55 protein-coding genes and 4 tRNA genes (1 of these 59 only partly in view) are annotated in these 56496 nt (G+C 59.9%); 14 read left to right on the plus strand and 45 right to left on the minus strand.

Annotation, left to right across the window (positions count from 1 at the left end; genetic code table 11):
- Positions 1 to 229 precede the first annotated feature (229 nt).
- The 9 genes from rplA to I6J19_RS01350 all read right to left on the minus strand — a co-directional run bounded on the left by rplA (position 230) and on the right by I6J19_RS01350 (position 5721).
- Positions 230 to 934: a 50S ribosomal protein L1 gene (gene rplA / locus I6J19_RS01310; protein WP_016422044.1), complete on the minus strand. Its 705-nt coding sequence runs from the start codon at positions 932 to 934 to the stop codon at positions 230 to 232.
- A 101-nt stretch (positions 935 to 1035) separates the two neighbouring features.
- Positions 1036 to 1473: a 50S ribosomal protein L11 gene (gene rplK, locus I6J19_RS01315; RefSeq protein ID WP_016422043.1), complete on the minus strand. Its 438-nt coding sequence runs from the start codon at positions 1471 to 1473 to the stop codon at positions 1036 to 1038.
- A 333-nt stretch (positions 1474 to 1806) separates the two neighbouring features.
- Entirely contained in the window at positions 1807 to 2670 is an 864-nt protein-coding gene (nusG, locus tag I6J19_RS01320; protein WP_038627613.1) for a transcription termination/antitermination protein NusG, read from the minus strand.
- 191 nt (positions 2671 to 2861) lie between these two features.
- The gene (secE, locus tag I6J19_RS01325; protein ID WP_038627611.1) at positions 2862 to 3170 is read right to left on the minus strand and encodes a preprotein translocase subunit SecE; all 309 of its coding nucleotides are present in this window, start codon (positions 3168 to 3170) and stop codon (positions 2862 to 2864) included.
- A 511-nt stretch (positions 3171 to 3681) separates the two neighbouring features.
- Positions 3682 to 3754 (minus strand) — tRNA-Trp (locus I6J19_RS01330).
- 103 nt (positions 3755 to 3857) lie between these two features.
- Positions 3858 to 3931: transfer RNA gene (locus I6J19_RS01335), tRNA-Met, on the minus strand.
- A gap of 39 nt (positions 3932 to 3970) precedes the next feature.
- A tRNA-Thr gene (locus I6J19_RS01340) sits at positions 3971 to 4043 on the minus strand.
- A 361-nt stretch (positions 4044 to 4404) separates the two neighbouring features.
- Positions 4405 to 4486, minus strand: a tRNA-Tyr gene (locus I6J19_RS01345).
- 179 nt (positions 4487 to 4665) lie between these two features.
- Entirely contained in the window at positions 4666 to 5721 is a 1056-nt protein-coding gene (locus I6J19_RS01350; RefSeq protein WP_038627608.1) for a polyprenyl synthetase family protein, read from the minus strand.
- Positions 5722 to 5839: 118 nt separating this feature from the next.
- Here I6J19_RS01350 and I6J19_RS01355 point away from each other — a divergent pair, with 118 nt between their 5' ends.
- A complete protein-coding gene (locus I6J19_RS01355; protein WP_222867124.1) occupies positions 5840 to 7192 on the plus strand; it encodes a geranylgeranyl reductase family protein in 1353 nt (450 codons plus the stop codon).
- 51 nt (positions 7193 to 7243) lie between these two features.
- On the opposite strand, the gene I6J19_RS01360 is transcribed toward I6J19_RS01355, so the two are convergent.
- The 5 genes from I6J19_RS01360 to I6J19_RS01380 all read right to left on the minus strand — a co-directional run bounded on the left by I6J19_RS01360 (position 7244) and on the right by I6J19_RS01380 (position 12872).
- Positions 7244 to 7936 (minus strand): demethylmenaquinone methyltransferase, encoded by a 693-nt coding sequence (locus I6J19_RS01360; RefSeq protein WP_038627606.1) that lies wholly within the window; start codon positions 7934 to 7936, stop codon positions 7244 to 7246.
- Between the two features lie 10 nt (positions 7937 to 7946).
- Entirely contained in the window at positions 7947 to 9155 is a 1209-nt protein-coding gene (locus I6J19_RS01365) for a glycosyltransferase family 4 protein (protein ID WP_038627604.1), read from the minus strand.
- Positions 9156 to 9159: 4 nt separating this feature from the next.
- Positions 9160 to 9651, minus strand: a complete 492-nt coding sequence (locus I6J19_RS01370) for a DUF3592 domain-containing protein (protein WP_038627602.1) — start codon at positions 9649 to 9651, stop codon at positions 9160 to 9162.
- A gap of 112 nt (positions 9652 to 9763) precedes the next feature.
- Complete coding sequence (menD, locus tag I6J19_RS01375; RefSeq protein WP_065422970.1) at positions 9764 to 11470, minus strand: 2-succinyl-5-enolpyruvyl-6-hydroxy-3-cyclohexene-1-carboxylic-acid synthase; 1707 nt, start codon at positions 11468 to 11470, stop codon at positions 9764 to 9766.
- A 376-nt stretch (positions 11471 to 11846) separates the two neighbouring features.
- On the minus strand, positions 11847 to 12872 hold the full coding sequence (locus tag I6J19_RS01380; RefSeq protein ID WP_038627598.1) for an o-succinylbenzoate synthase: 1026 nt from the start codon (positions 12870 to 12872) through the stop codon (positions 11847 to 11849).
- Positions 12873 to 12885: 13 nt separating this feature from the next.
- On the opposite strand from I6J19_RS01380, the gene I6J19_RS01385 reads away from it, so the two are divergent.
- Entirely contained in the window at positions 12886 to 13866 is a 981-nt protein-coding gene (locus I6J19_RS01385; RefSeq protein WP_187402559.1) for a 1,4-dihydroxy-2-naphthoyl-CoA synthase, read from the plus strand.
- A 40-nt stretch (positions 13867 to 13906) separates the two neighbouring features.
- Here the strand turns inward: I6J19_RS01385 and pdxY are convergent, their stop codons facing one another.
- Both pdxY and arfB read right to left on the minus strand, forming a co-directional pair.
- Entirely contained in the window at positions 13907 to 14833 is a 927-nt protein-coding gene (gene pdxY, locus I6J19_RS01390) for a pyridoxal kinase PdxY (protein ID WP_235191228.1), read from the minus strand.
- 41 nt (positions 14834 to 14874) lie between these two features.
- Complete coding sequence (arfB, locus tag I6J19_RS01395) at positions 14875 to 15318, minus strand: alternative ribosome rescue aminoacyl-tRNA hydrolase ArfB (RefSeq protein ID WP_038627596.1); 444 nt, start codon at positions 15316 to 15318, stop codon at positions 14875 to 14877.
- 139 nt (positions 15319 to 15457) lie between these two features.
- Between arfB and I6J19_RS01400 the strand changes: the two genes are divergently transcribed.
- The 6 genes from I6J19_RS01400 (at position 15458) to I6J19_RS01425 (ending at position 21274) form a co-directional block, all read left to right on the plus strand.
- Positions 15458 to 16240: an SDR family oxidoreductase gene (locus I6J19_RS01400; RefSeq protein WP_038627594.1), complete on the plus strand. Its 783-nt coding sequence runs from the start codon at positions 15458 to 15460 to the stop codon at positions 16238 to 16240.
- Between the two features lie 16 nt (positions 16241 to 16256).
- On the plus strand, positions 16257 to 16937 hold the full coding sequence (locus I6J19_RS01405; protein WP_038627592.1) for an alpha-ketoglutarate-dependent dioxygenase AlkB family protein: 681 nt from the start codon (positions 16257 to 16259) through the stop codon (positions 16935 to 16937).
- A gap of 33 nt (positions 16938 to 16970) precedes the next feature.
- Entirely contained in the window at positions 16971 to 18224 is a 1254-nt protein-coding gene (locus tag I6J19_RS01410) for a sensor histidine kinase (RefSeq protein ID WP_222867120.1), read from the plus strand.
- Positions 18225 to 18276: 52 nt separating this feature from the next.
- A complete protein-coding gene (locus tag I6J19_RS01415) occupies positions 18277 to 18984 on the plus strand; it encodes a response regulator (protein WP_038627590.1) in 708 nt (235 codons plus the stop codon).
- Between the two features lie 116 nt (positions 18985 to 19100).
- Complete coding sequence (locus tag I6J19_RS01420; protein ID WP_038627588.1) at positions 19101 to 19844, plus strand: ABC transporter ATP-binding protein; 744 nt, start codon at positions 19101 to 19103, stop codon at positions 19842 to 19844.
- Positions 19841 to 21274, plus strand: a complete 1434-nt coding sequence (locus I6J19_RS01425; RefSeq protein ID WP_038627586.1) for an ABC-2 family transporter permease — start codon at positions 19841 to 19843, stop codon at positions 21272 to 21274. Before I6J19_RS01420 ends, I6J19_RS01425 begins: the two co-directional genes overlap by 4 nt.
- A 34-nt stretch (positions 21275 to 21308) precedes the next feature.
- Here I6J19_RS01425 and I6J19_RS01430 read toward each other — a convergent pair whose 3' ends face one another.
- A complete protein-coding gene (locus I6J19_RS01430; RefSeq protein ID WP_038627584.1) occupies positions 21309 to 22490 on the minus strand; it encodes a YkvI family membrane protein in 1182 nt (393 codons plus the stop codon).
- Between the two features lie 99 nt (positions 22491 to 22589).
- Positions 22590 to 23246: a peptide-methionine (S)-S-oxide reductase MsrA gene (msrA, locus tag I6J19_RS01435; protein ID WP_038627581.1), complete on the minus strand. Its 657-nt coding sequence runs from the start codon at positions 23244 to 23246 to the stop codon at positions 22590 to 22592.
- A gap of 134 nt (positions 23247 to 23380) precedes the next feature.
- Between msrA and menE the strand changes: the two genes are divergently transcribed.
- The 3 genes from menE (at position 23381) to I6J19_RS01450 (ending at position 26702) form a co-directional block, all read left to right on the plus strand.
- A complete protein-coding gene (gene menE, locus I6J19_RS01440; protein ID WP_070431977.1) occupies positions 23381 to 24541 on the plus strand; it encodes an o-succinylbenzoate--CoA ligase in 1161 nt (386 codons plus the stop codon).
- Between the two features lie 85 nt (positions 24542 to 24626).
- Positions 24627 to 25523: a 1,4-dihydroxy-2-naphthoate polyprenyltransferase gene (locus I6J19_RS01445; RefSeq protein ID WP_038627576.1), complete on the plus strand. Its 897-nt coding sequence runs from the start codon at positions 24627 to 24629 to the stop codon at positions 25521 to 25523.
- Positions 25524 to 25532: 9 nt separating this feature from the next.
- Positions 25533 to 26702, plus strand: a complete 1170-nt coding sequence (locus I6J19_RS01450; RefSeq protein WP_052155575.1) for an alpha/beta fold hydrolase — start codon at positions 25533 to 25535, stop codon at positions 26700 to 26702.
- A gap of 9 nt (positions 26703 to 26711) precedes the next feature.
- On the opposite strand, the gene I6J19_RS01455 is transcribed toward I6J19_RS01450, so the two are convergent.
- Positions 26712 to 27071: a DUF4229 domain-containing protein gene (locus tag I6J19_RS01455; RefSeq protein ID WP_038627574.1), complete on the minus strand. Its 360-nt coding sequence runs from the start codon at positions 27069 to 27071 to the stop codon at positions 26712 to 26714.
- Between the two features lie 194 nt (positions 27072 to 27265).
- Here I6J19_RS01455 and I6J19_RS01460 point away from each other — a divergent pair, with 194 nt between their 5' ends.
- The gene (locus tag I6J19_RS01460; protein WP_038627573.1) at positions 27266 to 27568 is read left to right on the plus strand and encodes a hypothetical protein; all 303 of its coding nucleotides are present in this window, start codon (positions 27266 to 27268) and stop codon (positions 27566 to 27568) included.
- On the opposite strand, the gene rfbA is transcribed toward I6J19_RS01460, so the two are convergent.
- The 17 genes from rfbA to I6J19_RS01545 form a co-directional block, all read right to left on the minus strand.
- The gene (rfbA, locus tag I6J19_RS01465; protein WP_038627571.1) at positions 27565 to 28440 is read right to left on the minus strand and encodes a glucose-1-phosphate thymidylyltransferase RfbA; all 876 of its coding nucleotides are present in this window, start codon (positions 28438 to 28440) and stop codon (positions 27565 to 27567) included. The two genes, I6J19_RS01460 and rfbA, sit on opposite strands and share 4 nt — an antisense overlap.
- Positions 28441 to 28460: 20 nt before the next feature.
- Positions 28461 to 29150: a dTDP-4-dehydrorhamnose 3,5-epimerase family protein gene (locus tag I6J19_RS01470; RefSeq protein ID WP_038627569.1), complete on the minus strand. Its 690-nt coding sequence runs from the start codon at positions 29148 to 29150 to the stop codon at positions 28461 to 28463.
- Positions 29151 to 29714: 564 nt separating this feature from the next.
- Entirely contained in the window at positions 29715 to 30707 is a 993-nt protein-coding gene (gene rfbB, locus I6J19_RS01475; RefSeq protein WP_038627567.1) for a dTDP-glucose 4,6-dehydratase, read from the minus strand.
- A gap of 51 nt (positions 30708 to 30758) precedes the next feature.
- Positions 30759 to 31769, minus strand: coding sequence for a c-type cytochrome biogenesis protein CcsB (gene ccsB / locus I6J19_RS01480; protein WP_038627565.1), 1011 nt, complete (start codon positions 31767 to 31769; stop codon positions 30759 to 30761).
- Positions 31770 to 31944: 175 nt separating this feature from the next.
- Positions 31945 to 33633, minus strand: coding sequence for a cytochrome c biogenesis protein ResB (resB, locus tag I6J19_RS01485; protein WP_038627563.1), 1689 nt, complete (start codon positions 33631 to 33633; stop codon positions 31945 to 31947).
- Between the two features lie 15 nt (positions 33634 to 33648).
- Positions 33649 to 34509 carry a cytochrome c biogenesis CcdA family protein gene (locus I6J19_RS01490; protein WP_038629328.1) on the minus strand — a complete coding sequence of 287 codons (861 nt, stop codon included), beginning with the start codon at positions 34507 to 34509 and terminating at the stop codon, positions 33649 to 33651.
- 23 nt (positions 34510 to 34532) lie between these two features.
- The gene (locus tag I6J19_RS01495) at positions 34533 to 35147 is read right to left on the minus strand and encodes a TlpA disulfide reductase family protein (RefSeq protein WP_038627561.1); all 615 of its coding nucleotides are present in this window, start codon (positions 35145 to 35147) and stop codon (positions 34533 to 34535) included.
- 53 nt (positions 35148 to 35200) lie between these two features.
- Positions 35201 to 35794, minus strand: a complete 594-nt coding sequence (locus I6J19_RS01500; protein WP_038629326.1) for a histidine phosphatase family protein — start codon at positions 35792 to 35794, stop codon at positions 35201 to 35203.
- A gap of 148 nt (positions 35795 to 35942) precedes the next feature.
- Positions 35943 to 37289: a glutamate-1-semialdehyde 2,1-aminomutase gene (gene hemL / locus I6J19_RS01505; protein ID WP_038627559.1), complete on the minus strand. Its 1347-nt coding sequence runs from the start codon at positions 37287 to 37289 to the stop codon at positions 35943 to 35945.
- A gap of 35 nt (positions 37290 to 37324) precedes the next feature.
- Positions 37325 to 39916: a heavy metal translocating P-type ATPase gene (locus I6J19_RS01510; RefSeq protein ID WP_038627557.1), complete on the minus strand. Its 2592-nt coding sequence runs from the start codon at positions 39914 to 39916 to the stop codon at positions 37325 to 37327.
- 19 nt (positions 39917 to 39935) lie between these two features.
- Positions 39936 to 40316, minus strand: a complete 381-nt coding sequence (locus tag I6J19_RS01515; protein ID WP_038627555.1) for a hypothetical protein — start codon at positions 40314 to 40316, stop codon at positions 39936 to 39938.
- Entirely contained in the window at positions 40313 to 40957 is a 645-nt protein-coding gene (locus I6J19_RS01520) for a hypothetical protein (RefSeq protein ID WP_038627553.1), read from the minus strand. The genes I6J19_RS01515 and I6J19_RS01520 overlap by 4 nt, the downstream gene beginning before the upstream one ends.
- A gap of 45 nt (positions 40958 to 41002) precedes the next feature.
- Positions 41003 to 41956: a porphobilinogen synthase gene (gene hemB, locus I6J19_RS01525; RefSeq protein WP_235191288.1), complete on the minus strand. Its 954-nt coding sequence runs from the start codon at positions 41954 to 41956 to the stop codon at positions 41003 to 41005.
- Between the two features lie 152 nt (positions 41957 to 42108).
- Positions 42109 to 43776, minus strand: coding sequence for a bifunctional uroporphyrinogen-III C-methyltransferase/uroporphyrinogen-III synthase (locus tag I6J19_RS01530; protein WP_038627549.1), 1668 nt, complete (start codon positions 43774 to 43776; stop codon positions 42109 to 42111).
- Between the two features lie 204 nt (positions 43777 to 43980).
- Entirely contained in the window at positions 43981 to 44913 is a 933-nt protein-coding gene (gene hemC, locus I6J19_RS01535; protein ID WP_038627547.1) for a hydroxymethylbilane synthase, read from the minus strand.
- A gap of 15 nt (positions 44914 to 44928) precedes the next feature.
- A complete protein-coding gene (locus I6J19_RS01540) occupies positions 44929 to 46371 on the minus strand; it encodes a glutamyl-tRNA reductase (RefSeq protein ID WP_038627546.1) in 1443 nt (480 codons plus the stop codon).
- A gap of 223 nt (positions 46372 to 46594) precedes the next feature.
- A complete protein-coding gene (locus I6J19_RS01545; RefSeq protein WP_038627544.1) occupies positions 46595 to 46837 on the minus strand; it encodes a glutaredoxin family protein in 243 nt (80 codons plus the stop codon).
- A gap of 165 nt (positions 46838 to 47002) precedes the next feature.
- Here I6J19_RS01545 and I6J19_RS01550 point away from each other — a divergent pair, with 165 nt between their 5' ends.
- On the plus strand, positions 47003 to 48127 hold the full coding sequence (locus I6J19_RS01550; protein ID WP_038627542.1) for an HAD family hydrolase: 1125 nt from the start codon (positions 47003 to 47005) through the stop codon (positions 48125 to 48127).
- Positions 48128 to 48384: 257 nt separating this feature from the next.
- Here the strand turns inward: I6J19_RS01550 and I6J19_RS01555 are convergent, their stop codons facing one another.
- The 5 genes from I6J19_RS01555 to I6J19_RS01575 form a co-directional block, all read right to left on the minus strand.
- The gene (locus I6J19_RS01555) at positions 48385 to 48486 is read right to left on the minus strand and encodes a 30S ribosomal protein bS22 (RefSeq protein ID WP_003855542.1); all 102 of its coding nucleotides are present in this window, start codon (positions 48484 to 48486) and stop codon (positions 48385 to 48387) included.
- Between the two features lie 243 nt (positions 48487 to 48729).
- Entirely contained in the window at positions 48730 to 48921 is a 192-nt protein-coding gene (locus I6J19_RS01560; RefSeq protein WP_005509751.1) for a helix-turn-helix domain-containing protein, read from the minus strand.
- A gap of 263 nt (positions 48922 to 49184) precedes the next feature.
- Complete coding sequence (proC, locus tag I6J19_RS01565) at positions 49185 to 49994, minus strand: pyrroline-5-carboxylate reductase (protein ID WP_038629324.1); 810 nt, start codon at positions 49992 to 49994, stop codon at positions 49185 to 49187.
- Positions 49995 to 50096: 102 nt separating this feature from the next.
- Positions 50097 to 51545: a membrane protein gene (locus tag I6J19_RS01570; protein WP_038627539.1), complete on the minus strand. Its 1449-nt coding sequence runs from the start codon at positions 51543 to 51545 to the stop codon at positions 50097 to 50099.
- 1 nt (position 51546) lies between these two features.
- Complete coding sequence (locus I6J19_RS01575; protein ID WP_161798944.1) at positions 51547 to 52485, minus strand: Ppx/GppA family phosphatase; 939 nt, start codon at positions 52483 to 52485, stop codon at positions 51547 to 51549.
- A gap of 34 nt (positions 52486 to 52519) precedes the next feature.
- On the opposite strand from I6J19_RS01575, the gene I6J19_RS01580 reads away from it, so the two are divergent.
- Positions 52520 to 53452, plus strand: coding sequence for a DUF3109 family protein (locus I6J19_RS01580; RefSeq protein ID WP_038627535.1), 933 nt, complete (start codon positions 52520 to 52522; stop codon positions 53450 to 53452).
- 53 nt (positions 53453 to 53505) lie between these two features.
- Here I6J19_RS01580 and I6J19_RS01585 read toward each other — a convergent pair whose 3' ends face one another.
- The 4 genes from I6J19_RS01585 to I6J19_RS01600 form a co-directional block, all read right to left on the minus strand.
- The gene (locus I6J19_RS01585) at positions 53506 to 54201 is read right to left on the minus strand and encodes a response regulator transcription factor (RefSeq protein WP_038627533.1); all 696 of its coding nucleotides are present in this window, start codon (positions 54199 to 54201) and stop codon (positions 53506 to 53508) included.
- Between the two features lie 3 nt (positions 54202 to 54204).
- On the minus strand, positions 54205 to 55512 hold the full coding sequence (locus I6J19_RS01590) for a sensor histidine kinase (protein ID WP_187402546.1): 1308 nt from the start codon (positions 55510 to 55512) through the stop codon (positions 54205 to 54207).
- Positions 55513 to 55643: 131 nt separating this feature from the next.
- On the minus strand, positions 55644 to 56390 hold the full coding sequence (locus I6J19_RS01595; protein WP_038627529.1) for a phosphoglyceromutase: 747 nt from the start codon (positions 56388 to 56390) through the stop codon (positions 55644 to 55646).
- A gap of 70 nt (positions 56391 to 56460) precedes the next feature.
- Positions 56461 to 56496: the 3' portion of a type III secretion system chaperone family protein gene (locus tag I6J19_RS01600; RefSeq protein WP_038627527.1), read on the minus strand. The gene runs 450 nt beyond the window's last position; 36 of the gene's 486 nt are visible here — the last part of the coding sequence; the start codon falls outside the window, past its right edge; it ends in the stop codon at positions 56461 to 56463.

Consider the following 56496-nt stretch of genomic DNA (forward strand, 5'->3'; position numbering starts at 1 on the left):
TGGCTGTGAGTCCATTTCGGCTCGATTAGTTCTTTGGATTAGCAATTCGCTTTACGACGTCTACCGCGCCCAAACCCCCACCGCGCTATCGGTATCCCTTATGAGAATGCAAAACCGCCGCCTCACACACCGGGAGAAAGTGCGCGTGGCGGCGGTTTTAAAGAGCTTGGCTCTGAGTCACCCTCGAGCGACTTGTGAAGAGCACACTCGCCTATCGGCTGATGCTGATTTAGGCGGTGTAGTCCTTGATCACGCTGGTGTCAACCGGGATGCCCGGGCCATTGGTGGCGGAGACGGTGATCTTCTTCAGGTACTTACCCTTAGCAGCGGATGGCTTGAGACGCATCAGCTCGTCGATAAGCGCACCGTAGTTCTCGGCCAGCTTCTCGGCGTCGAAGGAAGCCTTACCGATAACAGCCTGCAGGTTTGCAGCCTTATCAACGCGGAAGGAAATCTTACCGCCCTTAATCTCGGTGACAGCCTTAGCGACATCCGGGGTAACGGTGCCGGTCTTCGGGTTCGGCATCAGACCACGCGGGCCGAGGATACGAGCCACGCGACCAACCTTGGCCATCTGGTCCGGGGTCGCGATTGCAGCATCGAAGTCGGTCCAGCCACCCTGAATCTTTTCGATCAGTTCCTCGGAACCGACGAAGTCAGCGCCGGCCTCTTCAGCCTTGGTGGCGTTCTCGCCAGCGGCGAAAACGACGACTCGAACGGTCTTACCGGTGCCGTTCGGCAGGGAGACAGTGCCGCGAACCAGCTGGTCAGCCTTGCGCGGGTCAACGCCCAGGCGGATAGCAACGTCAATCGTGGCGTCGTAGTTCTTGGAGGAGGTCTCCTTGGCCAGGTTAGCGGCCTCGAGTGGAGAGTAGATGCGGCCGGCGTCGATCTTCTCGGCGGCGGCGCGGTATGCCTTAGAGTTCTTGCTCATGAAAAGTCCAATCTCAATTAAGTGAAATGGTTGGATTGTGGTGTTTAGCGGGCCGAAGCTGGCCCTACCACTTGATGAAGGTGCAGCTAAACGCTGACGGTTTACTTAGCGCCCTCGACGGTGATGCCCATGGAGCGAGCGGTACCGGCGATGATGCGTGCACCCATCTCGATGTCGTTAGCGTTCAGGTCCGGCTTCTTCAGCTCGGCGATTTCCTTGCACTGCTCCCAGGTCACGGAACCGACCTTGTTGGTGTGCGGAACGCCAGAGCCCTTCTGAATGCCAGCGGCCTTCAGCAGCAGCTTAGCTGCCGGCGGGGTCTTCAGAACGAAGGTGAAGGAGCGGTCTTCGTAGACGGAGATTTCAACCGGGACAACGTTGCCACGCTGGTTCTCAGTTGCTGCGTTGTAAGCCTTGCAGAACTCCATGATGTTGACACCATGGGCACCCAGTGCCGGACCAACCGGCGGAGCCGGGTTAGCCTGACCAGCCTGGATCTGCAGCTTAATGATCGCAGAAAGCTTCTTCTTCGGAGCCATCGGATTAACCTACTTCCTAGTTACCGGGGCACGCCGCCCCGATGAAAAGGCGACTCACCCCGTCCGGATGCCGACGCTTTACGACGACCCTTGCGCCCACGACCATCATGGCCGCTGGCGCTGGTCATCGAGTTGGTGCCAGCCACCGGGGATACGAATTACTTGGCACATCTGTGCTCAAGGCACAAAAATGCACGCCTGGCTACGTTACCGCAGCGTATGGCGTGCATCAAAATCCGTTACCAGATTGGTTGCTCGAGAGAGCTAGCTGGTGCCTTTGCTCGGCGCTTGGCTTGCCGCCCGGCTTAGTGCGAGGTCCGCTTAGTGCGAGGCCTAGTTCAGCTTCTCGACCTCATCGATGCCCAGCTCGACCGGGGTCTCACGGCCGAAGATGGAAACCAGGGCCTTCATGCGGCCGGTGTCCGGGTCGATCTCGGAGATGGTCGCAGCCACAGATGCGAACGGGCCGGACAGGATGGTGACGGACTCGCCGACCTCGTAGTCGATGGCTACGGCCTTCTTCTCTGCCTGCGGAGCCGCTGCGACAGCCAGCTCACCGTCGGCATTTGCAGCTTCCTCAGCGGCGTCCGCGGTGATGGTCTCCTTCGGCATGAGGAACTTAGCGACCTCACGAATCTTGACCTTGGACGGCTGACCCTCGCTACCGACGAAGGAAGTAACACCCGGGGTGTCGCGGACGACGGACCAGGACGGGTCATCCAGGCTCATGCGGACCAGAACGTAGCCCGGCAGCAGCTTGCGCTTAACGATTTTCTTCTTGCCGTCGTCCTTGCGCTCTTCGACTTCCTCAACCGGAACGATGACCTCGTGAATCTGCTCATCGACCCCCATGGTCTGGGCACGCATTTCCAGGTTGGTCTTCACCTTGTTCTCGTAGCCGGAGTAGCACTGGATGATGTACCAGTCGCCCGGACGACGCTTGAGCTCACGCTGGAACTCGCGCAGGCGCTTACGGTACTCGGCGTCTGCGTCAGCAGCTGCTTGCGCCTCAGCGTCAGCGGCGGTCTCCTCTGCCGGCGCTGCTTCTGCTGCGGCAGTGTTAGCTGCGGCTGCGTCGGCTGCGGCTGCACCCTCGGCCGGAGCTTCTACCTGAGCCGGTGCGCCCTGCGCATCCTGCTCAGTTGCGGCAGCATCCGCGGACTGGGCGTCGGAGAAAATATTCTGACCATCATTCATGTCGTGCTAACCCCTCTTGTATCTACATCAACGGTTCGCGACATTGGCATCTTCGCTCAAAGAGTCTTAAGAGCCAATATGCCATCCGCAATCACTTCGCACAGCAAGACACCAGCTGCGCTAACGAATAATCCCGCCGTCCGGAACTCGGAGGCGGGATGAAAAGCATCACTGCGAAACAGTATAACCGATTACTTGCCCAACACCGATCGGACACCCAGACCGGCCAGCGTGTCCACACCCCACACGAGAGCAATCATGGCAATCAGGAACAGGATCACGATGATGCTGTAGGTGACCATCTGGCGGCCGGTCGGCCAAATCACCTTGCGCAGCTCGTCAACAACCTGCTTGATGAAAACCAAAGGGTTACGAGTCGAAAGCTCGTTGGTCTCCTTCTCACGCGCAGGCTTCTTCGACACGGTGGTCTGCGCGCCCGTCGCCTGGCGCTTACCGGACGGGCGAGCCGCCGCCTGGAAAGTCTGGTTTTCCTCAGACACGATGCTCCTTCGCTACTTCGTGCATATGAGACCTAAAGATACTGCACAGTGAAACTCAAACGTGAATTCTTCAAGAGCAAACTCCAGGGACAATCTCCGGAGCCGAGCCCCCACTGTGCAGAGCAAGTCTGGTTCAGTGCGTAAATTCTAGCCGATTATCCACACTATCGAAGAAATGCGCTTCGTGGGAACCGCAGGCTTCGAGATTCGATTCCGCTGCTGGCCGCAGCGATACTCACTGACGGCCGCTTCACTGCTGCTTCGCCCTAGCTCGTGCTGCAAGCCTGGACTGCTCGCTCGTGCTGCAAGCTTGGGCTGCAAAAAGGACGACCCACCAGACTACGGGCTGCAAATGTGAAACTGTGCGAGTTTATGACACTTTCAAGCCATTTTTCGAGCCATTTTTGACATAACCGCAGTCAGTAACTCGCATTGACCCACCGCCGCCGAATATAAACGAAAAACCCGCCACCCAGACGCATTTTCATACGCCCTGGATGACGGGTACTTGCAGGGGCGACAGGACTCGAACCTGCAACCTGCGGTTTTGGAGACCGCTGCTCTACCAATTGAGCCACGCCCCTTCACCACCAGCAAAAGAGCTTTCCAGCCCTTAGCTGACAATGTCCCACCTTACTGCATTGCTGCATAATCAAGGCGGGGTTCGACGAACATCACTGTCCGTAGTAGCGATGGGGGGGATCGAACCCCCGACCTCACGATTATGAGTCGTGCGCTCTCACCATCTGAGCTACATCGCCCCTATTCTCTACCGGACATAAGTCCGTATAAAAGAACAGAGCCCCCTGACAGAATCGAACTGTCGACCTTTTCCTTACCATGGAAACGCTCTGCCGACTGAGCTAAGGGGGCATCAGCATCCATTGAACTCAGCACGTAACTCCGTGGCCAATTGTTGACCGCTTCGTTTCGCTCTGTGCTCTCCGTGAAGCCTTGCAAAGATTAACCCGAAATCACCACTGAGCACAAATCAGCAGGTAGGCAGCGGTATTTCTTGTCACGTTTGCTGACATTTTGGCGCGCACTTATGGATAATCTATTCACTTATCGATGAGCCCCAGCGGAACCATAAGTGAATAGCTCATCGATGGGTGGCCGCCCCTAGCCCGAACCTCTAGCCCGAACCCCTAGCCCGAACCCTGCCCCGTATCCCCACCAACAGCTCCTACAAACAAAAAATCACCGCGAGAAAAATCTCGCGGTGATTTCACTGTGCCAGATGATGGATTCGAACCAACGAAGGCAATGCCGACGGATTTACAATCCGCTCCCTTTGGCCGCTCGGGCAATCTGGCGTGCACTCTTAAACGGTGCGAATGGAATGCTACCCACTACTCTGTCATTTACACAAATCGGCAGGTAAGGAGGACATTTTCCTACTTGGATTCACCCCTCAGCAGGGCTCACCCCCAGCAGGGCCCAACTCTCAGCAGAGCTCGCCCCTAGGTTCGTCTCGACAGTGGAGCTCAATCCACTACCCCACGCGCTCCACGGTGTAGCGAGCAACGTGACGCAGAGCATCCTTGGCCGCACAGTCGGGAAGGTCAGCGATGACGCGGTCGGACTCATCCAGCAGTTCATTGACCTTCTCCATCGCGCGAGCCACGCCGTTGGTCTGAGCCAGGAGCTCGAGGGCCTCGTCGACAAGCGCGTCCTCGGAGACTGGGCCGACGAGAATCTCACGGAGACGGTCAGCGGCTGGGGTGTCCTCCTGCAGCGCGTAGAGAACCGGTAGCGTGAAGACGCCCTCGCGCAAGTCAGTGCCCGGAGTCTTGCCGGACTGATCTGTGTTGGAGGAGATGTCGATGATGTCGTCGACGATCTGGAAAACGATGCCGATTAGTTCGCCATAGCGGCGCAGTGCGTTGGAAATATCGGCGGACGCACCGGCGTGATAGGCACCGAGATAACCAGCCGATGCGATGAGCACACCGGTCTTTTCGGCAATGACCTTCAGGTAGCGCTCGATGCGCTCTTCAATCGGCAGGTCCAAGTCGTTGAGGCACTCACGCATCTGACCTGTGACAAGAACACCGAAGGTCTCGGCGAAGTGGGCTACGCTCTCGGAACCGAGCTCCGCCAGCAGGCGGGATGCAGCAGCGAAGAGGTAGTCACCGGCCAGAATGGCGACGGTGTTGTCCCAGCGCGAGTTTGCGGAGGGCACACCGCGACGCTTGTCCGCTTCATCCATAACGTCGTCGTGGTAGAGCGTCGCCAGGTGCGTCAACTCCAGCACAGTCGCAGCCGTGATGACGTTATCGCTCTCGGGCTGCTCACCGAACTGCGCGGACAGCATGGTAAACATTGGGCGGAAGCGCTTACCACCAGCCTGAGCTAGGTGGGAAACCCGCTCGGCTAGGAAGTCCTCGCCGCGCCCCAGCTCAGTAATCAGGAGGTCCTCGCTCTTGCGCATTCCCTCGGTGATTGTTGCTTCCAGCGCCTCATCAACGAAGTGAGAACTAGTGGCGGTGTGCTCACCAGTGCCCTGAGCACTTCCGGAACTAAGCCCGGAGTAGTCTCCAGTACGCATTCGAGACCTGCCTAACTGACGATAAAAGATAAGAAACTGCTAAATAAACTACCCTACGAGCATAGTGGCTAGCAGACCAGTTCCCATATTTGTTTCAACGTCGTTATACGCTGGGGCAATGACCTCAAGCCCGATTTCGCGAGTTTCCCCCACGTTCGACGGCGCCGTCGCTCTACCCAGCAGCACTGACGTGCTCATTGTTGGCGCTGGCCCCACCGGCTCCGCAGCCGCAATTCACGCCGCCCGCGCCGGTTTTTCGGTCACTGTGGTCGACTCGCAGCGCTTCCCGCGCGACAAGACTTGTGGCGACGGACTCACTCCTCGCGCTATCGCTGAGCTACATCGCCTAGGGCTTGACGACGAGCTCCTGCGCCGCAACCGTAACCGCGGACTCAAGCTGCACGGCTTCGGCGGCTCCATCACCGCACCTTGGCCAGATGATGCCTCCGGCACTTTTCCCGCTGTCGGATCCGCGATGCCGCGTGTTGAGCTCGACACTTTCTTGCTCAATGCCGCCGCTGATGCCGGAGCACAAGTCTTTGATGGGGTCACTGCGCGGAAGGTGGTTCTCGGAGCGCTAAGCAGTGGTGGCACGCGGGGTCACGGCGTGCGCGAGGTGGAACTTTCCGACCGCGAAGGCAAGCCACACACCATCTCGGCCCGCTGGCTGCTCGTGGCCGATGGGGTCCGAAGTACCGTCGGTAAGCAGCTGGGGCGTGCGTGGCATCGCGACAGCGTCTTTGGCGTGGCCGCGCGGTCATACGTCAGCTTCGACAGCGCGGACGTAGCGGATGGCTGGATTCACTCGCACCTGGAACTGCGCGACTCCGAGGGGCAGACGCACCCGGGCTATGGCTGGATTTTCCCGCTGGGAGAAGGCCGGGCGAACGTGGGGTGCGGGGCGCTGGCGACGTCGGCACGCCCGGCGCGCGCGAACGTGAAGAAGTTGCTACGCGAGTACCACGGGCAGGTGCGTGAGCAGTGGCAGATGAGCGAACCGGAGCACGTGACGTCGGCGCTGCTACCGATGGGTGGTGCCGTGTCGAATGTGGCGGGGCCGAACTGGGCGTTGCTCGGTGATGCTGCGTGCCTGGTCAACCCGCTCAACGGCGAGGGCATTGACTACGGCATGGAGTCGGCGCGGCTAGCGGTGGAGCTGATGAGTTCGATTGGTGCGGGTCGCGATGGGCTGACTCACTCCTGGCCCGCCCTGCTTCGCGAACACTACGGCACCGGCTTCTCGCTGGCTCGCAAGTTGGCACTGACGTTGACGTACCCGAGCTTCCTGCCGACCGTCGGCCCGATAACCATCGGCGCCCCGTGGGGCGGCCAGTTCATGGGTGTTGCCGCACGCCTGATGGGAAACCTGGTCACGGAACACGACCGGGATGTGGTAGCGCGACTGTGGCGCGCTTCGGGGCAGGCGGCGCTGGCCTCCGATAAGTGGTTTGGACGCCAGCCCTGGCGGTAAAAACTGCTTTACGACGGGCCCCGCGCCCCAGCCCGATTGCGAGCTCGCGAGCTACTGCGCGGGCTTGGTTGCCGAGTGCAGCGCCGCGATGCCAAAGGTGAGATTCTGCCAACCAGCATCCTCCCAGCCCGAGGCATTGATGTCGCGGGCGAGCTGCGGCTGATTTGGCCAGGCGCGAATCGACTCCGCCAAGTACACGTAGGCCTCCGGGTTCGAGGAGACGACCTTGGCGATCTGCGGCAGTGCCCGCATCAAGTACTCCTTGTAGAAAGTGCTAAACACTGGCACCACAGGGGTGGAGAACTCACAGACTGTTAGCTGGCCACCGGGCTTGGTCACGCGGGCTAGTTCGGCGAGGCCCGCCTTGTAGTCCACGATGTTGCGAAGACCGAAGCTGATGGTCACCGCGTCGAAGGTGTTGTCCGGGAATGGCAGCTTCATGCCGTCACCGCAGACCTTGGGAACATTGCGGTGCGCACCGGCCTTGAGCATGCCTCGGGAGAAGTCACAGGCAACGACGTACGCGCCAGACTTTGCCAACTCCACTGAGGAAACAGCCGTACCGGCGGCCAGGTCGAGAACCTTCTGGCCAGGCTGCAGGTTCAGGCGCTTTGCCGTGCGCACGCGCCAGTAGTGGTCAATACCACCGGTGAGCACGGTATTGGTGATGTCGTAATTCTTTCCCACGCCGTCGAACATCGAGGCGACTTCGCTGGGATTTTTCGTTAAATCAGCCCTAGACACGCTGTCCAGATTACGCGACCGACTTCTGACGCGTAGCAGCACCTGTACGGGAAGCGTCCATCGTATCTGCTGCGACCTTGCTTGACGTCTCGGCCGCGGAGACCCCAGAAACCTCCTCATAGTGGCGAACAAGGTCTGCACACAGCGCTCCCCAGGTACGTTCGGTCACGGTGTCGCGGCAGCGGTTGCGCAGCTGCTTGCGAGCCAGCTCATCGTCGACGAGCAGCAGCTTGTCGACCGCCTCAGACAGATCGCGGGTGAAAGTCTTGGGCTCCAGCAGATAGCCGTTGACATCGTTAGTAATCAGGTCGCGCGGGCCACCTGCGTTCGGAGCGATGGCCGGAACACCGGAAGCGTGGGCTTCCTGTACGGCCTGGCAGAAGGTTTCAAAGTCACCGGTGTGGACGAACACGTCCAGGCTGGCGAATGCCGCTGCCAACTTATCGCCGGTGAGCTGCCCGGTAAAGACGGCATTCGGCATCTGCTTCTGCAGCTTCGGCAGCTCCGGGCCATTACCAACAATGACCACCTGGATATCATCGCGGCCGTTCAGCGCTGCCAGCCGCTCCACGGATTTCTCCGCCGCCAGCCTGCCGACATAACCAACAATCGGCTTGCCCTCCGGGCTCCACTGCTTCCTGAGCTCTTCACTACGCTTTGTCGGAGTAAAGCGAACCGCATCAACACCACGACCCCAGCGGTAGACGTCACGAATCTTGTGATTCTGCAGGTCCTCAATAGTCGGTGACGACGGCGCCAGCGTTCGGGCGCAGGAGTTGTGAATCACGCGCGTCCACAACCACGCGGCCGTGGAGAGCCCCGCCAACTTGTAGTTCTTGGCAAAACCCGCAACGTCCGTCTGATAGATAGCCACAGCCGGGATGCCCAGCGCCTTGGCGGTCAGCGCGCCCGCACCACCGAGCACAAACGGTGAGGCCAGGTGAACCACGTCCGGCTTAAACTGCGTCAGCGCCGACGCTACCCTGCGGTTCGGCACACCAATCGGTAGCGAATCAATCAACGGCACCATCACGGTGGGCACACGCTCAATGCGGTAGTCGCAGTAGAACTCTGCTTCTTCTTGCCAGTCCCGAGCACCCGGCGCAATCACCAGCGCCTCGTGCCCCTCACGGCGTAAGTGTTCCAACACCCGCAGCACGGAGTTTGTCACTCCATTGATGTTGGGCAAGAAGCTTTCAGCAATGATGGCAACGCGCATGGTGCTAGTTTTCCATCTCGTCGGAAAGCGAAAGTGACCCTCTGTTTACCTTTTGGGGATCTCTTTGTAAACGACGGGTTGCGCGCAACGACAACCACCACAACGGCGCGACGACGATAAACGCAACCACAGCGATGCTGGCAGCCGGGAGAAGCGACAGCGTCCAAGTGCGTCCGGCGACGCGGACGACATTGGGGTCAGTGCGGTCGTATTCGACGCGGACGCGCTGCCCCTCTTCCAGACCAACGGGATAGAGCAAGCCGGTTGGTGGCGACTGAAAGTCACCATTCTCGTCGACGAAATCGACCGTGGTGCGAAGAAGCTCGACCGAGCGCACATTGGCTACGGACTGCCCCATGTTCGACTCGATATTGCGGTCATTAATGAAGCAGCCAACCACCATGGCCAGGCACGAAAGTAACAGGCAAATAATTACAAAGAGCAGCACCTGACGAAGGAAGCGCGGCCAATTGGCCAGGGCAGTTTTCCACTGCATGACGGTCGCGACCTCCTTATTCTTCTGTCCTTGATTGTTTCCAGCTCTAATCTGATGCTGCCGGCCAGCTAGTTCTTGTCCAGCGAGCCTTGCCCAGCTAGTGCTTGTCCAGCTAGTGCTTGTCCAGCACCCCAATCTCCGCATTGTATGCCAGCTTGTGATGCAACTGCCGACGTGTCGCACGCGTGGTCGCCACCTCGATGACGCGAATGCCGTCGACGTCGGTATCCGGGTGCAGCTGCGCGAGCAGATCTGGGAGGCGGTCAACGCGCACGTGCTCGACCCCGTAAGCCTGGCAGATGCCCTCAAAATCCACGTCCTGCGGGGTGCCGAAGATGCGCTCAAAGCTTCCCCGCAGAGCCGGGCTGCCCGCTTCCAGCGTCTCGAAAATACCGCCACCGGCATCATTGGCCACCACGATGGTGAGGTTTTCCGGCCTCGGCTCCAGCGGCCCAATCGCTAGCGCTGCGGAGTCGTGCTGGAACGTCAGGTCCCCCATGAGCGCAATCGTCCTTGGCGGGCGGATCTCGTCGGCATGCTCGCGGTCGGACGCCAGCGCAATACCAATCGCCGTCGCCACCGTGCCGTCGATGCCCGCGGCACCTCGTCCCGCATACGTGTTCACCCCCGGGAAAGGCAGGCCCGTGTACGACGCATCGCGCACCGGGTTCGACGCGCCTAACACCACATTGTCACCCGTGCGCAGGCTATCCGTCAGAGCCGCCGCTACATGAAATCCGGTCAGTGGCTCCTCCGCTTCAATCGACTCGGTAAGCGTCTCCCGCACGGACTTCACCGCCAATTCGCTGGCGGCCTCACAGATTTTCGTCCACTGCGGGTCCTGGTCCCCCACAGTCTGCACATGCTTTACGACGGCCCTTGCGTTCGCTGTCACATCCGGGAACTCCACTCCAAAGCCGTGGTTTTCCGCATCCGAGACAACCGTCAACTCGATATCAGGATTGGCCAGCAGCTTAGAGATTCCTCGGTGCAGCGTCGGCCTGCCGACTAATACAATCTGCTCCGGCGGAATCTGCGCAAAAGTACCCGCCGCAAGCGGGTGAACCGGGTGCGCCGGCGCATATGCATTCGGCTCAGCGATGGTTGGCAAATCCTCCAACTCTGGCAGATGCGGGGCATTCGAGCCCGCAATCACGAGTGTGCGGCGGCTGATGTCAATTGTGGCTGTGCTAGCTGCGTCGGCCGGGCTGGTAGGGGCCGAGTTGGCTGAGTGGGCTGCGATGGCAGCTGCGCCGACGTTGTTGCTGTTGGTAGGCGCAATCGTGGTCCAGGGGCCGCCGTCTGCGCGGCCCTCGGGGATGTCGGCGACGGAGTCGTCGCCAGGCACGAGCGGTTCGACAAAACGAACGTTGAGGTGGCCGGCGCCGGATGCCATGGCAGCGACGACGCGGTCGATGCGGGCACGAATCTGCGCGGCGGTGGCCTTCGTGACCGGGGCGGTGCCGTCCAGATCGAACTCGACGACGGAAGCATCGGCGAACAGGCGGTCCTGGACGATGGTCTGGTTCGCGCCGGTGCCGCGATAATGCGCGGGGCGGTCAGCGGTCAGTGCCAGCAGCGGAATACCCGACGCGGTGGCTTCCACCATGGCGGGAACGAGGTTCGCCACCGCCGTGCCGGACGTTGTAATTACCGGGGTCACCTTGCGGGTGCGCGAGGCCAGGCCGAGGGCGAGGAAGGCGGCGGAGCGTTCATCGATGCGCACATGGAGGCGGACCTTCGCCGCATCGGCGGCCTGGACCAGAGCGCGGGCCAGCGGGGCGGACCGGGAACCCGGGCACACTACGGCATCGACCATGCCGAGACGCAGCAGCTCATCGACGATGAGGCCCGCTACCACTGCGGATGGGGCCGTGGGGGCTGTATGGGCTGCGGAGGTGTGGGGCGTGGCGTCGGTTGCCGAGGCTGGGGTGCCAGCATCGGTGCCGGCGGCATTGGTGATGTTGGCGCCCTGAGCGTGCGAAGTCTGGGAGGTGTCCTGGTTGTCGTTCACACTCAATAGGCTACTTGTCAGGCCGGATATCGGGCTCGTTGGGAGTTACTGACCCCGTTTATGACAGTTTGGAGCCGTTTTTCGAACTCAAAGTGTCATAAACGGGGTCAGTATCTCTGGATGCTCCGTGAGTTGGAGCAGATCGTGAGCCGCCACTGCACTGCGCCACTGCACTGCGCCGCTACAGGTGCACATACGCCGCGCGGAGACGGTCGAACCACCAATCGCGGCGGGGACCCGGCGCGGCGAGCTCGGCCAGGCGGGAAGGGTCGGGCGCGGGGTTGGTGACGGGCAGACGGCCATCGATAAGTGGCCGGGGCTCGATGACGTCCTCAATAAACAGCGACGACGTGGCCAAACCCGCCGCGTTTGGCTCCGGCTGCAGCTCGGTGGCAGGCAGGGCCGCCGCCGTGAACAATCCCGCGGCCATGCCAACACCGGTGTCCAAGGCGCTGGCGACGGTCACCTTTATCGCCAGCTCCTCGGCCAACCGAAGCAAACGGCGTGGCCCGCCAAGCGGTGCGACCTTCATTACGCCCACGTCCGCCGCCTGTTCGCGCGCAACCAAATACGGATCCTCGGCCTTGCGAATCGACTCATCGGCAGCAATCGGGCAAAACTCCCCCACTGCGTCGCGGACCTCGCGAAGCTCGGCGACAGTCGCAACTGGCTGCTCCATATATTCCAGCGGGCCCAACTCATGGGCGGCGCGGATGGCCTGCTCCACCGACCAGCCACGATTCGCATCCACCCGCACCACAGGTTCATAGCCATAGGCTTCGGCCACTGAGGTGCGGACGGCGGCTACGCGCTCGATGTCGTCGTTAAGCGATTGGCCGCTCTCTGCGACCTTGACCTTGAACGTGCGACACCTGGGGTAACGCCCCACGACCTCCGGCACCTGCTCGGGCGTGACGGCGGGGATGGTGGCGTTGACCTCGACAAACTCGCGCTTCGGGGTGGGCAGGCCAACGTATGCGCATTCGATGGCCGAGCGCAGCCACGCGGCAGCTTCGGGCGCCTCGTACTCCAGGAAGGGCGCGAACTCGCCCCAGGTGGCGGGGCCGTCGATGAGGAGTGCCTCGCGGGTGGTGACGCCGCGGAATTTCACCGCCATGGGTAGCGCCACGACGTGGGCGCGGTCGAGAATGCCATCGATTGGCGGAAACTGGATGTTGGGCGCAGCGGACACAGACATACCCCTCATGCTAGAGACCTTTATGCTGGAAGCCATGACTGATACCGCGAAGTACTCGACCGATAACCCCTTCCGCCCCGAGCAGTGGAAGACGGTTGATGGTTTTGAGGATTTGACCGACATCACCTACCACCGCCACGTCGGCGAGGGCCGCGAGAACGGCATTGTGCGTATTGCGTTTGATCGCCCGGAGGTTCGTAACGCATTCCGCCCGCATACCGTCGATGAGCTCTACCGCGCGCTCGACCACGCGCGTCGCACTCCGGATGTCGGCGTTGTGCTGCTGACCGGTAACGGCCCGAGCACCAAGGACGGTGGCTGGGCATTCTGTTCGGGCGGCGACCAGCGCATTCGTGGTCGTTCCGGTTACCAGTACGCAACGTCTCACGAGCATGACGACGCCACCGCGGACGCATCCACCATCGATACCGCGCGAGCCAAGGTCGAGGGAGGTCGCCTGCACATCCTGGAGGTGCAGCGCCTAATTCGCACTATGCCGAAGGTTGTCATTGCCGTGGTCAACGGTTGGGCCGCAGGTGGCGGACACTCCCTGCACGTGGTGTGTGACCTGACGCTCGCATCGCGCCAGGAGGCCCGCTTTAAGCAGACCGACGCTGACGTGGGATCTTTCGACGCCGGCTATGGCTCGGCCTACCTGGCAAAGCAGGTTGGTCAGAAGTTTGCCCGCGAGATTTTCTTCCTCGGCCGCTCCTACGACGCTGAGACCATGCACCGCATGGGCGCCGTGAACGAGGTCGCCGACCACGCTGAGTTGGAAGATGTCGCGGTCGAGTGGGGTCGCATGATCAACGGTAAGTCCCCGACGGCGCAGCGCATGCTGAAGTTCGCCTTCAACCTAACCGACGACGGCCTGATGGGCCAGCAGGTCTTCGCGGGCGAGGCTACTCGCCTGGCCTACATGACCGACGAAGCCGTCGAGGGCAAGGAAGCGTTCTTGGAGAAGCGTGCCCCGAACTGGGAAGAATTCCCGTTCTATTACTAGGCGCGGGGGCTGAGCCCCCCAGCCCTACTGCACCCCAGCCCTACTGAACCTTCGTAACCTCAAACCGCTGCTCCGGGTTGACGTAGGCCTCCTGCGCACGAACGAGCTCCAGCTCGCCAGAGCCGGACTCGTGCGTGACCTTCAGCAGTTCAAAGATGCTGGCCGCTGTGTTGCCCAGTGCGACCGAAAGGTCACCGTCAATACCGCGACCACGCAGCAGGTTACCCGCGAACAGCGCGGCCGTGACATCACCGGAACCGTTGCGCTTCAGCGGCAGGTACGGTGTCGCCACCAGCCATGCGCCCGAACCGTTGACGGCGAGCATCTCAATCTCGCCCTCCTTGCGCTCCGGACGCAGCACGCTGGTGACCAGCACGGCCTCCGGGCCCATCTCACGAGCAGCATGGGCTGCCGCAATGGTGGACTCCAGGTCGCTGACCTCGCGGCCTGTCAGGTATCCCAGCTCAAACTGGTTCGGCGTAATCACGTCTGCCACCGGCACGACCTTGTCGCGCAGCAGCGGCGGAATGTCATCCGAGACGTGGCAGCCACTCTTGGCATTTCCCATCACCGGGTCACACGAGTAAATGGCCTTCGGGTTGCGCTCCTTGGCCAGCGCCACGGCCTCGATGATGACATCCGCAATATCGCTACCGCCCTGGTAGCCAGAGATAATCGCATCGACGTCGTCAAGCTTGCCCAGCTCATCGATACCCTTGATAACCTCGCGCACATCCGTGGCCGGAATCATCGGGCCGCGCCACTGGCCATAGCCGGTGTGGTTGGAGAAATCGACGGTGTGGACCGGCCACACTTCAAAACCTGCGCGCTGCAGCGGGAAAACGGCAGCGGAGTTACCCACATGGCCGTAGCTCACATGCGACTGGATGGACAGGATCGAGGGCACGCGGTTGAACTCCGCGACGGCTTCAGCTGCCTTTTCGGTAGGGGCCTGATTTTCGCTCATTCCTCTATATTGCAACGAATGCGTGAAAATCCCATATTCCCCTAGTAGGAGCTGGGTCGGCGCCTGCTGGCTTTGAGCTCAGAGCGGCGTTGCTTCTGCGCTTTACGACGGGCAATCGAGGCCCGACTTGGTCGAGTCCGCCGGCGTCTCGGAGGCGGTGGCTGCACGGCTTCCCGAATGAGTTCCGCCAAGCGACGCCGGGCTTCCGCGCGGTTGCGCACTTGGGAGCGCTGGGTGGTGACGGACACTGTGAGTGTCGTGCCGTCGAGTCGGTGGCTAAGGTTCTGGAGAGCGCGGCGGCGGTGGACGTCGGAAAGCACGGTGAGCTCGGCAATATCGACCGATAGCTGCACCTTGGAGTCGGTGGTGTTAACGCCCTGACCGCCCGGTCCACCGGAGCGCGCGAAGCGTTCGGTGAGTTCCGCCGCGGGGATGACGAGGCCCTTTGGGATGCCGGGACCTGGTGGAATCTTCAGGGGTTTCATGGTGGCCAGTGTAGAGGGCGCGTTTGTAATCAGGGCGCGTTTCCCCCAATCCGCTGTTAAACAACAAATGCTCATCTAAGCTGGCGAATAACATTTATCCACTTATAAAAACAGCAGGAAAAGACAGGATTGAGGCGCTATGGCTACTTCTGATTCCCCGTCCATTTTCATCTCCGGCGGCGCGCAGGGCATTGGCCGCGCGGTGGCCGAGAAGTTCCTGGCCGCGGGCTGGACCGTAGGCGTCTACGACATCAACGAGGATGCCCTGGCGAAGCTTAAGGCTGAGCGCCCGGAGGTAATCGTCGGCAAGCTGGACGTGACGGACTTTAAGCAGTGGGAGGACGCGCTTGCGGACTTCACCTCCCACACCGGCGGCAAGCTGACGGTGCTGGACAATAACGCGGGCATCATCGGCGATGGCGATATCACTGACCAGTCGCCGGAGATTATTCACGCGCAGGTGGACATCAACTGCACCGGCCTGACGCTGGGTGCGAAGGCGGCGCATCCGTACCTGAAGCGCACCAAGGGGTCTCACCTGGTCAACATGGGTTCGGCTTCGGGTATCTACGGTCAGCCGCACATCGCGCCGTACTCTGCGTCGAAGTTCTACGTCTCGGGTCTAACGCAAGCTCTGGATTTGGAATGGCGCAAGGACAAGATCCGCGTCGTCGCCATCATGCCGCTGTGGGCGAAGACCAAGCTGGCGGACGTTTCCGCTGGTTCGACCCGCCGTCTTGGCGTGCGCATCACGCCGGATCAGGTCGCAGATGCCGTGTGGAAGGCAACGCATCCGCAGAACTTCATTGAGCGCCAGCGGCACTTCTACTCGGTGTCGGCAGCGGACTTTATCCTGCGCTACCTGGGCAAGATTGGTCCGCAGTTCCTGTCCCGCCCGGTTAACGCAATCATCGCGGGTTAAGAGGCAAACTAGACCTATGCTCTTCGATCAGCTCCCGCGCGACGATGCCCGCATCACGCCGGGAGTTGTTCATCTTCCGGGGTGGCTTCCATTGGAGCGGCAGGCCGGCATCATCACGCAACTCCGCGACATCGCCCGCGACGTTGCCGGCACTCCCCTGGCCATGACTCGCCCGCAGCTCAAAAGTGGTCAGATGCAGGTCTTCATGCTGCATCTGGGGCGCATGTGGGCCACGAATCCGTACCGCTACGTCACGCACGCAGGCGGCGTTCGCGTCCCGCCTGTGCCTGACAATCTGCTGCAGCTCGCCACCGAAGCACTTCGTGCCGCCGCGCTTTACGACGAATCCCTCAGCCAGTGGCCTGCCACTTTTCGGCCCGACATGGCGTTGGTCAACTACTACCCACCCGGGGCCACCATGGGGATGCACCAGGATCGCAACGAAAACTCCCCTGCCCCAATTGTGTCGCTCTCTATCGGTGACGAGGCCCTGTTCCGCATTGGCGGGACTGAAAACCGCAACAAACCCTGGGATGACGTGACTCTCGCCAGCGGGGATGTGATTGTGTTTGGTGGTCCCAAGCGGCTTGCGTTTCATGGTGTGCCCAAGACTCGTCCGGACACTTTGCCGGAGGGGTGCGGGCTTAAAGAGGGCCGCATCAATATCACTTTTCGGCAAGTGGAAAACTCACACTAAACCGCGCAAGTCACCGACCGCTAGCCTAGACACATGCAGCGCACCATTGCTCCTACACCCGCGCAGTCTGCCACCGCGCAGACTCCTGCCCCACTCGACTGGCACAGCCGGGTGCGTTACTTCGTCGGCTCGTTCCCAGCTGCCGATCTCGCTATTGCGGCTGCTTTCCTGCTGTGCTGTTGGTTGAGCACGACGCCGCTATTTACTTATGGCCCGAGCTTCACTTATGTCACCAATCTGGTTCTGTCCGCGATGATTGCCGGCGCCGCAGCGTTTCGTCGTAAAGCAGTGCGCGCATCGTTTGTGGTTACATACAGTGCCCTAGCGGGCCTCGCCTTGCTGGTGTGGCTATCCCCGGTGAACCTTGGGGTAGACCCTATTATTGTTGCCGCCCCATTATCGTTATGGGCTGTGACCAGGTGGGAACAGAATCGCACCTGGGGCATAGTTGGGCTCTTTTTAGGGTTGATTGGCAGTTTCCTCAACCCAGCGGTTCCAGCCTTCGGTTTTACTCCGGAACGGCTGTTGGTCTTCGGTCTGCCCGCGGTGCTCATCACGGCGAGCGCGTACGCAGTGCCGCTGTGGCTGCGCATCAACGCCGAGGAACATGCCGCGGAGTTGGAGAACGTCGTGGCGCTCAACAAGTTGGAGTTGTCCCGGGAGCTTCACGATGTCGTGGGTCACGGACTCACCTCTATTAAAGTTCAGGCCCAAACCGCACTGTACCTGGCGGAGATGAATGACTCACGAGCGGAACGCGCTGCTGAAAAGACCACGCTGGAAGGTATTGCCGAGACCGCAGAACAATCGTTGCGAGATGTGCATGCGCTTGTCGATGCACTACGTGAAGGCGGCGAGATTAGCGCTGACCCGAATGAGATTCCACGTCTGGTTGCGGCTGTTTGTCCGCCGGGTCGCGATGTTTCGGTGACTCTGCCGGAGTCTTATGAGGCGCTGGCGGATTGGCCACTCGCGAAGCGTTTGACTCTGGTGCGGGCAGTGACGGAGTTGGCCGCGAATATGGCCAAGCACTCATCGGGCGCTGGTCAGTTCACGTTGACGATTGAATCGCCTACTGAGTCGCCTATTGCCCCATCTGCCGATGCCGATATCAGCCCGGCGCGGGTTCATTTGGTGACCGCAAATCGGGCTGTGAGCGACGCCTTGGCACACAGGAAGCGAGCTGGTGCTGGCCTGATTGGTCTGGATGAACGCGTGGCGCAGCTCGGTGGCGAGATGACTTATGGTGAAAGCGACGGTATGTTCCGCGTCAGCATTCAGCTATAAGTGCTTTGGCCAAAGCAGGTCTAACTATTGACACTGCATAGAAAGACGAGCAATGGGTGTAATTCGAGTTTTAGTCGCTGAAGATCAAGCGCTGATTCGGCAGTCTTTTGCGCAGCTTATTGATGCCCACCCGCAGATGAAAGTCATTGGCGCCGTGGGCGACGGTGCTGAGGCTGTGCGTCTTGCCTCCGGCGCAGATGTGGTCGTCATGGACATTCGTATGCCAGTGATGGACGGTATCGAGGCCACGCGGCAAATCGTGCGAGGGGCATCGTCCGGAGGCGCGACCCACGCATCCGCTCCGAAAGTCCTGGTACTGACCACCTTCCGCGAAGAATCCCTCGTACTTGGCGCTTTAGAGGCTGGAGCCGCAGGCTTTTTACTCAAAGACTCCGATCCCCGTGAGTTACTTTCGGCCATCATGCGTATCCACCGCGGTGAAGGAGTCATCGATCCGAAGGTGACGCCAATGGTGTTGCGACACGTTTCACCGCGCACAACCCACTTCGAGCAGTCAGCAAGCGCTTCCTCGACACATGGCGATGGCTCAGACCCCACTGACGCAGAAACCCAGTTCACACCCCGAGAACAGGAGATTTTGGACCTCGTCTGCCAGGGGCTTTCCAATGATGAGATCGCTCGCAGGTTGGTGGTCGCCACGACGACCGTGAAAACCCATGTGAAAGCGCTACTAACAAAAACGGGCTCACGCAGTCGCGTGAATCTTGTCATTTGGGCTGCGAAAAACGGGATGCTTTAGATTCTCCTCGCTGGTGCCGTCACCCTCGCTAGCGCCTCCTCCCTGGGGAGGATATTTCCACCAACTCATCCTCAGGGAGGGCGCGAACCGCTCCAAGCACTCCTATTACTTAAGGCATGAACGCACCAACTCCTACCCCAGGCCCTTCCGCAGATGCCGCTGCTCCTCTCCTCCAACTGCGCGACATCACCGTCGCCTACGGCAAGAACGAACCGGTCCTGAACGGTCTCGACATGAGCGTTCGCGCCGGTGAGGTCTACGGACTATTGGGACTCAACGGCGCAGGTAAGTCCACGCTGATGAGTACTGTGCTTGGCCTTGTTCCCTACTCCGGTGAAATCAGTATTGCGGGACGCCCGTGGTCCATTGCCGACCTAGACCACATCGGCGCCTCTATCAATGGCCCGGCGTTCTACCCGCAACTCTCGGCCACCGACAACCTCAAAGTGCACGCACACTTGACCGGCACGGACAGGAGCCGTATCGCCGAAGTCCTCAACTTGGTCGGGCTTCATGCTGGTAACAAGCGTGTCCGCGCTTTCTCAACGGGCATGAAGGTTCGTCTCTCACTGGCGATGGCGCTGCTCACCGACCCCGACATTGTGCTTCTCGACGAACCCACTAACGGCCTCGACCCCGAAGCTATCGTGAGCCTGCGTACCTTGTTGCGGAATCTCGCCGATAGCGGCAAAGCAGTTGTGGTGTCTTCGCATCAGCTCGGTGAGGTCGAAAAGAGTGTTGACCACCTGGGAGTTCTCGCTGGTGGCCGGCTGGTCTACGAAGGCCCGCTGACGGACTTTGCGGCTGCTGGTCAATCCCTCGAGCAGGCTTTCTTTGCCGCAGTAGGTGTTGCCCGATGAGCGCTCAACCGCACACACGCACTTTTAACACGCGCGCTGTTCCTACGCGACACTACTTCCGCGCCGAACTACTGCGGGCGAAGTGGTCGCTCACCATGTTCCTGCCCATCATCATGGTGGCAATCGCTCTGGTCAGCATGGTCTTTTCTACAGGCGTTGATGCCACCGCCATGGCGAGCGCCCACATCTACTCGCTTATCCTGCTCCCTCCCCTGGCTGCTATTACGTCCGTCATTGGCCAAAAACGTGAAGAAAAGCTCCGCCAAGGTGGCCTAATCTGGCGCAATATTTCGAGCATTCGGGTACTCCTGGCACGCGCAGCCACTGTCATCGCCTCCACGGCCCTCGGCCACGCACTGATGGCCACTCTCCTTGCCCGGAGCGTGAGCACCGCATTGCAATTCACGATCTTCAACACGTTGTCATTCTTCGTGTTCTGGGCATTCGGCCTTGCCCTATGGCGCCTTGTGCCACGCGCAGCTCTCTTCCTTGCTCCGCTCGCTGCCATCGCTTGGGCCATCGCAGGAACACTGGATGCCATGAGCCCAAACTGGCAAGTTCTCCCGTGGACCTGGGCAATCCGCCCAACGTTACCTATCCACGGAGTGCAGGCTAATTCCATCACGGCTCCCGCAGACAGCGAAATCTGGGACATTGCCATCCTGCCGCCCGCGCTGCTGCATTTACTCCTCGGGCTAGGCTTCTTTGTCATCGCATTGGCTGCGCACGGAAAATCTCTCAGCTTGCCGACGGGCCGGGAACGCAGCACTTCGTCGTTAAGCCATGGCATGAGCGCGACCCTGCCCTGGCGCACCTGGTGGAGCCTCGCAGCGCTGATGCTTGCCGGGCTTGCGGTCGTGCGTGTGGTGTGGAACCCGGAGTATGCGATGGGGTTGCTGAGTTTCGTCTGCGTGCCGACGGCCGCAACCGTGGTCGCCATCATGACGTGGACCTCGCAAGCTGATGCCTGGCCAGCGCTGATGTATCGACGCTCGCGGGGGAGCATCACGCTCCGGCTGTTTGCCTTGGATATGGCGTTTCTCGTACCGGTGCTCGTGGTTGCGGTGATTATCAGTGGCGCGGGCGGCGAAGCCAGCAGCGAGACCGACATCAACCCTTGGCCGTACCAGGCGGTCATCGCGCCTCTTGTGGCCGCAATGATTGTGGCCGTGACCGGATTGATTGCGCGTCGAAGTGTGGCAGCGGCGATTTTTGCCTCGGTCGCGCTCGGCGGTTGGGCGGTGCTGGTTGGCGGTGATGTCCTCAGTGCTTCACCGCTGTGGTGGACCTCGGAATGGGGATGGACCTGGGTGGTCCGTGATTACCCCGAGCGGTGGCCGTTGATGGTTCTCGTATCCACCATTGTGACCGGGGCATTCGTGGCCTGGGCGCGGGCAACGTCGCTGAAAGCCATCCGATTCCTGAGCTGACAGCGACGCTGACTGCAGCCACGCGCCAGCCCGCCTACTCCTCGATAGCCTCACGGACCTCTTCGACGCTGAGGTTGGAGTCTTCGATTTCCTTGCGAGCTTCCTTCTTCCGACCACGGCGAACAAGGCGGAAGATGCGCTTACGGCGGGAAGTCTCTTCGCTGATACGCTCACGACCGCGCAGCCAAGCAACGAGCATGACGGTAATGAGCAAAAGACCGATGTAGCCCAGGATTGGGTAGACCCAACCGATTAGGTTCTGGAAGCCCATAAAGCTCAAGGCGAAACCGAGCAGGACCAGAGCAACGTAGACAATCTTGAATTTTTCCGGGTGATTTGCGGTGACGCGACGCCCCAGTGCGTAGAACATGCCAAGTGCCGTGTTGAAGATCATGCCAAGGATTACCACGGCCATGGCCTGGCCCAGCCACGGGTGCAAGCGGTTAATAACGGTGAGCATCGGCACGGCATCGGTTGCGACAGTACCAACGGTGTGGAACAGCGTGATGGTGGTAATCAGCAGCATTGCGGAGTACACCAAACCGCCGACAAAGCCACCGGCTCCTGCAGCGCGGGGGTTGAACAGGCTGCCGCCAATAACAATCGCCATGGAGACCGCAACCATCAGGTTAAAGCCCACGTAGTTCACCGCGGCGACAACCCAGTTCGGCAGAGTGGTCGGGACTTCCGCAACGGCAGCTGCCTGCTCCGCGGCTGGGGTGGCATCGGTAAACGCCAGCGTATAAATACTGGCCAGCAGGATAAAACCGACGATAAACGGCGTAATCGAACCAATCACGGTGGTCACGCGATCGACGTCGAGGAAACCAGCCGCGATGGTCACCAGCATCATAATCACGGCACCAATCCACACGGGGATGCCCCACTGCTGCTCCATGTTGGCACCCGCACCGGCGAACATGACGAACCCCGTGGCGAAGAGCGTGATAATCACGCCGATGTCCAGTACGCGCGAAAAGATGGGATGCGATACGCGTCGGAAAACTTCGCCGTGCTCGCTGGCCTGGAAATAGCTTCCCAGCTGCAAAATGATCATCGCCATCAGGCTCATAATCACCGCTGAGAGAACGGCACCCCAGACACCATTGATGCCAAAGGCGACGAAGTATTGCATGATTTCCTGACCCGTCGCAAAGCCCGCGCCGACGACTACGCCGACAAAAGCAAATGCAACGCGCAGTACTTGCTTCACCACAAGGGTTCACTCCTATTCAACTATCTGATTGATATAACCACCTTACTTTTCTCAGTGAGTTTTACTAATCGCGATTAAGCGTTCTACGAAATTTCGCCTTTAAATCCCGCAGGCCACGCCGGTTGAATGCACCGGGCAGTAGCCGTTCGGATTCTTAAACAAGTACTGCTGGTGCTCGTCCTCGGCTCGGTAGTACTCCCCTGCCGGAGTCTCCGCGAGTGGCTTAATCTCCGTGGTAATGGGCCCCAGGCCAGCATCGGCAAGCTTCGGCGCGTACGCATCGGAGATTTCCTGCGCCCGGCGCGCCTGCTCGGGCGTCGTCGTGTAAATCGCGGAACGGTACTGCGTGCCGACATCATTACCCTGACGGTAGCCCTGAGTGGGATCGTGGGCCTCGAAGGCCTTCGCGATCAGCTGGTCGAAGCTAATCTGCTCCGGGTCGTAGACAACCTCCACAATCTCAGTGTGGTTGGTCCGACCGGTGCAGGACTCTCGGTAAGTGGGATTTGGCGTCACGCCACCGGCGAACCCGACCGACGTACTGAGCACGCCCGGGGTTTCCCAAAACAGCTTCTCAGCACCCCAGTAGCAGCCGATACCGATGTAGACAACCTCCTGGCCATCCTCCCATGGGCCGGTAATAGGCGTGCCGAGCACCGCATGCGGCTTCGGATTCTCCAGCACCGGGTGCGAGCCGCCCTTTAGCGCCTCACCTTCCGGCACAAGCTCCGCCGACCTACCAAAAAACCAACCCATCTTCGATGCCTTTCTATCTATGACTTCCTATGCTCTGCGCAACGCGTCCGCGGCGACGATTGTTCCGCCCGTCACCACCGCCACACTCACGTTTCACACGCCTCGTCACCAGAAACTACGGCACAACACGGGCTATGGTTTGGATTGTGCGTACGCTCAGCCTGCTTTCCGTCAATCCCCACGACTCGACCGATATCCTGCCCGACCTCCGTGCCGCGCTGGACGGCGAGGTCTCTTTGCTCCCCGTTCCGCTTCACGACGGCACGCGAGCCTCAATCTTGCGGAACTCGCAACGCGCAGGTGAGCCAATTGATGAGTCCATCGCACTTGTTGTCGGCACCTCCGGTTCCACCGGCACACCGAAGGGTGCACAGCTGACGGTGGATAACTTGGTCTCCTCTGCTACCGCTACACATCAGTGGCTCGGTGGTGAAGGACAGTGGCTGCTGGCGATGCCGGCCTACCATATCGCTGGCCTGCAGGTTCTCATCCGTTCGCTGCTCGCGGGCACGGATCCGGTGTGTGTGGATGTGACCGATGGTTTTGATGTAGCCGCATTCGCTGACGGTGCCGAGGCCCTCACTGGTGCCGGTGCCGGCGACCGCGCCTACACTTCGCTAGCTCCCATGCAGCTGGCGAAGGCCATGGAAGAACCCTTTGGCGTGGCAGCCCTGCGCCTCTTCGACGCCATCCTCGTCGGCGGCGCGGCCTTGAACCCGCAGGTGGCAGCACGTGCGGAAGAGCTCGGCATTAACGTCGTGACCACCTATGGCTCCTCCGAGACAGCCGGCGGCTGCGTCTATGACGGGCAGCCTATTGAAGGCGCACAGGTCGCCATCGAAAATGGTCGCGTCTGGCTGGGCGGGCCGATGATTGCACACGGTTACCGCAATGCGCCCGGTCACGAGGATTTCCATAAACCAGGTTGGTTCGCCACCTCCGATGCGGGCGAGATCCGCGATGGCCGGCTCGTCATCACGGGACGTCTGGACACCATCATCGACTCCGGCGGGCTGAAACTGCACCCCGAAGTCCTCGAGCGTGAACTGCTCGCCATCGATGGAGTTACGGGAGCTTGTGTGGTGGGCGTGCCACACCCACGGCTCGGCCACGCTATCGTCGCAGCGTATGAAGGCACCGCTGAGCTCGGTGATGTCATGGACGGGCTCGGCGATGCTGAAGACGCCGGGCGAATCAATCACTGGATGATTCCCAAGGACCTGCGTCGCGTGGAGGCCCTACCGCTAATTGGGCCGGGCAAGGTCGACCGGAAGAAAGTCGCGGCGCTCTTTTAGCCTTTGGACTTGTGTCCTCCAGCCTTTAAGCCACTCGAACCCGCATTAGTTCAAGGCATTTGGTGTCACGTCCTATTATTAATTCATGTCTGAAGCACCAAAGAGTCCTGCAACGGCGTCGTTAAGCGATTGGCTGGAAGGCGCGCGCCCCCATACCTGGGCGAATGCGTTTGCGCCGGTCATCGTCGGTGTCGGAGCGGCATCGACGCACGCGCCGATTATCTGGGGACGTGCGGTGCTCGCGCTGGTTGTCGCGTGGGCGCTGATTGTGGGCGTGAACTTCGCCAACGACTACTCCGATGGCATCCGCGGTACTGACGATGACCGCTCGGGCCCGCTGCGCCTGACTGGTTCTGGGCTGGTGGAGCCGAAGGTTGTGAAGTACGCGGCGTTCGGCGCCTTTGGTGTCGCGGGTCTTGCCGGTGTAGCGCTGTCTCTGATGAGCGCGTGGTGGCTCATTCTGGTCGGCGCGCTGTGCATTGCGGCGGCGTGGTTCTACACCGGCGGTAAAAACCCCTACGGTTATCGCGGACTTGGCGAGGTCTCGGTCTTCGTCTTCTTCGGTCTCGTCGCGGTGCTCGGTACGGAGTTCACCCAGACCGGCTCCCTGTCCTGGGTCGGCCTGGCCTGCGCAATCGGTATCGGTTCGGTGTCCTCTGCCGTAAACCTGGCGAACAACTTGCGCGATATTCCCACCGACGCTGCCACCGGCAAGATCACCCTGGCAGTTCGCCTGGGCGACTTCCGCACCCGCATCGTCTGGCAGATTCTCTCCATCATGCCTGCCCTGGCCAGTATCTTTATCGCTTTCTGGCACCCATGGGCGCTGGTGGGTCTGCTCATCGTGCCGCTGTGGGTGAGGGCCTCCGAGCCAATCCGCATGCATAAGAAGGGCAAGGAGCTCATCCCGGTACTGGGGCTTACCGGCAAGATGATGCTTGCCTGGTCCGTCATCACGGCACTCGCACTCGCACTCAGCTAAGGGGTACCGATGGACTTCCGCGCACTGACGCACAAGACGCTTGACGACGTCCAGAAGGCCGCAACCCGAGTAGGTGACACAGCAGCCAAGGCTCCAGCTTTCGTCCGCAGCGCTGCTCTGCGTTTGACCAGTTCGGGGCGTCGGCGACTGGCACTGGAGCACGGCGCGCTGCATTCACAGACCCGTGAACCAGGCCTGACTGATCTTACGGCCACCGGCGTAGTACATATCAAGACCACACCGGTCACAGCCGACATTGCGGCCAAGGATGACGAGCGAAAGGCCAGCGACAAACCGGATGCTGTCACCACCGATATTCCGGTGCACTGGTACGAGGTTGAACCAGGCGAGCCCGCCAAAGAACCTGTGACCATCGTCTTTATCCACGGCTTCACCCTGGCTGGCGAGTCCTGGTACCAACAGTTCAACGCACTGCGGAAGTCACACCCGGAAGCACGCCTGCTCACCATGGATCTACGCGGCCACGGCCAGACCGGCGCGGTTCCGGCTTCACTCTGCACGGTCGAAGGTGCTGCGACCGATGCGCTGGCCGTGATTGCAGAGCGCGCCGGGACCGGAAAACTCATCGTGGTTGGGCATTCACTGGGCGGTTTGATCGCACTGCACATGGTGCGCGCTGCCGAGGAAAGTATTCGCCGTCGGATCGCAGGCGTAGTGCTGATTTCCACGTCTATCGACAAGCTTGCCGCCCAGGGGGTACCGCAGATTCTCGCGTCCCCGGTGGCGGATGCGGCGCGCAATGCGATTGAGTCCTCGCCGAAGGAGATCCGCAAGTTCCGCGAGGCAATCGCGTCACTGATGGCGCCGTCGTTGGCAGTTGCGGTGTTCGCCCGGCGCACGGACTACGAGATCATCGAGTTCCACGCGGCCATGATTAATGAAACACCGCTGGAAACTTTCGTGGGATACCTCGACGACCTGCAGGACCATGACGAGTTCGCGGCCGGACCTCACTTAGAGGGTCTGCCGGGAGCGGTACTGGTGGGCACGAAGGACGATGTCACTCCCCGCAAGCAAGCAGACCTAATTATGGAAAAGTGGCCGGACGCCGAGCTAGTTGAAGTCGACGGGGCCGGCCACATGTTGCCGCTGGAGGCTCCGGATGTGGTGAACCAGGCAATCGAGCGGGTGCTGGAGAAAGTTCAGAAAAGAAGCTAGAGCGGAGCGCTAATTTTCCTCGCGGTCCTTAATCTGCTGCGCAATGTATTCTTTGTGCGCACGGCGGTTCTCCGACCACACGGCAACCGACTCATTGGCCTGAACGCGCAGCTTCGGGAACACAAACACCGACAGTGGCATCGCAATAATTAGTGCAAACACAGCCGTAATTGCGGCCGGAATCCGCACGCCAACAAGGTAGATAATCGCGAGCAGGATGAAGAACAGCACCAGGAACAGCAGCAGACGCGCAAGGCCGTACCAGAACAGTCCCTTCATGGCATTGCCGCGACCAGCATTCTTGGTCACCGGAGCTACTGGCGTCTGAGCGTCAGAAGCCAACTTGTCCTGCTCTGCTGGATTGGTCATTACACCCTCACCTCTACGTATTACGCCTGTGCTGCGCCCGACGTTGTTAGCGCCCCATGGCTGTTCGTGTCCAACGTTCCTTTGTGCCCTAACGAACTCTGTACGCCGTACCGCCTTGCGTTGCGATACCCCTCGTGGGCACTACGGGACTCGTTGCGTATTCTAGTCGGTAAATCCAGGAGGTTAGCTATTACATGGGTCGGCTCATTCTGCTGCTGTTCATCGTCCTTGTCGTAGTCATGCTGTGGAAGGCATTTGGCCCTGGCAGTCGTGGCAACGGCATGCGTCGTATTTCTGCTCCGCAACCGGAGCCCCGCCCGCTTGCTCCCGACGATGATCCGGAGTTCCTCTGGAAGCTCAAGAAGGCCGAATTCGATCGCCGCAAGCGTGAGCAAGAGCTACAGGAACGGCGCGAACGCGAGACTCGTGACCGGGATAACCAGGGAGATAAACCAAATAGGCCCGATAGCCCAGACAATCCCGGCGAAACCGACTAAACGTCTTTGCCTCGCAGCAACAACTGCTGCAGGTACTCCCCGTAGCCGCTGGCGCTGAGGGCGTCGGCACGCGCGCTAAGCGCTGCATCGTCGATGAATCCCATGCGCCAAGCCACCTCTTCCGGCGAGCCAATCTTTAGCCCCTGGCGCTGCTCAATCGTGCGCACGAAATCGCCCGCGGCCATCAGATTGTCCACCGTGCCGGTATCCAGCCACGCCGTGCCGCGCGGCAGCACCTCTACCTGCAGTTTTCCACGCTCCAAGTAGGCGCGGTTAACATCCGTGATTTCCAATTCGCCGCGTGACGACGGTTGCAGCGAGCGAGCTATTTCAACAACATCGGCGTCATAAAAGTACAATCCAGGCACCGCGAAGTGGCTGCGTGGTTTCTTCGGCTTCTCCTGAATCGCCACGGCCTTGCCGCTTTGGTCGAAGTCCACGACTCCATAGGCGGTGGGATCTGCGACCCAGTAGGCGAAGATTGCTCCGCCATCGACGTCATGGAAGCGGCGCAGCTGTGTGCCCAGGCCGGCGCCGTAGAAGATGTTGTCGCCGAGGATGAGCGCAACGGAATCATCGCCGATGTGGTCAGCACCGATGATGAATGCTTCCGCGAGACCACGGGGCTCGTCTTGGGTGGCAAAGGTGAGGTTGAGACCCCACTGCGAGCCGTCGTCAAGTAGGCGCTCAAACTGCGGGGCATCATGTGGCGTGGTGATGACGAGGATGTCCCTGATTCCCGCGAGCATCAGCGTGCTCAGCGGGTAGTAGATCATGGGCTTGTCATAGACGGGAACCAGCTGCTTGCTGACACCAAGCGTGATTGGAAACAGCCGAGAGCCCGTGCCACCTGCGAGGATGATGCCCTTCATAGTGCTCGCGCCTTTCTGCCTTACTGCCCGGCCGCTTCGTTGGCGATTGCCCACTCGTCGCGAGCCATGTTTTCGAGGTCCTTGCAGTCAAACTCACTGGGGAGCTTATTGCCCTGCGCCTCGAACTGCTCGATCGTCGGGGCCTTCTGATCGCGCTCGGAGAGAATCATGTCCGCTTCGGTGAGACCACCCTTGGCCAGCAACGCGGCCAAGTCGATTCCCAGCGTCGGGTCCTGGATGCTAACAGCGCGTTCAGCCTCCGGATTGTAGCCGGTGGAAGTGAGGTAGGTGAGCACGGAGTCGTCGGCAAGCGAGACGAAACCATGTCCGATGCCGTTGGGCAGATAGACCACTCGGCGGGTCTTGCTGTCGAGCTCGAAGACCTCAACCTTGCCGAATGCGTCAGAGCCGCGACGCAGGTCAACCGCGATGTCGAGGATATGGCCCGCGGGACAGGTGACCAGCTTCGCCTGGCCGGGATGACCATCTGGCGCGGTGCTGACGTCGGCGAAGTGAAGGCCACGGACAACGCCCGCCGCGGAGACACTCATGTTGGCCTGCTCCGGAAAGAACGGGTAGCCCGTGGCCTCGGCGAATGCGTCGAGGCGATACCACTCGTGGAAACTACCGCGGCTGTCGCCGTGGATGACCGGCTCGAAGGTGAAAACGCCGTCGATGGAAGTGGGCTGGAATGTGCTCTCAGGGCTCATGGGTAACAAGTGTAGACGCGAGGGACGGGTTCGGGCTGGTGGTGGGTTGGGTGTGAGCTGGGTAGTCGCCGAGCCGAAATTAGCGCTTAACGGCATTCATGCGGGGGTTGTTGCCCTAAGGTCTCGATTTGTGTGCCCTTTTAAGTGAATCCACACTTCTTGACCTGGGAGTTTCTAATCTGAAGCCCACACAAGTCGAGACCTTAGGGAAAATGGCCCGAATTTGAGGCTTATTTGTTAATCCTGAATACGAAAACAACGTTTAACGACATTCACAAGGGGTGTTTTGACGCAGACTCGCATGTTTGGTGGGCTTCAGATTAGAAACTCCCAGGTCAGATTCACCCAAAAGCCCGAAAATGCCACCAAACATGCGAGTCTGGGTATTTTGGGCCTGTTTTGAGCCCTTTACCTGGTGCGCATGGGAACTATATTGCAGGCGTGGCTGAAGTGACGCATGGGGCGTACCAAGTAACCGGGGTGCACCAAGTAACCGGGGTGCTGGCTAGGCAGAGCCCAACCAACCCAAACCAACCCAACCAACCCAAACCAGCCCAATCAGAACTACAACTCCTGCTCGCGCTCAGCGTAGCCAGCCTCAGCGGCATCATAGGCCGCAGCCCACCAGGACTCGTTGGCGCGATACCAGTCGATGGTCTCGGCGAGGCCTGCGGAAAAGTCTTGGTAGCGCGGCTGCCAGCCAAGGCTGCGGATGGATGCAGGATCAATCGCATAACGACGGTCATGCCCCGGGCGGTCAGTGACATGAACGAAATCGGATCGCTCACGCCCGAATCCCTCCAGGATGTCTCCGACCACGTCGAGGTTGGAACGCTCACCATCGGCACCGATGAGGTAGGTCTCCCCCACCTCGCCGAAATCCAGGATTGTCCAGACCGCATCGTTGTGGTCATCGACGTGAATCCAGTCCCGAATATTCTCGCCGGTGCCGTACACGCGAGGGCTACGACCGCGCAGCAGACCACAAATCTGCCGAGGAATCAGTTTCTCCGGATGCTGCCGCGGGCCGTAATTATTCGAGCAGTTACTAATAGTCGCAGCCAGTCCAAAGCTACGTACCCAAGCCCGGACAAAGTGGTCCGCAGACGCCTTGGAGGCCGAATAGGGGCTGGAGGGTTTGTACGAGGTGGCCGTCGTAAAGCGTGCTGGGTCGTCGAGAGCGAGATCGCCAAAGACCTCGTCTGTGGAGATGTGGTGGAGGCGAACATCGTGGGTGGCGCAGGCCTTCGCCAGATTCACAGTGCCCATGACGTTGGTGGTGACGAAGGGATCGGCATCCACTAGCGAGTTGTCGTTATGGCTCTCGGCGGCGAAGTGGACGACGGCGTCGAAGCGGGGCACGAGGCGATCGATCAGCTCCGCGTCACGAACATCGCCGCGGATGATTTCACAGTCCGCGCCTTCCAAGCTCGCAGGGTTCGCGGCATAGGTGAAAGCGTCCAGCACCGTGACATTCACATCCGGCCGCGTGGCCAGAGTACGGAGGACAAAGTTGGAACCAATAAAGCCGGCACCACCGGTGACGAGAACACGCATGGAAGCGATTCTAGTTCACCCGGCGATACCGGCTTGTACAAGTATGAAAGCTTAGTTCAGGCCAGCGTACGAGTGCAGACCCGAAACCACCATATTGATGAAGAAGAGGTTGAACACCATGGTCGCGAAACCGAAGATATTAATCCACGCGGCTTTGGTATTACGCCAACCCGAGGTCGCGCGAGCGTGCAGGTACAGAGCGTAGATAATCCAGGTAATCAGAGCCGTGGTCTCCTTCGGATCCCAGCCCCAGTAGCGGCCCCATGCGGACTCCGCCCAAATAGCGCCCAGCACAATGCCCAGACCGAACAACGGGAAAGACCAAATAGCGGTGCGGTAAGCAATTGCATCCAACTTCTGCGCGTCCGGCAGCGGCGCGACCAGCTTGCCCAGGAAACCCTTTTCGTTGTCCTTGCGGTTGTACATCCGCAGCATGTAGAGAATCGACGCGACACCGGAAATCAGTGCAATACTGCAGCCGATAGAAATAATCGAGACGTGAATCGGAATCCAAATCGACTGCAGTGCCGGCACCACTGGAGCAGCCTCAACATATAGGTTCTTACCCCCGTAGAACATCAGCGCCAGAATCGGTGCCAGCATCCACGGCCAGAACACGCGCATGGCCTCACGATGCAGTACGCCAGCTGCAATTGCCATAGCAAAGAGGATTGAAACTGATACGTACTCGTAGAGGTTGCCCCACGGGAAACGCTGCACGGCCAGGCCACGCAATAGCACCGATGCAAAGTGCACGGCTACACCGACGTAAATCAGCATTTCCGTCACAACGCCGAGTCGGTTCGTCAGCGCTTGGTTCCTAGGCTCGCTTGCCGACGCCTTCGTCTCCGACTCCCCCGAGTCAGCGACACTAGCGGTGGTAGCTCCATCACCAGCACCGGCGGCTACCAGCTCGCGCTCCGCAACCTGGCTCTTAGCTTCAGCGGTCGCGATACGACGGCTGTAGTAGGCAATGGATACAACAAAGGCCACAAGATAAAAGGCGAAGGCCGTGAAGTACGACCAGTCCGAAAACTGCGCCAGTGTCTTATTGACGAGCATGTACTTGGCTCCAAAAATGTGGAATTAGCGGAATACTTCTTCAAACCCTAGTACTAAAGCGGGACTAAGCAAAAGGGGACCGGAGACACGGGGGACGCAAAAAGTTGCGCGGAGGCGCATTTTCCGCCTCCGCGCATTCAGCCTGTGGCAGGGATGGACCAGGCTTAGTGGTCAGTTAGCTTTTGGCCTTGTTGTCCGCGCTCTCGTTGGTCGCAGTATTGTTGTCGGCAGCATCCTCGTCATCACTGTCACGTTCCAGGATGTCGTCAACGATGTACTGGAACTCCTCGCCCCAACCGGCCTTGTCAGTGCGGGCCAGGCCACCGAACTCAACGCGAGTGCGGCCATCTTCCAGCGGGAACATGCGCACCCAAACACGCCGGCGTTTAATACCCAGCGACATCACCATGCCCGCCAGTGCGGCCACAGTTGCCACCAGCACCCAGAACTGCGTGGGATCGTGCGAAACCTGCAAGTTGACGAATTCCTTCGCACCGAGGAATTCAATCTTGGTGCCGTCGGCAAGCTCGGTGGATTCGCCCTGTTTGAGGTTGACGCGGGCTTCCTTAGCCAGCTGACCCGAGTGCATCAGGTCGCGGTCGAGGGAGAACAGGCCCTGCGAGCGACCAGTGTCCAGGCCCGCGTCGCCACGGTAGATATCGACAGCCACCGCCGGGTCTTGCATAGCCGGGTAGGAGGACTGCAGCAGGGCACCCTTTTCGCCAGTGAACTCAGCGGTCGGGGCGAACAGGCCCTCGATTGCAATCTGGTTCTGGCGGCGCTCGAACAAGTCCGGGTACATGCCCGCCGGTGGGTCGAAACGCAGCGCACCCGAGGATAGGAAGAAGGTCGGGTCATCCGGGCGGAACTGGACAATCGACGTACGCGACTCACCATTCGGCCAGGTCACCTTAAAGGCCGGGGCAAAGCCGTGCCCCTGCAGGTAGACGCGGTCACCGGCGATGCGCAGAGGGTGGTTGACCTGCAGCGTGGTCTTCTCCCACTCATCGACAGGCTTACGCATATCCTCTTCTTCTGCGAATCGGATGTGCGAGGTGAACATCTTGGCCTGGCCGTTCGGCAGGTAATCGGCGGCAAAGTCCTCCACCTGAATACAGAACGGGTTCAGAGTCGTACCGTCGAAGGTGTTGCCCGAGCGCAGCGAGTCATAGTTTGCCGCTGCGGTGTTACAGAACGGAACGACCACCGCGCTGTTGACGTTGTCATCAGAAATTTCGGTGCCGGTGTTGGTCAGCAAAATGACCTGGCCCTCGTAATAAATCATGCGGCCCAAGCCGACGATGATAATCAGCAGCGCAATGCCCAGGTGGAATACCAGGTTGCCGAACTCGCGCAGGTAGCCCTTCTCTGCAGAAAAGGAGCGTGCCCCGGCGCGGTCTTCATCTGCTGGGGTTTCGGTCAATGCCCACTTGTTCAGGCGCTCACGCACCCGCTTAGAAACTTCGTCCGCGGGGGCATCGACGACGGCTTCGTCGTGAAGCGGAAGACGCGCCAACCGTTTCGGCGCCCTAGCCGGCGGCGTTTTCATGGCCTTGTAGTGGTCGATGGTGCGCGGAATAATGCAGCCGACCAGGGAAATCAGTAGCAATGCCACGATGGCGACGAACCAGACGGACGAGAAGACATCGAAAAGCTGCAGCTTATCCATGATCTCGGCGGTCTTGCCGTTGGCGGCAAGATACTGGTCGACCTTGTCCTTATTCAGCGAGCGCTGCGGCAACAGGGCACCCGGAACCGCTGCGAAAGCGAGAATGAACAGCAGAATCAGCGCCGTGCGCATGCTGGTCAACCAGTTCCAGACCTGCTGGAAGGGCTGTCGTACCTTATTCCAATTCACCGACATCGAAGAAATCTTTCACTAAATTGGCGTTACCGTATCAGTAATAAAAGCGGCCTGAACCCAGGCAACAAAAACATCCCACAGTCCCGTGACCAGGGCAATTCCGACCAGCACCAGCGCCACACCACCGATGAGCTGAATGGTTCGCGAGTGCTTACGCAGGAAGTCCACTCCCCGCATCGCACGTGCCGACCCCAGCGCCACCAAAATGAACGGCAGCCCCAGCCCCAGGCAGTAAGCGATAATCAGCGCCACTCCCCTGGCCGCAGTCATGCCCTGTGTACCTGCGGACACCGAAATAATTGCAGTCAGCGTCGGGCCCAGACACGGCGTCCACCCCAGCGCGAACACCGCGCCGAGCAGTGGCGCTCCCAGCCAGGTGGTCCAGCGCTTCGGCGCCATGCGGGTGTCTTTCTGCAGCGCTGGCACCATGCCCATGAAGGCAAGCCCCATCACGATGGTCACCACGCCACCGACAATCGTCAGCGTGCGCGCCTGCAGACGCAACGTGGACACGAGCCCGAAAATCGAGGCCGACCCCAGCACGAAAATGACAGTAAAACCCAACACGAACAGCAACGCGGCCAGGCCGACGCGGGCTGTTGAGGAACGCTGGCCACGACCTCCATCGCCGTCATGCTTATCGACGGAGGTTGCGTCCGCAACTCCCGTCGTCACGCCGTTGCCCTGCGCCCCCGATGCTCCGGAAATACCGGTGAGATAGGAGACATAACCTGGCACAAGCGGGATAACGCACGGGCTAGCGAAGGAGACGAGACCGGCCAGTGCAGCGGCGAGCAGCCCCAACACAATGGGACCGCCGGTGGCGACGTCGGCGAACTGCTGGCCGATGCCATCGGCAAAATAGATCGTGTCCATGGCAAAAGTTCCCATGCCGGGGCCTAGCCCTCCGCCTTCACTTCATCGACAGCCTTCATCAGCATCGTGTGATCGACCTCGCGGAGGAATACCTTCGCCGGGCGGTGCTGCTTGTCCAGGATGATGGTCGTCGGAATCACCGACGCCGGGATGCCGCCGAGTGCACCGGCGTTGACGAAAGCCGGGTCATAGATCGACGGGTAGGTGATGCCGTTGTCCTTCACAAAGTCGATTGGAGCTTGGCGGACGTTGTCGCGGACGTTAATGCCGAGGACGGTGCCGATTCCCTGCTCTTCCATCTGTTCCTGAACGTACTGCAGGTCATCAGACTCGGAGCGGCACGGTGCGCACCACTGGCCCCAGGCGTTCAGAACCACAATCTGGTCTTTGAAGTCATCAAGAGAGATTTCCTTGTCATCGTCCTCGAGAGAAGGACCGAAGACATTGCCGACCGGCTTGCGCTCCTCTGGTGCGTAGTCAATGATTTGCTGACCACCCGGAGAAACAAACTCGAACTGACCGCCAACGGCGACGGCGTCGTGTCCCACCGACTCTCCGGGGTTACATGCCGCGAGCGACAGAGACAGAGTTGCTGCCACCAGCGTTGCTGCAATTCGGGACGATGAGACCTTGGCCACCTGGGTGCCACCTTCCGGGGTCAGTGAAACTTCAACAAAACTATTTATTCACCTTACAGGTGACTTGCCGGCTCACTGTAACGCACGTCGACAATGGTGTCTCCGACGAAGATTAAGGAGGTCACGCTCGCCAGATCACACTGCCTGTTTGCCGGGTTGTGCGCGAGCTTCAAGTACCGCGCACGACGCTGAGCGGCAATGATGCACAGCTGGTGGGTCACCAGCACCGCTTCCGCTCCCTCGGCGGCCTCGCGGGCTCGCTCGATGGCATGGAACATGCGGTCCGCAATCTCCTCGTAGGGCTCGCCCCAGCTGGGCACGCTCGGACGACGCAGCCGTGGCCAGTACTTCGGATTCCACAGTGCGGAGTCAATGCCCTTGATGTGCAACCCCTCAAAGGAGTTACCCGCCTCTAGCAAATCTTCATCCAGGATTGGCTTCGTGCCGATTACCTCGGTGAATGGCCGTGATGTTTCCTGCGTGCGCTGCAGTGGAGAGCAGGCGAAGTAGCGGATGTCGTGGCCTTCGAAGGACGAGGCCGTGGCCGCTGCCTGGCGCTGACCACGCTCTGACAGGTGCCAGCCGGGCAGACGTCCGTAGAGAATCTTATCCGGGTTATAAACCTCGCCGTGGCGGACGAGATGCACAACCGTGGTCTTGGCGTGCTTTGTCGCACGCTTAGCTGCCTGATTCTCCGGCTGTACCGGCTGCGCGGCCTGCGGTGCTGCCTGCGGTGTGGCTTGCTGTGCTGCCTGCTGCTCGGCCTGCGAATCGGTCTTGTTCGACACGTGTCACCTACTCCGGCTTGGCGGCTGCCGCCGCCTCGGCCGCGCGGGCTGCTGCACGCTCGATGATTTCGAAGTCGGCGTCGGTGAGTGCGGCGGAGACGAACCAGGTCTCGTAGCAAGAAGCCGGCGGGTAGACACCATTGGCCAGCAGTGCGTGGAAGAAGGCCGGGTAGCGGAAAGTATCCGCTGCCTGCATCTGCTCAAAGTTGTGCCCCTCACCCTCGGCGAAGCGCGGCGAGAGCATCGTGCCCGCACGCTGAATGTGGTGGGCCACGCCCTGCTTGGTCAGGGCATCGGACAGAATCGTGGCCAGGCAATCCGCATTGGCCGCAACGGTGTCATAGACATCCTTCGTGGCGTTTTCCAGGTTGGCCAGGCCAGCTGCCATAGCGACCGGGTTACCGGAGAGCGTACCTGCCTGGTACACCGGACCATTCGGGGCCAGATACTCCATGACATCGCGGCGACCGCCGAAGGCAGCGGCCGGCAAACCACCGGAGACGACCTTGCCGAAGGTGGTCAGGTCACCGGCCACACCATCAATGCCGTACCAGCCGTTGTAGGAAGCGCGGAAGCCAGTCATAACCTCATCGAGGATCAGCAGAGCGCCGTCTGCGTGGCAGACTTCCTTCAGCTTCGCGTTGAAGTTGTCCTGCGGTGCGACGGTACCCATGTTGCCCGCTGCCGCCTCAGTGATGACACAGGCAATCTCGCCCGGGTTCTCAGCAAATGCGGCCTTGACCGCCTCAATGTCGTTGTAAGGAACAACAATGGTGTCGGCAGCCGATGCACCGGTGACACCCGGCGAATCCGGCAGACCAAAAGTAGCGACACCAGAACCGGCCGATGCCAGCAGCGCGTCCACGTGACCGTGGTAGCAGCCGGCGAACTTGATGATCTTGGAACGGCCAGTGAAACCGCGAGCCAGGCGAACTGCGGACATGGTGGCCTCAGTGCCGGAGTTGACCAGACGCACCTCATCTACCGACGTGCGCTCAACGATGTGACGAGCCAGATCGGTCTCAGCCGTCGTCGGAGCGCCGAAAGACAACCCGCGAGTGGCGGCACTCTGAACGGCCTCCACCACTGCCGGGTGGGCGTGGCCCAGAATCATTGGACCCCACGAGCAGACCAAGTCCACATATTCGTTGCCATCAACATCCACGAGACGAGAGCCCGCGGCGTGGTCAATGAAACGTGGGGTGCCACCGACGGAACCGAAGGCGCGGACCGGCGAGTTCACGCCACCCGGCGTCACTGCCTGAGCCTGCGTAAAGAACTCTGCCGAACGCTCGGTGAGCTCAACGTTTTCTGGGACATGAGGAGCATTAATGTCTTGAGTCACGGTGACCATCGTAGACGGCCACTCGGATTAAGGGCTACCCTGCCCTACCAACGTCCCAGCTTCACCCTGAATAGATGCTTCCTGCGGGACGACACTCGACGGGAACGCCAGTCGATCCACAAGCTGGAGAAAATCATCAATAGCGATGCCAGGAGCGGGTGAATCATACCGGTCATACCCAGCAGGATGACTGCAACGTTGTAGAACCACGCAAAGTAGATGTTGGAGTCCATCATCCGCACCACAGCACGTGCGATTTCAATGGCCTCCGGAATCGACAACACGTTGTTGCGCAGTGCCACGACATCGGCGTAATCGACATCAAGATTCTGGTTGCCTTCGGTGTTGTCCATCAAAACACCCACATCAGCGGCACGCAGAGAGTCCCGGATGTCCTTGTCGCCAACCATCACGACTGTCTCACCGTCACTGTGGACCGAACGCACCGCAATGGCCTTGCGGGAGGCAATGATGCCCGCGAATACTCGCGAGATATTCAGCCGGTCAGCAAAACGACGAGCTACTGGATACGGATCTCGAGTGATCATCATGGTGTCCACGCCCATATCCTCCAGCTGGTCAATGCTCTCGACCGCATCGGGCTTAATGTCCTCACCAATGGTGATAACACCACGGACCTTGCCACGCCACGACACCACCATCGGTGTACCGCCACTGAGCGCAGCCACGGCCATTTTCTCGCTGAGTGCAGTGAGATCACGTGGACGCCAAACACGCCCCTCAACAAAGCGCATCTCCAACTTGTCGTCGGAGTCCTTCACCGGAATCTCTACCTGGCCAACGAACGCACCGTCTTCCGCAATTGCGACATGCACGGTCTCAATCCAGTGCGGCACCTCGCCACCGCCGGAACCGGCGTCGCGGGATGCACGGCACGCGCGCACGATGGCCGCCGATGCCGGGTGGTTGCTCTCCATCATGAGAGCGCCCGCCACACGCAGAACCAAATCCGGATTTTCATTGCGCTCTGCGGCGACACCGAGCACGTGGGTGTCACCCTCGGTCAGGGTTCCAACTCGGTTAAAAATCACCACATTGGCGGTAGCCAACTTCCGGAAAGTCTCATTGCCACGAATCAAAATTCCGTTACTAGCACCGGCCAGAATCCCGATGCGCTGCACGGTCGACGTAGACATTGCCAATGCCACCGGCGCGATGCCCGAGAGTATGGCCAGCGCCACCGCGAGGGCACCGCTCATCGTGCCCGTCGCCAGCCACCAGCCGCAAAATGCCACGCCTGCCAATGACAGCGTCCACGGCACCAGCTCTGATGCCGAGTGCACTGCGGTCTGGTGCATCACCGTTTCTTCTCGAACCGCTTGACGCAGCCAGCGCGCTATCGATGACGCCCGGGTCTTGAAACCGGTGCGCTCCACGCGCACCTTGAGCTCCGAATCCAGGTTGATTGCGCCGGCCCAAACCTTGGAGTTGACCTTGACCTTCTGCGGTTCAACGCCAATACCGAGTAGCTGTGCATCCATCGTGGACGCACCACCGATGACTGAGCCATCGACCGGAATCACCGAGTGCGGTGGAACCACGATGTCATCACCGATATTGAGCTCGGCGACCGTTACCTCCACTCGTTTCGGCTCCGCGGATTTGGCGCTCTTGCGCACGACCGTCACATTTCGCTCAGCTGGAATGCGCAGGTTGCGCAAAATCTGTCCAGTACGCACCTTGTTGTAGCGCGTAAACATACGGCCTGTTAGCAACAGCACGGTCAGGCCGCAAGCAACGTCGAAAAACACCTCTGCCGAGGCGCTTTCCCGGTAGTTGAAAGCAAACCACGTGGGCGCAGTGGTATATCCAATCTGTCCCGCGGGACCAAAGATAAGCTGCGCCAGCGACCACAGCCACGCCAGCAGAATGGCAATGGAGCTCGCCCCATCCAGCGCCGACATCCGCCGACGCAGGGACGCCGCCATTGCCCGGTGGAACGGCCAGCCACCCCACCACACCACAATCGTGGTCAGCACAAGGCACATCCACTGCCAGCCCGGGAACTGCCAGTTGACGTTCAACGACGTCACCAGCACCGGAATCGATAGGAACAGGCTGCCCCAAAAGCGCTGCTTGGTCACCAGTTCACGCGCCGTGAACAGTACCTCCGCACCGCCGCCGCTTCGGCGCAAGGCCGCTTCACGACGGCGAATGCGCTCCTCCTCATTCTGTTGAGCGGCAGCCGGAACAGCGGGACGGCGATGTTGTGACACATCCAGCCGAGTTGCACGACGACGAAGCGTGCTGCGCGTGAGGTACGACTCGACCCCGATTTCGCGGAGAGCTTCGATGAACTGATTCGGATCGATGGTATCGGGCGCTGTAATCCACGCGCGTCCGGGCTTGTAAACCACAGAGGCTGTCACATCTGGAAAGGATTCCAAAACATGCTCAGCACGCTCAGCGCTCTCGGCGTTTTCCAAGTTTTCCAGGATGAGTGCGAAAGCTGTGTTGGACTGGCCTCTGCGGTGTGCAAGCCGCTGATGGGCACTTTCTTCGTCGATATCCTGACGGCTTCGTGGCAATGCCTTACGAGCAGCGACCTTGGCATCCACAATCGCCTGTTCAACGCGATTGTCCAGAGAGAAATCAAACTCACCGGTGTCACTCATGGCCTTTGAAACTTTCCGTCTAATCCTGTGGCTGATTGGCGCGCGTGAGCGCTAATTCACGATAGAGCAACAGTAGTCCACACGCCATCGCCAGGCTGGGCACGATAACCCATACAGTCAGCGCACCGGCCATAATGGCAAAGAACATGGCGAGAGCCGTGACAATCACCATGATGAGCAGGCAGTTCCGGGAGAGTTTGAACTCAGTGGCCGTCGGCAAGCAGCCGCTACCAATGAGCGAGCAGACCAGCGTCACACCGGCGACGATGTAGATATCGCGGCCAACGGCAGCGGGAGCCTGCGAGTAATCTCCGGTGACCAGTATCAAGCTCAGGACAATCTGGGCGATGAGCGCGACGAAGAGCACCCACTGCCAGGGCCGACTCGGCAGGGACATCATTGCTTGGACTCCTCAGGCTGCTTGGGCTGCTTGGGCTGTGACTGGTCCAGCTGCTGTTGCTGCTTTGTATCAGCGCCATGCTTCGACGCTCCCGGCAGATGCGATTTCGGCGCGGACGGAGTCCACGGTTTCGAGGGGCGCTGATGATTGAAGTAGTCCTTGGACTCCTTCGAGGCGGCGAGCACCAGGCCAGCTACCGCGGCAGTGGCAGAGGCGATTCGCACAATTCCGCTGATAAGAACAAGGGATGATGGCACTCCCGATTCTGAAGCCGTAGAAGAGAAGAAGGACATCAGCGCCGACAGTGCCAGGTAAAGCGAGCCGATAACCAGCACGGTGCGAGCACCTTCGCTCCCCTTGCGCATTCGCTCGATGATGGCGAAGAACGCGATGCAAAGCCCCACTGCGAAAAAGAACGCGATAACGATACTCGCCTTCATGGCGGCATCAATCTGGCCCTCGCTGAAACCCGGGAAACTCTCCTTAGCGGTTGAGGGGCTCATCAGCATTTCCGGATGCAGCCAGTAGGTCACCGTGGCTACTGCAGCGAGGAGCAGCTGCAACACGGCCGTAACCCGCCACGCCTGCCTAGCTCCCTCGACCTGCTCGGGAATTGCGGGCTTCTTCTCTTCTTTAGTCATCCGTCCACTTCTCGATGTTTATTACTGCACGTTCGCCTCAGCGAATTAGAACTGGGCGCGCAGCTTCTTCGCCAAGTCCACCGCTGCGTAGGTCAAAATCTGCTCCGCACCGGCACGGCGAATGCTCAGCACTGCTTCCATCATCGCAGCATCCAGGTCAATCCACCCGTTGGCGGCAGCGGCGTGAATCATCGCGTACTCACCAGAGACCTGGTAGGCAGCAACCGGCACCGGCGAGATGTCTGCGACCTCGCGCAGGATGTCCAGGTAGCTCATGGCCGGCTTGACCATCACCATGTCCGCACCCTCGTCAACGTCGAGCTGCACTTCGAGCAGGGACTCACGACGGTTTGCAGGATCCTGCTGGTAGGTACGGCGATCGCCCTGTAGCGAGCTGCCCACGGCTTCACGGAATGGACCGTAGAAGGCGGAGGCGTACTTTGCCGAGTACGCCATGATGGAGACATCCTCATGGCCAGCGGCGTCCAGCCCCTCACGAATAGCGGCAATCTGGCCGTCCATCATGCCCGACGGGGACACGATATGTGCACCGGCGTCGGCTTGGGCAACGGCCATCTTGACGTAGTTAATCAGCGTGCGGTCATTCTCAACGACCGTGTTGCCGAAGCGATCCGTGCCCAGTACGCCACAGTGGCCGTGGTCAGTGAACTCATCCAGACAGGTGTCGGCCATAATCAGAATGTCATTCCCGAACTCGTCGCGGAGACGACGCAGAGCGCGGTTGAGAACGCCCTCCGGATTCCAGGATTCAGAGCCCTCGCCGTCCTTATCCGCATCGAGCGGGACACCGAAGAGGTCAACCGCCGAGATACCTGCCTCAACAGCCTCGCGCACAGCTTCCACCAGGGAGTCTTCGGTGTGCTGCACTACCCCGGGCAGGGAGCTGATTGGCTTCGGCTCATCAATCCCATCTGCAACAAACATGGGAAGGATGAGATTCTTCGGAGTCAGTGTCGTCTCTGCCGTCATCGCACGCATCACCGGGTTGGTGCGCAGCCTGCGTGGGCGACGAATCGGGAGAGGAAATCCAAACTGTTCGAGATCGATTTCGCGGGATGATTCAGAAGCTCCAGATGTAGTCATAAAGACAACCTTAATCAAAACGCGAACTCGCCCCGATTCGCCCTGGTTTAGGCCTTGGTTTTACGCGAACGACGACGCTTTTTGCGCGGCGGTGGCAGTTGCCCTGCAGCCCGCAATTGCGCAACATGCTCTGCCAGCGCGTCCACCAGCTCCGAGATGCTTGCCCGCTCCGGCACGACATCTACACGCAGACCGTACTCGCGAGCCGTGGCTGCGGCCATCGGCCCGATGCAGGCAATGATGGTGCGAGCATGCGGCTTACCCGCGATGCCGACCAGGTTCTTCACCGTCGACCCCGAGGTAAAGCACACTGCGTCGAAGCCACCGGACTTAATCATGTCGCGGATGTCCGCACTCGGTGGCGCTGCCCGCACGGTACGGTAAGCGACCACATCATCGACTTCCCAGCCCAGGTCAATCAGACCGTCGACAAGCACGTCGGTGCCGATGTCGGCGCGTGGCAGCAATACGCGGTTGACCGGATCGAGATCCTCGATGTACTCCGGGAACACGTCGACGATGCCCGCGGCGTTCTGACGAGTGTCGTCCGGAAGCAGCTCCGGGGTAATGCCGAGATCACGGATGGCAGCAGCGGTGCGATGCCCGACGGCTGCGATGCGGACTCCAGCGAACGAGCGCGCGTCCAAGCCGAATGCCTGGAACTTCTCCCACACTGCGGTGACAGCGTTGACGGAAGTGAAGACAACCCACTGGTAACGGCCGTCGACAAGCCCCTTGATGGCGCGTTCCATCTGCGCTGGGCTACGTGGTGGCTCGATTGAGATGGTCGGGACCTCAATCGGGATGGCGCCGTGCCCAACGAGACGAGCACTCATCGGCCCTGCCTGCGCCTTGGCGCGTGGGACCAGCACCTTCCATCCGTAGAGGGCCCGGTTTTCCCACCACGAGTACTTCGAGCGATTGTCCACACCCTTGCCAAGCGTAACCACCAGCGGACCGGTCAGGTCACCCGAAAGCTGCGCCAAGGTGCCCAGCGTGACGTCGTAGGTGCGCTGCAGACGAGTAGTACCGTTGACAGTCACCGACACCGGCAACGCCGACGGCAGACCGCGTTCACCGAGTTCGGAGGCAATCGCGGACAGGTCATCCTGCACGGCCTGCAGCACCAGCGGCTGCGGTGCCTGCGCCAACTCGTCCCAGTCCACATCGGCGCGACCGAGATCGGTCTCCGTGTACGTCGAACCCAACGCGATACCGGCAAATGCCGGGACGGTGGAGGGCACGGACATACCAGGGACGATCTGGAACTCAACCTCGGCGTGCGAGACCTCGTTGATTTCGGCCAGCAGCGAATCGTTGGTCAGCGGATTTCCGGCCACCAAACGCACTACGTCATTGCCTTTGGCTGCTTCTTCGACGAGCAGGGCGGCCATCTTCTTGGGATCGTCGATAGGCTCGCGCAAATCTGCGGCGGTCGGCGGTGCCGGACGCGGTGGCTTACGACGAGATCCCTTGGCCTTGGCTGCGGCGCACATGCGCTCGTACTCTTCCTCGGCTTCCTTCAGCAGCTTGGGAGGAACAGGCACATCGGTTGCGACGAGTTCTCGAACCCCCGGCATGACATCGGCGTCGACGTAGGCGATAGCGGTGTCTGCGAGAATCTCACGGGCGCGAAGCGTCAGCAGGTCGGGATTTCCAGGACCAGCGCCGACGAACAGGATGCGTCCCGTTGCTGCGGGGAGGGAGGTGTTCATCGTTGCGGAGTGATTTCTTTTCTATTGGTTGTTCACTTTTCGTGCCGATGAGTCACTAAGGAAGAAAGCGGACATGCGCCAACACATGTGAGGGGCAGGTAGACACCTGAATCTCACATGCGAGCACACGAAGGAAACCCTTATCCCAACGGCATGCATACAGGCCTATTAGCATAAAGGGTTTGAGCCAAATTAACTAACCGGCTACTTTTGAGATTCCCGCAGGGTATCGCCCATTACCTCATGAGCACCCTGTTCAAGCAGGGCCGCCGCAACCTTCCGGCCAAGCTCATCGGCCTTATCCACGGTTGCGGTAGCGGTCTCGAGCAACTGGCGCGATCCGTCGACTGCGAACACCCCCGCCCGCAGGGTGAGTTCACCGCTATCGCTCACGGTTGCGTAGGCCGCAACCGGGGCGGTGCAGCCCGCTTCCAGCTCATTGAGTACAGCGCGCTCAGCGACAGCGCGGGCATGGGACACCGGGTGGTCAATCTTCCGCAGAATATCCACAATTTCGCGGTCAGCAGTGCGGCACTCCAGCGCCAGGGCGCCCTGCGCCGGGGCCGGCATGAGGACGTCCACGTCCAGGGATTCCGCAATCTCTCCGAGACGCCCCGTACGCTCCAGTCCGGCGCGAGCCAGAATGACAGCGTCCAAGTCCTCAGAGACGCGCCCCATGCGGGTTTCGATGTTTCCACGCAGTGGTACAAGTTCCAGGTCGGAGCGCAGCGCACGCAGCTGAGAGACACGACGCGGCGCGGAGGTACCCACTCGAGCCCCCTCAGGCAGGTCCATCAGCGGCGTGGCATCGCGGGAAATCAGCGCCTCTCGCGGGTCGACGCGCTCCGGCACGGCTGCGACCATCATGTCGTCTTCCGGCAACGTGGGCAGATCTTTAAACGAGTGCACGATAATGTCGCACACCCCCTCGCGGAGTGCATGACGCAGCGCCTGGGTAAAGACACCGATACCAATCTTTTCCACCGGGTCGTGGCGGTTATGGTCACCGGCGGTCTTTACAATCACCAGCTCTGCAGGCTGCCCCAGCTCAATCAGTGCATCACGGACGTGGCCGGCCTGTGTCGTGGCCAGTTCCGAGCCCCTGGTACCGATACGAATAGTCGCTGGGTCAGGCATGTTTCCCTCCGGGTGTTAATTTTTGGTGGTTTCAGCAACGCCTTCAATGATGGCACTACTGTCAAGACCATACTGCTCAAATCCCTGCATCCGCCCAATTCGGCCCTCAACCATGAGATCTGCGGGGATATCGGTGTCAGCATACAGGCCAGAGGGCGTAGATAGAGGCAGGTCGAAGAGCTTCTGCAGCGCAAGCGCGTAGTTGCCGCCACCCTGCTGGCTAGAAAGCTTCTTGACCTGCACCGTTGGCGCGTGCAAGAGCTTATCGACGACGCGGCGAACCGTGGACTCGACTTCGCGACGTTCCTTTTGCGTAAGACCTGGTGTCTTCGCCTCCAGGCGAGCGAGCTCAGCCGCCGCCACATCTGCCGCACGCTCACGCAGAGCGCGAACAGTCGGTGCTACCTCGCTTGCACGCTGCGCCGTGAGGTAGGACTCCAACTCTTCGGCCACAATGTCGCGCGCTGCAGCCTCATCATCACGGCCCGGGACCTCCGTGCGAGTCATCTGCAGCAATTCGATGTTGAATAGTGCAATCCCCTCAAGCCCGGAGACATCCTCCGCAACGTCGCGAGGCATAGACAGGTCGACGATGGCGAGCGGGCCGTGGTCGATGACATCAGCAGCTGAAACGACGGGAGTCATGGCCCCAGTGGCGCTGACGAGAATGTCCACATCATCGAGGACATCGGCGAAATCATGCAACGCAATAGCAGTAGCGGGGATGCCTGCTTCGATGGAGTGGTTGGCCAGGTTCTGCGCCCTGTCAACGGTGCGGTTGGCAATAATCAGACGGTCAATACCGCAGCGCCCCAGGTAGCTAGCGGCCAGCGAACTCATCGCACCGGCGCCGAGGATCAGAGCCGAACGTCCGGCCAGGATATCGGTACCCTCAGCGACGTCAACACCAGAGTTGAATCCGGGTTGCAGTGCAGCAACCGCCTCGTCGATGGCCACGGAGACCATCGATGCGCCCGCGTTATCAATCAGCGTTTCGCTGTGGACTCGCTTGCCTGTGTGCAGCGCCTTCTGTGCCAAGTCATGCAGCATGCGACCGACTGTGCCGGCTTCGTCCGCTTCCTGGTAGGCATTGCGAATCTGACCGATAATCTGCTGTTCGCCCAGCACCATCGAGTCGAGACCAGCACACACCGAAAAAGCATGCTCCGCCGCAGCCTGTGCATACCGCACATAGAGGTGCGGCGTCAGTTCATCGAGTTCGAGCCCAGTACGACCGACAATTTCACGGACCACAGCCGATAGCCCAGAGTGGAAGCCGTTGGCCACCACGTAGTACTCAACGCGGTTACAGGTCGACAACAGCATCGCTTCACTGATTGCTTCATCCGCGACCAGACGGGCCAAAATGGCCTCTCGCTCAGTTTCACCGACAGAGACCTTTTCAAGAAGGGTCACCGGTGCAGACCGGTACGACATTCCGACGAGAAGCACACTCACCGCTCAATCACCGCTCTATTGCTCCTTCACAGTCCCCGCTACGGGTTTTTCACACAGCTATGACTGTTAACGCTAGACAACTCTGCCATCTCGCCACAACAAAGGCATACTTTACTTAGCCTCTACCTCGATGTTCGCAGCGCTCTACTGCTTCTTTGCCGCTACTCCACATTCTGCCATGTTCCCCCAGCTCCTAGCAGTTCGGCAGAGCTGTCTCGGGAACTTATTCGACCTCCGCTATCGCTTCCAGGAGCTCATCGTCATCGATTTCCCAGCAAGCGATTTCCTCATCATTGACCAAAATCACCGGCACGCGATCGCCAAATTCCATGGCCAAGTTCGGATCGGTATCCACGTCTTCCACCTGGAACTGCGCATTTTGGTCCCGAACCAGCGGCTCGATCTGCGCAATCACGCGAGCGCACGAACCGCACGTCTTCCTACTCATCACCGTCACAGTCACCATAACGGTCAGTCTAAAGGTCGACTGTTTCGCTTTACGACGTCCCCCTCCCCACAATTCCCTTGCAAAAGTGACCCTTCTTATCTTTGCCCCTATCCGCTCCTTGAATCTCAGCGCGCAGCTTTGCCTAAAGAGCGGATACTATTCAACAAGAGCTTCCGATAACGGATATCAGTTGCATACACCGTGGAAAGAGATTTTCGTACCGTGAGTGAGTTCAGTGCCAACAACCGCTCCCCCTTCCCCATCGACATGCTGGGCGACCTTGCTTCCTCGCAGGGGAACGTCCGCAACTTCCTCGAGCAGATAGTTCTCGCTCCGCTCAATGATGAAGCACAGGAGGAAGCTGGTACTGCAGCAGCTGCCAATGCGCTGGAAGCTCTCGGCGAGGTCTACGACGTCGGCGGCGAAGAACTGGCTACGGGATTTCGCAGTGTAGCGGGTGCCGAAGATGCCGCTGGCGGTGCACGTGTGCTCTCGCAGCCCATTCCGGGTGTCGAACGAGATCAAGGCGCAGCCGCTTTCTTCGACGTGGACAACACGCTTGTCCAGGGCGCATCAATCTTCCTCTTTGCCATGGGGTTGGTCGAGCGCGGGTTCATCAAGAAGCGCGATTTGGCCGGGATGATTTGGAAACAGCTTAAATTCCGAATCTCGGGCGCGGAAAACGCCGCCGACGTAGCTAAGGCCCGCGAACAGGCATTGGAGTTTTTCGCCGGCCACGATGTGGATGAAATGGTCAAACTCGGCGAAGAGATCTTTGAAGAAAAGATCAGCGACCGCGTTTACCAGGGCACCCGCGATCTGGCGGAATTGCATATCCAGGCTGGCCAAGAGGTCTGGCTGGTCACCGCCACCCCGGTGCAGCTGGCCCAGGTTATCGCTAAGCACATCGGGCTGACCGGCGCCCTCGGCACAGTCGCCGAGGTCAAAGACGGAAAGTTCACCGGCCGCCTGGTAGGCGATATCCTCCACGGCCCGGGTAAGAAGCACGCGGTAGCAGCTCTGGCGGCCTCCTCCGGGTTGGACATGTCTCGCTGCACGGCATACTCAGATTCCGCCAACGACATTCCCATGCTGTCCATGGTGGGCACCGCCGTGGCCATCAACCCGGATCGCAAATTGCGGAATTACGCCCAGAAGATGGGTTGGACGATCTACGACTACCGTCACTTCCGCTCCGTAACCTTCGCCACGATGCGGTGGCTCTCGATCGGAGCACTACTGGCAGGAGTTGCTGGGGGCGCGGGACTCGTCGGCAAGCGACTGTGGGACGCGAACAAGGAAAGCTAAGCGCTGCTAGAAGTACTCGAGAGTAGTGACCGCGTTTATGACAAAAATGGCTCGAAAAATGACCTGAAAGTGCCATAAACTCGCACAGTTTCACATTTGCAGCCCGCGATCTTTTGCTACTTAATCCGTACTCAGCAGCTCCCCCCAAAAAAAACGACAAAACCCGCCCTATCTCAACGAGACCGGGCGGGTTTTGCTTTTAAAACGTGTACGCGACGCAGCACGCGCGCTCCTGCGATAAAGGCAGGAATGCTGGCTTACTTGCCGAGCTTACGACGCTGCACGCGGGTACGGCGAAGCATCTTGCGGTGCTTCTTCTTCGACATGCGCTTGCGACGCTTCTTAATGACGGAACCCATCGGCTCGACCTCGCTATTCGTTGACGGAAATTTCTTTTCTTGCACAATGGCGGCGTACTCAATGCGGCCTTACAACCGCCGAGATGTCACGCCCTTTTTCCTTCCGCCTTCACAGCTAGATACTTCATGACTTGAAGACGATAGGAAACAGGGGCGCAGCACAGCACCATGTACTAATCGGATTAATCATAGCGGGGACATATGCGTTCAGGTCAAACAGCCCCGCTTAAAAGGCAGAAAAAATTAACCCGCGTTGTAGAAAGAGGAGTCCAGGTATTCCTTGACTGCGGACTCATGGACGCGGAAAGAACGGCCAACGCGCACTGCCGGCAGCTCGCCAGCGTGAACCAGGCGGTAGACGGTCATCTTGGATACGCGCATGATGTCAGCAACTTCCGCAACGGTCAGAAAGGTGCCTTTATCTGCATTCTGCATTAGTTAATATTCCCTTCAGCGCACGCGACGCGCTGCAGGCTTCCCCTCCTGCAGAAAATCGTGACACGCACGTGCTTTTCATATCCTACCGGTAGGCAAGGTACCGGTGCGATTTTTGATAAAAAATAGGGGCATTGGCGAATGGTGTGACAGTTGTGACTAGCCCATCGTCCCTGCGTATCGGATTAGCTACTGCCCCTGGCCATTTCCAATGCCCCAAATATTGGGGTTACTTGTACACCCGCGACCACTCGGCGAAATACTTATTTACCCATCTCATTGGCCTTGTCATAGCAAGCCTGCAGCGCGCGATGCACCGCGCGGCGAATACCCTCTTCCTCGAAAACTCGGGTGGCCGCTGCCGTTGTACCGCCCGGCGAAGTGACATCAGCACGCAGCGCAGTCGGGTCCGCACCTTCCTGCATCATCATCTCGGCCGCACCAGCAGCCGTAGCCGACGCCAGACGCTTAGCCTGATCACGTTTGAGGCCCAGATTCACACCCGCATCGGTCATCGCCTCGACAAACTGGAAGAAGTAAGCCGGACCAGAGCCCGAGACTGCAGTGACTGCAGACATCAGCGACTCATCGACAACCTCAACGCTGCCGACCTTCTCCAGTAGTCCGACAACCTCGTCGGTCTGGCTCTCCGTGACAAAGCGACCCGGCGCGACTGCACAGACTCCCTTGCCCACCAGCATCGGAGTATTCGGCATAACGCGGATCACCGGGGTGCCGACAGCACAGACGCTTTCCATCTTGTCCAGCGTGATGCCAGCCGCCATCGACACCACGATAGTGTCGACCTCAGAGTCATCCAACACGTCAGCAATCTTCTCGAGCATGTCGACAATCAAGTACGGCTTCACGCACAAGAACACCACGTCGGCACCGTCGACTGCCCCTACCGGGTCGTCGGTATCGACAATGCCGTAGGTCTCTTTCAGACCAGCCAGGCTCTCCTTGGTGCGCCCCACCACATAAATCGAGGAGGGCGAGACACCACCGTCGATGAGACCACCGACGAGTGCACTACCAATCTTTCCGCCACCAATTACAGCAATTCTTGTCATGGACGCTAAGTGTGCCAAAACTGGCCCACACATGCGAATGCAGGGACCGGAAAACTTCGCTTCCGGCCCCTGCATCAGGTGATGATTATTTTGTTGGCCCCACTACAACTGAAAGAGAATCCAGGGGCCAAATGTCAGTGCCAAACCGACAAGCCCCGCGAGAATCGGTGTCAGTTTGTCCTTCTCACGGCGCAGGTAGTTAGCCATTCCCGCGAAGCCACCAGAGACCACGAGAGCCATGATGACAACCACGATTTTTGGCAACGACGACCAGGCCATGGTGAAGCCCAGGAACACCAATGCACCAGCAATCAGACCCACGAAGACCTGAATCAGCAGCAACGGCACCGAGAGGGAATTGTCCTCGGCGTAGCCATCACGCGCGGCGACCTTGCCCTTGGAGCTCTTGGGTTCCTCACGCTTAACGACGTCCCGGGGCTCCGACTGCTTCTCGTCAGCTGCGACCTGGGTCGGTGTGGTCTCGGCCTGTACGTCTTCTGGCTGTGCTACTTCAGGAGTGACAGCGGCTGCCACTGCCGCCTCGGAAGCGGCCCCGGTATCGGCGTCAGCGTCGGCAGCCTCGAAGGTATCCGTTTCCTGAGCAGCTTCAGTCTCACCGACTGCGTCTGCCTCTTCCGCCTGCTGCAGCACACGGGTTTGTTCTTCCGGAGCTTCTGTTGTTTCGGCCTCAGCAAGCTGTTCACCGTCGACGTCATCCGATTCCGCGGATGCCGCAGCCTCTTCGTCGACACTGCCCTGGACAACCGGAATGGAGGCAGTCGGACGGTCGTCGTAAGCGTTGGAACCGGTGAGTACTGCACGAGCGACTGGCCCCGGCTCCCCAATCTGCTGCGACTCGTCTGCCATGTCACGCAGTTCGGTGAAGGTGTAGGTAATCTCCGAACGCTCGGAGTTGACCATGACCGGACGGGGTTCCATCGGAATTGCCAATGGCACTGCAGTGGCTGCTGGCTGCGTAGTTGGCGTGCTCGGCGCAGCTTGTTCCTGCTGCGGAGTTGCCGGAGCAACCGGAACAGCCGGAGCAGCCGGTTCTTCGGCAACTTCGTCAGCTTCGACGTCAGCGACCTCGGCGTCAGCTACTTCGGCATCAGCGACCTCGGTGTCAGCCTCAATTAATTCCGGCTCGTCCTCTTCCGGAGCAGCAGCTTCAGCCTCGGCCTCAGCTTGAACCTCATGCTCCGAAGAATCCGCCTCTTCAGCAACTATCACTGACTCAGCAACGGCCTCCGAGTGCTCCGGAGCTTCTGCCTCCGGTTCGGATGCCCGTGCTTCTTCGGTGCCGTTGGTCGCAGCTTCGTCGGCAAGCAGATCGCTCGTGGTCGTCTGACCGTCGTCTGCGTTGGAAAGAGCGTGCGCACCGCGTCGTGGTTCGCCGGCCTTAACGCGAGGGATTGAGCCAGTGAGTTCCTGAACGGACACACCGCCTTCTTCAAGGCTGCGTCGACGGCGGCGCCGCGGTGGTTCAGAGGGGGCTCCCTCCTTCTGCCGCCGCGCCAGCAGTTCGGCAACGGTGAGCTTTTCCTCGCTCATCTCAACCCTTTCCGTATAGGTCACTGTCCAGTCGTCGGAAGATAATGCCCTCGCGCAGAGCCCAAGGACAAATCTCGACCTTCTCTAATCCCAATGCTCGCATACTAGCCTCCGCAACGAGAGCACCTGCGACAATTTGGTGAGAACGATTTGCACTAACACCCTCAAGTTCAGCACGGTCAGCCGCCGTCATGCGTGAAATAAACGCAATCAACTGACGCAAACCAGCCGCAGTCAGAGTGCGCTTAACCCTCGGACCAGCGGCGGAAGGCGCCGCACCAGTCAGGCGGGCGAGAGTGCGGAAAGTCTTCGACGTGGCGACAGCCAAGTCCGGCTCACCAAGCGTACGCAGATGACGAGCTGGCTCAGCGAGCTCAGCATCAATGTAGTCGCGCAGCAGGTCAATCTTCTTACGCTCCGGCGGGTCGGTCTCGAACCACTCGTGGGTCAAACGGCCCGCACCGAGCAGCAGTGAGTACGCGGCCTCCGGATCCTCATCGGTACCCGACGTCAGCTCGAGAGAGCCGCCACCGATATCCAGGTTGATTAGACGACCAGCAGACCAGCCGTACCAGCGCCGTACTGCCAAAAAGGTCAGACGAGCCTCGTCCTCACCGGAGAGAATCTGCAGCTTAATGCCAGTTTCCTTCTCGACGTGAGCGAGTACTTCGTCCGCGTTGGCGGCATCGCGAACAGCCGAAGTGGCGAAGCTAATCATCTCTTCGCACTTCATCTGCTCAACCAATTCCTTGGATTCAGCGACGTAGCCCGTCAGCTTGTCAATGCCCTTCTTGGACAGGTTGTTGTCCTTATCCAGGTACTCGACCAGCTTCATCGTCGACTTGGAATCGCTCATCGGAGTCGGATGTCCGCCCCGGCGGGCGTCCACCATCACCAAGTGGACGGTATTACTACCTACATCTAATACACCTAATCTCACTCTTAGTAGGTTAGACGGTCTACGGTGTATTGGTGTGAATCAACCCCACCCCCGCCCCGGTCGCGGACCACAACCATCTCCCGCTGAAGTCGCCTATGATTTTCCCCGAGAGTGGTTCGAGTTCGCCCACCCAGAGGACCCAGAACACATCATCACCTGCGACCTAACCTGGTTGATGAGCTCCTATCAATGCGCCTTCGGCACCTCCGCTTGCCTGGGCATCGACTCCGCGAACGCGGATGTCGGATGCTGCGGCCATGGCGCCTTTATCACCGACGACGAAGACCGCGAGAGGGTTATTGACGTCGTAAAGCGGATGGAAGGCGACTCCGCAGACCCCCAGTGGTGGCAGAACCGCCCCAAACAAACGCTGAAGTGGCTCGAAACCTACGAAACCGATCCCTCCGAGCCGTTGGAACCGTGGTTAGTGTGGGACGAGCTTGACGACGAAAACGGAGAGCCTGAGCCTGCTCTGAAAACGAAGGTCGTGAAGAATGCCTGCATTTTTGCCAACCGTGAGGGGTGGCGAAATGGTGCGGGCTGTGCCATCCACCAGTGGGCGATGGCCAACGACATTGACCCAGTGAAGGTCAAGCCGGATGTGTGCTGGCAGGTGCCGCTACGTCGACTGGAGGACTGGGAGGAACGCCCAGACGGCCAGGAGATTCTGCGCACGACTATTACTGAGTACGACCGTCGCGGCTGGGGCGATGGCGGCGAGGACTTTGAATGGTTCTGCACGGGCGCGCCGGCCACACATGCCGGTGGCGAACCGATGTGGCGCACGCACAAGTCTGAGCTAATCGAGCTCATCGGCGAAGAGTGCTACGAAATTCTGGCGGAGCACTGCCGGGCTCGAGAGGCAGCGGGCGCGGCCAAGGCCTTCGGGCCGAGCGGCTACCCACTGCTGGCGATTCACCCGGCCACACGCGCAGCGGCCGAGGGGCTGGCACCGGACGAGGTTTAACGTCGAGGATTCATCAGATCGCCGGCGGAGAGCATCGGCAGCAGTTAGCTGCGTTAGTCCTCGAACTTGTAACCCAAGCCGCGAACGGTGACCAGGAACTCAGGCGAGGAAGGATTGCGCTCAATCTTGGAGCGCAGGCGCTTGATGTGTACGTCCAGCGTCTTGGTGTCGCCGACGTAGTCGGAGCCCCAGACGCGATCGATGAGCTGGCCGCGGGTCAGCACACGACCACGGTTGCGCAGCAAGTACTCCAGCAGGTCGAACTCCTTGAGCGGCATTGCGACATCATCGCCGTCAACGGTGACAACGTGGCGCTCGACATCCAGCACGACCGGGCCGCCGCGCAAGACCTCCTCGTAGATCTCCTCGACATCGTCGGAGTCGTCGTGACGACCGCGTCGCAGCACAGCCCGGATACGGGCAATAAGCTCCCGAGAGGAATAAGGCTTGGTCACATAGTCATCCGCACCAATTTCGAGGCCGACGACCTTGTCAATCTCAGTGTCACGGGCGGTGACCATAATCACTGGGACAGAGGACTTTAAGCGGATGTTTTTGCAGACCTCGGTGCCACTCATACCTGGCAGCATGAGATCCAACAGCACAATGTCCGGTTCTGCTTTGGAAAATTCTGCAAGTGCTTCCTGGCCGTCAGCGGCCATCCGCACCTCGAATCCCTCGCGCTGCAGCAGAAACGCTAGCGGCTCCGCCAAAGCCGTCTCGTCTTCGACAATAAGTACCTCAGTCACGGATTACTTCATTCCTTCCTTGGAATCCTTGTTCTGGGAATCCTTATCCTTGCCGCGGGTTTTGCCCGTACCACGCTGCGCGCTTTTCTTAGCCACAAGTTTACCCGCAGGCGGAGTGTGCCCGATTGGCAAACGTGCAGATACATCGCCGTCATTCGACGCGGAACCGGTCTTGTCCATCAGCGGTAGCTCAATGGTGAAGGTCGATCCAGTGCCCAGTCGACTCCACAGCTTGACGGTTCCCTTGTGGTTCGCTGCGACGTGCTTAACAATTGCCAAGCCCAGACCTGTACCACCTGTCGCCCGCGAGCGTGCCTTATCCGCACGGAAGAAGCGCTCGAAGATGCGCTTCTGGTTCGCCTGAGAAATGCCAATACCGCGGTCAGTTACACGGATAGCGACGGTGTCGTTATCCTCCGTGACTGCAGTCACGGACACAGGCGTGGCCTCTGGCGAGTAGTTGATGGCGTTTGAAATCAGGTTGGACACCGCAGTGATCAGCAGGCTGCGATCACCTTCAACGACCAACTCCGGCTCACAGTCAACGGTGATTTCAATACCCGCTTGCTCCGCGAGCATCTGATTACGACGCACCGCTGCCTGGACGATCTCTTCAACCTTCACGGGCGACATGTCCGGCAGCGGCTCCGCCCCCTGCAGCTTCGACAGCGAGATGAGCTCCGTAATCATCGTCGACATCCGCTTGGACTCCTGCGTCAGACTCTCACTAAAGTGACGCACTGCCACCGGGTCGTCGGTAGCTTCATTCAACGCCTCAACCAACAGACTGATAGCCCCCACGGGAGTCTTAAGCTCATGGGAAACGTTGGCCACAAAGTCACGTCGTGCGGCTTCCATGCGAGCCTGTTCGGAGACATCCGCCGCGTAAATCACCACAAAACGGTCATCCACCAGTGACAGCGGAGTCAGCTGGCAACGGACGATCGTGTCCGGCGCCCCTGCCCGGCGCGACGGCAACACCAGTGTCAGCTCCTGGTCCTCCTGCGAGTCAAAAACCTTTTCTGCAGCTTCCCAGCCCACATCATTCAGGCGGCGCTCATAAACCAGCCCCAACTTGTGCGCCATGGAGTTGGACAAAATCAAATCACGGGAGATGTCAACGACCACCACCCCCGTCGGAGACTTCTGAATGGCCAGGTGCATGACCTGCGCCATGGTGGTTATTGTACTTTCCTCGTCGCTCCTCTGGCGCCGAGCGGCGTTATAGGCACCTGAGACAACTCCACCAAAAATCAGCACAGCTGCCATAACCGCAGCACCTAGTAGAGCAGCGATAATGATTTTTGACACGGGTCTTACCCTAAGCTCTTTTCACAATCCGCGCGCGCTGAAAAACTATTGCGCTCGCTAGCCCTAAATAAACCAAGGAGCACAGCCTCACTTGGCTGCGCCCCTTATCGGCCTATCAATCACCTACATATTTACTTGTTTCCCTGAGCGGCAACAGCAGCAGCACCTGCAGCTGCAGCTTCCGGATCCAGGTAGGTGCCACCCGGGTTCAAAACCTTGCCCTCAGCATCAAAATCGTAAACCAGCGGGATACCGGTCGGGATGTTCAGAGCGGCAATGTCCTCGTCCGAGATGTTGTCCAGGTGCTTGACCAGTGCACGCAGCGAGTTACCGTGAGCTGCCACCATGACAGTCTCACCGGCCTTCAGACGCGGCAGGATTTCCTCTTCAAAGTAAGGAATGAAACGCTTGACGACGTCCAGGAGGCACTCCGTGCGCGGAACCTCATCCAGGTTGGCATAACGCGGGTCATTAGCCTGCGAGAACTCGCTGTCATCCGACAGCTCCGGCGGCGGAGTGTCGTAAGAGCGACGCCAGGACATGAACTGGTCCTCGCCGTACTTCTCCTTGGTCTCTGCCTTGTTCAGACCCTGCAGAGCACCGTAGTGGCGCTCGTTCAGACGCCAGTCACGGATAACCGGAATCCACACCAGGTCAGCGGTATCCAGGGCAATGTGTGCGGTGTTAATTGCGCGACGCAGCAGCGACGTGTAGAGCACCTGCGGCTTCAGGTCTGCCTCTACGAGCAGCTCACCGGCACGTACTGCCTCAGCGCGGCCCTTGTCGGTCAGTGCAACGTCGACCCAGCCCGTGAACTGGTTGGATGCGTTCCACTCACTCTGGCCATGACGGACAAGAATCAGTTTTCCATTGCTCATACCCCCAATTGTGCCCCAAAACTGGACAGCCCGCCGTTCGTTGCCCCGCTATGTGGGTTACTACCCCCGGCTACTCAACCATGTGGCGGAACTGCTCCAGATTGGC

The organism is Corynebacterium amycolatum (genome assembly GCF_016889425.1).
Lineage (GTDB): Bacteria > Actinomycetota > Actinomycetes > Mycobacteriales > Mycobacteriaceae > Corynebacterium > Corynebacterium amycolatum.

What these genes read in the sequence shown, in the direction of transcription:
- rplA (WP_016422044.1), bottom strand. Translation starts at nt 934, where the DNA reads ATGAGCAAGAACTCTAAGGCATACCGCGCCGCCGCCGAGAAGATCGAC.
- rplK (WP_016422043.1), bottom strand. Translation starts at nt 1,473, where the DNA reads ATGGCTCCGAAGAAGAAGCTTTCTGCGATCATTAAGCTGCAGATCCAG.
- nusG (WP_038627613.1), bottom strand. Translation starts at nt 2,670, where the DNA reads ATGAATGATGGTCAGAATATTTTCTCCGACGCCCAGTCCGCGGATGCT.
- I6J19_RS01350 (WP_038627608.1), bottom strand. Translation starts at nt 5,721, where the DNA reads ATGCGTACTGGAGACTACTCCGGGCTTAGTTCCGGAAGTGCTCAGGGC.
- I6J19_RS01355 (WP_222867124.1), top strand. Translation starts at nt 5,840, where the DNA reads ATGACCTCAAGCCCGATTTCGCGAGTTTCCCCCACGTTCGACGGCGCC.
- I6J19_RS01365 (WP_038627604.1), bottom strand. Translation starts at nt 9,155, where the DNA reads ATGCGCGTTGCCATCATTGCTGAAAGCTTCTTGCCCAACATCAATGGA.
- I6J19_RS01370 (WP_038627602.1), bottom strand. Translation starts at nt 9,651, where the DNA reads ATGCAGTGGAAAACTGCCCTGGCCAATTGGCCGCGCTTCCTTCGTCAG.
- menD (WP_065422970.1), bottom strand. Translation starts at nt 11,470, where the DNA reads ATGGTCGATGCCGTAGTGTGCCCGGGTTCCCGGTCCGCCCCGCTGGCC.
- I6J19_RS01380 (WP_038627598.1), bottom strand. Translation starts at nt 12,872, where the DNA reads ATGAGGGGTATGTCTGTGTCCGCTGCGCCCAACATCCAGTTTCCGCCA.
- I6J19_RS01385 (WP_187402559.1), top strand. Translation starts at nt 12,886, where the DNA reads ATGCTGGAAGCCATGACTGATACCGCGAAGTACTCGACCGATAACCCC.
- pdxY (WP_235191228.1), bottom strand. Translation starts at nt 14,833, where the DNA reads ATGAGCGAAAATCAGGCCCCTACCGAAAAGGCAGCTGAAGCCGTCGCG.
- arfB (WP_038627596.1), bottom strand. Translation starts at nt 15,318, where the DNA reads ATGAAACCCCTGAAGATTCCACCAGGTCCCGGCATCCCAAAGGGCCTC.
- I6J19_RS01400 (WP_038627594.1), top strand. Translation starts at nt 15,458, where the DNA reads ATGGCTACTTCTGATTCCCCGTCCATTTTCATCTCCGGCGGCGCGCAG.
- I6J19_RS01405 (WP_038627592.1), top strand. Translation starts at nt 16,257, where the DNA reads ATGCTCTTCGATCAGCTCCCGCGCGACGATGCCCGCATCACGCCGGGA.
- I6J19_RS01410 (WP_222867120.1), top strand. Translation starts at nt 16,971, where the DNA reads ATGCAGCGCACCATTGCTCCTACACCCGCGCAGTCTGCCACCGCGCAG.
- I6J19_RS01415 (WP_038627590.1), top strand. Translation starts at nt 18,277, where the DNA reads ATGGGTGTAATTCGAGTTTTAGTCGCTGAAGATCAAGCGCTGATTCGG.
- I6J19_RS01420 (WP_038627588.1), top strand. Translation starts at nt 19,101, where the DNA reads ATGAACGCACCAACTCCTACCCCAGGCCCTTCCGCAGATGCCGCTGCT.
- I6J19_RS01425 (WP_038627586.1), top strand. Translation starts at nt 19,841, where the DNA reads ATGAGCGCTCAACCGCACACACGCACTTTTAACACGCGCGCTGTTCCT.
- msrA (WP_038627581.1), bottom strand. Translation starts at nt 23,246, where the DNA reads ATGGGTTGGTTTTTTGGTAGGTCGGCGGAGCTTGTGCCGGAAGGTGAG.
- menE (WP_070431977.1), top strand. Translation starts at nt 23,381, where the DNA reads ATGGTTTGGATTGTGCGTACGCTCAGCCTGCTTTCCGTCAATCCCCAC.
- I6J19_RS01445 (WP_038627576.1), top strand. Translation starts at nt 24,627, where the DNA reads ATGTCTGAAGCACCAAAGAGTCCTGCAACGGCGTCGTTAAGCGATTGG.
- I6J19_RS01450 (WP_052155575.1), top strand. Translation starts at nt 25,533, where the DNA reads ATGGACTTCCGCGCACTGACGCACAAGACGCTTGACGACGTCCAGAAG.
- I6J19_RS01455 (WP_038627574.1), bottom strand. Translation starts at nt 27,071, where the DNA reads ATGACCAATCCAGCAGAGCAGGACAAGTTGGCTTCTGACGCTCAGACG.
- I6J19_RS01460 (WP_038627573.1), top strand. Translation starts at nt 27,266, where the DNA reads ATGGGTCGGCTCATTCTGCTGCTGTTCATCGTCCTTGTCGTAGTCATG.
- rfbA (WP_038627571.1), bottom strand. Translation starts at nt 28,440, where the DNA reads ATGAAGGGCATCATCCTCGCAGGTGGCACGGGCTCTCGGCTGTTTCCA.
- I6J19_RS01470 (WP_038627569.1), bottom strand. Translation starts at nt 29,150, where the DNA reads ATGAGCCCTGAGAGCACATTCCAGCCCACTTCCATCGACGGCGTTTTC.
- rfbB (WP_038627567.1), bottom strand. Translation starts at nt 30,707, where the DNA reads ATGCGTGTTCTCGTCACCGGTGGTGCCGGCTTTATTGGTTCCAACTTT.
- ccsB (WP_038627565.1), bottom strand. Translation starts at nt 31,769, where the DNA reads ATGCTCGTCAATAAGACACTGGCGCAGTTTTCGGACTGGTCGTACTTC.
- resB (WP_038627563.1), bottom strand. Translation starts at nt 33,633, where the DNA reads ATGTCGGTGAATTGGAATAAGGTACGACAGCCCTTCCAGCAGGTCTGG.
- I6J19_RS01490 (WP_038629328.1), bottom strand. Translation starts at nt 34,509, where the DNA reads ATGGACACGATCTATTTTGCCGATGGCATCGGCCAGCAGTTCGCCGAC.
- hemL (WP_038627559.1), bottom strand. Translation starts at nt 37,289, where the DNA reads ATGGTCACCGTGACTCAAGACATTAATGCTCCTCATGTCCCAGAAAAC.
- I6J19_RS01510 (WP_038627557.1), bottom strand. Translation starts at nt 39,916, where the DNA reads ATGAGTGACACCGGTGAGTTTGATTTCTCTCTGGACAATCGCGTTGAA.
- I6J19_RS01515 (WP_038627555.1), bottom strand. Translation starts at nt 40,316, where the DNA reads ATGATGTCCCTGCCGAGTCGGCCCTGGCAGTGGGTGCTCTTCGTCGCG.
- I6J19_RS01520 (WP_038627553.1), bottom strand. Translation starts at nt 40,957, where the DNA reads ATGACTAAAGAAGAGAAGAAGCCCGCAATTCCCGAGCAGGTCGAGGGA.
- hemB (WP_235191288.1), bottom strand. Translation starts at nt 41,956, where the DNA reads ATGCGTGCGATGACGGCAGAGACGACACTGACTCCGAAGAATCTCATC.
- I6J19_RS01530 (WP_038627549.1), bottom strand. Translation starts at nt 43,776, where the DNA reads ATGAACACCTCCCTCCCCGCAGCAACGGGACGCATCCTGTTCGTCGGC.
- hemC (WP_038627547.1), bottom strand. Translation starts at nt 44,913, where the DNA reads ATGCCTGACCCAGCGACTATTCGTATCGGTACCAGGGGCTCGGAACTG.
- I6J19_RS01545 (WP_038627544.1), bottom strand. Translation starts at nt 46,837, where the DNA reads ATGGTGACTGTGACGGTGATGAGTAGGAAGACGTGCGGTTCGTGCGCT.
- I6J19_RS01555 (WP_003855542.1), bottom strand. Translation starts at nt 48,486, where the DNA reads ATGGGTTCCGTCATTAAGAAGCGTCGCAAGCGCATGTCGAAGAAGAAG.
- I6J19_RS01560 (WP_005509751.1), bottom strand. Translation starts at nt 48,921, where the DNA reads ATGCAGAATGCAGATAAAGGCACCTTTCTGACCGTTGCGGAAGTTGCT.
- proC (WP_038629324.1), bottom strand. Translation starts at nt 49,994, where the DNA reads ATGACAAGAATTGCTGTAATTGGTGGCGGAAAGATTGGTAGTGCACTC.
- I6J19_RS01570 (WP_038627539.1), bottom strand. Translation starts at nt 51,545, where the DNA reads ATGAGCGAGGAAAAGCTCACCGTTGCCGAACTGCTGGCGCGGCGGCAG.
- I6J19_RS01595 (WP_038627529.1), bottom strand. Translation starts at nt 56,390, where the DNA reads ATGAGCAATGGAAAACTGATTCTTGTCCGTCATGGCCAGAGTGAGTGG.